Below are 56,465 nucleotides of genomic sequence, written 5' to 3' on the forward strand. Positions count from 1 at the left end.
CGGTTCGGTCTCCGGTGGTTGTGTCGAGGACGATCTGATTGCCCGGTTGCACGATGGCCGGATTCCGGCTGACGGGCCGCCGGTGCAACTGATCACTTACGGGGTCACTCGCGAGGAGGCCGCACGGTTTGGTTTGCCCTGCGGCGGCACGTTGCGTCTGACTGAGGAGCGCGTCGGTGACCCGGCCTGGGTCGCTGAATTGCTGGCGCGTTGCGAAGCCCATGAAATCGTCGCGCGCTCGCTGGATGTTGCGACCGGTGACGTGGTGTTGCAGCCGGCGAACAAGAGCGATGTGCTGAGTTTCGACGGTCACACGTTGCGTGCGATCTACGGTCCGCGTTGGCGATTGTTGCTGATCGGCGCGGGGCAATTGTCCCGTTATGTTGCCGAGATGGCGCGGTTGCTGGATTTCGAAGTGCTGATCTGCGATCCGCGCACCGAATTTGTCTACGGCTGGGAAGAGCAGCACGGACGCTTTGTCTCCGGTATGCCGGACGAAGCCGTGCTGAACATCCAGACCGACGAACGCACGGCGATTGTCGCGTTGACTCACGATCCGCGCCTGGATGACATGGCCCTGCTCACGGCGCTCGATTCCAGGGCGTTTTACGTCGGTGCGCTGGGTTCTCGGGTCAACAGCCTGAAGCGCCGGGAAAACCTGGCTCAGCTAGGCTTGTCACAAGAGGCCATCGAGCGCTTGCACGGGCCGATCGGTCTGCACATCGGCAGCCATTCCCCGGCGGAAATCGCCTTGTCGTTGCTGGCCGAAATCGTCGCGATCAAGAACGGCGTCGAGCTGAAGCAGAAGAAGCCGTTGCGGGAGGAGGTATGACTGAGCCAATCGGCGTCATCGTGTTGGCAGCGGGGCAGGGCGACCGGTTTCGGCAGGTGGCGGGAGCCGACAAGGATAAGTTGTTGGCGGACTGTACGGGACGCGATGGCGCCGTTCGTTCCGTAATTGAGCAGGTGCTGGTGAATTTGCCAGCCGGCCTTGAGAAGCGCGTGCTGGTGACGACCGAAGATCGCCCACAAGTGATTCGCATGGCCAAGGCCTATGGTGTCGAGGTTGTGTTGATCGAATCGACCGGCATGGGCGACAGCATTGCGGCCGGGGTGTCGGCATGCTCGCAGCTCGGTGGCTGGTTGATTGTGTTGGGAGATATGCCGTTTATTTTGCCTTCCAGTATTGAGCAGGTAGTGGCGGAGATTGCTGATGACGTAATCAGTGTTCCGTTGATCAATGGCGAGTACGGACATCCCGTGGGTTTTGGGCGTACGTTTGGACCGGCGTTGATGGGATTGTCGGGTGATCGTGGGGCCAAGCCGTTGTTTGCCTCGGCGAAGGTGGTTGAGGTGGTGGTGGACGATCCCGGGGTGTTGTGGGATGTGGATGTGCCTGAATCACTGATCTTCAAACCGGCATAAATTCCCTGTGGGAGCGAGCCTGCTCGGGATGGCGGTGGGTCAGCTTGCATCAATGTTGAATGTTAAATCGCCATCGCGAGCAGGCTCGCTCCCACAGGGGGCGGTGTATTCGGAGACATAAAAAAAAGCCCCGCCTGGTTCACCAGGCGGGGCTTTTTAGTGGCCGATGGAATCAGACGAGCGGTTTAGGCTCGTGCTCTTTTTCCAGGGCTTGCTCGTGTTGCTCTACCGCTTCCTGGACGGAGCGCGGTGCTTCGTCGATCACGGAGTCAACTGGCTCGGCAGTGACTTCAGCAGCCGGGGCAGGAGCTGCCTCGACGACTTCAGCCACAACCGGTGCCACTTCGACCGGAGCAGCAGCGGCAGCCAGTTCGGCTTCCTTCTGCAGGCGCTCTTCTTCACGCTTGCGACGACGCACTTCACGCGGGTCGTTCGGCGCGCGGCCACTTGGCGTCAGGGCGCTGGCCGGGGCAGCTTCAACCACTGGCGCAGCCACTTCGGCGACAACAGGGGCTTCAATAACCGGAGCAGCTTCTGGTTCAGAAGCCACAACCGCAGGCTCAACAGCCGCTACTTCAGCGACCGGCGCTGGAGTTTCGACCGTTACCGGCTCGGCAACCCAGTTGAAAGCGGTTTGCTCTTCGCGAACTTCACGAACGGTTTCGGTCACGGTTTCAGCGACGGTTTCAGCTTCAACAACCGACTCTGCAACCACGGCAGGCGCTTCAGCAACAAAGGCTGGCTCAGCGGCTGCTTCGACTTCAGGCTGTGCTTCACGAACCGGGGCCACTTCGACTTCCGGAGCGGAGGTTGCTTCTACAGGCGTGGTCGCTTCAACGACTGGCGCTTCGACTGGAGCAGTTTCCAGTGTGGCGGCAGTGGCGCGTTCGGCTTGCTCGTTGGCCTGTGCTTCGGCTGGAGCGCTGATCACGCTGCTGGCAACGGCTGCGGTAACAGCCAGGCCGGCGGCCAGATCGGCAGCGCTTGGCGCTGCGTTGCTTTCGGCGGCTTCGTTACCTTCAGCGGATTCCGATTCTTCCGAACCTTCGATCACGTTGCCGTTGGCATCGCGTTGACGCTCGCGACGGTTGCTGCGACGACGCTGGCCACGGGAGCGGCGGCGTGGACGATCGCCTTCGGCGCCTTCCTGACCGTCTTCCTGCAGTTGCTCCTCGTTGCCGGTCAACTCTTCTTCGGCAACAGCGGCAGCGGCTTGCTCGGCACGCGGTTGACGTTCTTCACGCGGAGGGCGTGGCGCACGTTCTTCACGTGGCTGACGAGCTGGACGCTCTTCAGCAGTAGCAGCAGCCGGAGCAGCAGTCGGAGCGGCAGCGTCGAGCGGTTCACGCAGTTCACGAACCCGTTCTTCACGCTCGCCACGTGGCTTGCGATCTTCGCGAGGCGCGCGCGGTGCGCGTTCTTCACGAGGGGCACGTGGTGCACGCTCTTCACGTGGTGCGCGCTCTTCGCGAGCGACTGCCGGAGTTTCTTCACGGGCTTCGCGTGGTTCACGTGGTGCACGTTCTTCACGCGGTGCACGTTCCTCGCGAGGCTTGCGCTCTTCATCGCGGCGACCGTTACGGTTGCGGCTCTGCTGGCGGCCGTTGCGACGCTCTTCGTTGCGGGCCGGGCGCTCGGTGGTCGCCGGTTTTTCAACCGCAACCGGAGCAGCAGGCTCTTCCTTGGTTGCAAACAGACCGACCAGCGACTTCACCAGGCCTTTGAACAGGCTTGGCTCTGGCACGACGGCCGGTGCAGCAACAGGTGCGGCGACGACTTCGGTCGGAACCGGAGCGTTGGCGCGGGCCGGCGCAGTCTTGACCGCGGCTTCCTGGCGAACCAGGGTGCGGGTCGCAGCGGCAGGCTGGACTTCTTCGACTTCGGCAGCGGCAGCAGCGATTTCGTAGCTGGACTGGCCGACCGCGGCTTCCGGGCTGTCATCGCGCAGACGCTGAACTTCGAAGTGCGGCGTTTCGAGGTGATCGTTCGGCAGAATGACAATGCGGGCGCGGGTGCGCAGTTCGATCTTGGTGATCGAGTTGCGTTTTTCGTTGAGCAGGAAGGCTGCGACCGGAATCGGCACTTGTGCGCGAACTTCGGCGGTGCGGTCTTTCAGGGCTTCTTCTTCGATCAGGCGCAGGATCGCCAGCGACAGCGATTCAACGTCACGGATGATGCCGGTGCCGTTGCAACGCGGGCAAACAATGCCGCTGCTTTCGCCAAGCGATGGACGCAGGCGCTGACGGGACATTTCCAGCAGGCCGAAGCGCGAGATGCGACCGACTTGCACGCGAGCGCGGTCGGCTTCCAGGCATTCGCGGACTTTCTCTTCCACGGCGCGCTGGTTCTTGGCAGGGGTCATGTCGATGAAGTCGATGACGATCAGGCCGCCGATGTCGCGCAAGCGCAACTGACGGGCGATTTCTTCGGCCGCTTCAAGGTTGGTCTGCAGGGCGGTTTCTTCGATGTCGCTGCCTTTGGTGGCGCGCGCCGAGTTGATGTCGATGGACACCAGGGCTTCGGTCGGATCGATCACGATGGAGCCGCCGGAAGGCAGTTCAACGACGCGCTGGAATGCGGTCTCGATCTGGCTTTCGATCTGGAAACGGTTGAACAGCGGAACGCTGTCTTCGTACAGCTTGATCTTGCTGGCGTACTGCGGCATCACCTGGCGAATGAAGGTCAGGGCTTCGTCCTGGGCTTCAACGCTGTCGATCAGCACTTCGCCGATGTCCTGGCGCAGGTAATCGCGGATGGCGCGGATGATCACGTTGCTTTCCTGGTAGATCAGGAATGGCGCGGAGCGATCCAGCGAGGCTTCTTTGATGGCGGTCCAGAGTTGCAGCAGGTAATCGAGGTCCCACTGCATTTCTTCGCTGCTGCGGCCCAGGCCGGCAGTGCGCACGATCAGACCCATGTCGGCCGGGGCAACCAGACCGTTCAGGGCTTCACGCAGTTCGTTGCGCTCTTCACCTTCGATGCGACGGGAGATACCGCCGGCACGCGGGTTGTTCGGCATCAGAACCAGGTAGCGACCGGCCAGGCTGATGAAGGTGGTCAGGGCGGCGCCCTTGTTGCCACGTTCTTCTTTTTCGACCTGAACGATGACTTCCTGGCCTTCGCTCAGGACGTCCTTGATGTTGACGCGGCCTTCAGGGGCTTTCTTGAAGTATTCGCGGGAGATTTCTTTGAGGGGCAGGAAGCCGTGGCGCTCGGAGCCGAAATCGACAAAGGCAGCCTCAAGGCTTGGTTCGATGCGAGTAATCCGGCCTTTATAGATGTTGGCCTTCTTCTGCTCGCGTGCACCGGATTCGATGTCCAGGTCGTAGAGGCGTTGGCCATCTACCAGTGCAACACGCAACTCTTCGGGTTGAGTTGCGTTAATCAGCATTCTTTTCATGTAGTACCGTCGGTTTCCGGGCTGCCGGAAACGGCGTTCGGCACACACGACTTCTCACGGTCGGTGTCAGGTGCGTCAGGAGTGGTTGGCCATTCCCGTGTCCAGCGATGTCCGGCCAATGTGGGCCTTTGTCGCGACGTACGCGTCCTGCTTGCTGTGGCTACTTAAGCACTCAGTCAGGAGGAGGAATCAACCAGCGGCTGTGGACGAGATGAAGCGTCTTGATAAAGCCTATTGCTACACAGTCCAGCGGTTGTGCATCTCCACCCTACACGTATCCCTGATAATTCGGGTGCTGCCGCGCGCAGAATCCGCAGCGGGTTGGCATTTACCGTGAGCTCCGAAAGGGGAGGTCACGCATCATGGCTAATTTAGGCGTTGTTTCCGAAGCGTTCGCTCGGGGTCATTCGCAGCTGACTGCACTTTGTGAACTGGCCGTGAATATTGGCTCGCGTAGCGAGTGAAAACTCTGCTTTGCGGCGTGATTCAGGCCTCATGTCACCTGCGCTCGTTACACCTGCAAACTCCACCGTTACGTAGCGAAAGCCCCGTAGGACGGCCTCGCGTCCTGGTGAATTGCATTGGTCAGGGCCGGTTTTTGACCGTTGGTCCGCTGTCCAGGCCGCTTTTGGCGGCGTTCGCGACTATAGCAGTAATGATTAAGTGCTTCAATTCCATAAAAAATTGATATCATCCGCGCCATGACGACTACTGCCCCCTCGACCCCAGCCGTACAACTGCTTGAGGTCTCGCCGGAATATGCCGGCCAACGTATTGATAACTTCCTTCTCGCTCGGCTCAAAGGCGTGCCCAAGACCCTGATTTACCGCATTTTGCGCAAAGGCGAAGTGCGAGTGAACAAAGGTCGGATCAAGCCCGAATACAAGCTGCAGGCGGGCGATATCGTGCGCGTGCCGCCGGTTCGCGTGCCCGAGCGCGACGAACCTGTGCCGCTGGCCCAAGGCCTGCTGCAGCGACTCGAAGCCTCGATTGTCTACGAAGACAAAGCGCTAATCGTGATCAACAAGCCTTGCGGCATTGCGGTTCATGGCGGCAGCGGGCTGACTTATGGCGTGATCGAAGCCTTTCGTCAGTTGCGTCCGGATTGCAAGGAGCTCGAGCTGGTTCACCGCCTGGACCGTGACACTTCCGGCCTTCTGATGATCGCCAAGAAGCGCAGCATGCTGCGTCACTTGCACACGGCCTTGCGCGGCGATGGCGTCGATAAGCGCTATATGGCGCTGGTGCGCGGTAACTGGGCGGCCTCGATCAAGCAGGTCCGGGCGTCGCTCGGCAAGAGCAATCTGCGTTCCGGCGAGCGCATGGTCGAAGTCGACGAGGAGGAGGGCAAGGAGTCTGTGACCGTGTTCAAGGTCCTGCGTCGTTTCGGCGACTTTGCCACCCTGATCGAAGCCAAGCCGATCACCGGGCGGACTCACCAGATTCGCGTTCACACCTTGCATGCCGGGCATTGCATCGCCGGCGACACCAAGTACGGCGACGAAGGTTTCAGTAAGGAAATCCGCGACCTCGGCGGTAAGCGCCTGTTTCTGCATGCTTACATGCTGACTGTGCCGCTGCCGGATGGCGGCGAGTTGAAGTTGCAAGCGCCGGTGGATGAAATGTGGGCCAAGACCGTGGAGCGCCTGAGTGCACCCATCTGACTACAAGCTGCTGATTTTTGATTGGGACGGCACTCTCGCCAACTCCATTGGTCGGATTGTCGAGGCGATGCACGTCGCGTCCGAGCGTTCCGGCTTCCAGTTGCGCGATGATTTTGCTGTCAAAGGCATCATCGGCCTGGGGCTGCCGGAGGCGATTCGTACGTTGTATCCCGAGATCAGTGATACCGAGCTGGTGGCGTTTCGCGAGCATTATGCGGACCACTACATCGCCTCGGAAGCAGTGCCTTCGCCGTTGTTCGAAGGGGTTGTCGAGTCGATGGAGGCATTTCGCGCCGAGGGTTATCACTTGGCGGTTGCGACAGGCAAGGCGCGTCGCGGTCTGGATCGGGTGTTGAAGGCGCACGGCTGGGACGGTTATTTCGACATCACCCGCGCGGCTGATGAAACCGCCAGCAAACCCCATCCGCTGATGCTTGAGCAGATCCTCGCCCATTGTGAGGTTCGCCCGGAGCAAGCGTTGATGGTTGGTGATTCGTCCTTCGATCTGCAGATGGCGCGCAACGCCGGCATGGATTCGGTGGCGGTCAGCTACGGTGCGCAGTCGATCGAGGCGCTGAAACTGTTTGAGCCGGCGCTGGCCATCGACCATTTTTCAGAATTGCATGCCTGGCTGAATCAGCGGGCCTAATAGATTTTTGCTGGGGTAGATGTCATGACCGACGAATGGAAAGCACCCGCCAAGGCGAGTGCGGAGAGCGGTGACGAGAAGAGCTGGAAGCTGCTGGAAAAGACGCTGCTGGCCAGCGTGCAGGAACAGCGCCGGTCGCGGCGCTGGGGGATTTTCTTCAAGTTGCTGACCTTTGTGTACCTGTTTGGCGCGTTGATTCTGTTTACGCCGCTGATGGACATGGAAAAAGCTGCCACCCGTAGTGCCAATTACACTGCGCTGATCGACGTGACGGGCATGATCGCCGACAAGGAGCCTGCCAGCGCTGACAACATCGTCGGCAGCCTGCGTGCCGCCTTCGAAGATGAGAAGGTCAAAGGTGTCATCCTGCGCATCAACAGTCCGGGCGGTAGTCCAGTGCAATCCGGCTATGTTTATGACGAAATTCGCCGGTTGCGCGGCTTGCACCCGGACACCAAGGTTTACGCGGTGATCTCCGATCTGGGCGCTTCCGGTGCCTATTACATCGCCAGCGCGGCAGATCAGATTTACGCCGACAAGGCGAGTCTGGTGGGTTCGATTGGTGTGACGGCGGCCGGTTACGGGTTTGTCGGCACCATGGAGAAACTCGGTGTCGAGCGTCGGACCTACACGTCGGGCGAGCACAAGTCGTTCCTTGATCCGTTCCAGCCGCAGAAGCCTGAGGAGACCCAATTCTGGCAAGGCGTACTCGATACGACGCACCAGCAGTTCATCAGCAGCGTCAAGAAGGGGCGTGGCGATCGCCTCAAGGACAAAGAGCATCCGGAGTTGTTCTCCGGGTTGGTCTGGTCCGGTGAGCAGGCGCTGCCGCTGGGGTTGATCGATGGCCTGGGTAATGCCAGTTCGGTAGCGCGCGATGTGATTGGCGAGAAAGAGTTGGTGGACTTCACCGTTCAGGAATCGCCGTTCGATCGCTTCTCGAAGAAGCTTGGCGCCAGCGTGGCTGAGCAGTTGGCGATGTGGATGGGTTTTCACGGCCCGTCGCTGCGCTGATCTGCCGTCCGCATAAAAAAACCGGCCTTCGTGGCCGGTTTTTTATGGGGGGTATGTAACAAGGAGCTGGCTTGTCGGCGTTGGCGTCTCAGGGGATTTGCACGCCTTCGGCCAGCAGCATGTCGATCAGGCGAATCAGTGGCAGGCCGATCAGGCTGGTGGCGTCAGGGCCTTCGGTGCTTTGAAACAGGCTCACCCCCAAGCCTTCGGCTTTGAAGCTGCCAGCGCAGTCGTAAGGCGTTTCGGCGCGCAGATAGCGTTCGATGCGTGCGGCATCGAGTGTGCGCATGTGCACGGTGAACGGTACGCAGTCGACCTGGCAGCGTCCGGTCTGGCTGTTGAGCAGGGCCAGGCCGGTCAGGAAGGTCACGCTGGCGCCGCTTGAGGCCAGCAACTGTTCGCGAGCCTTTTCGAAGGTGTGGGGTTTACCGATAATGCGCTCGCCGAGAACCGCGACCTGGTCGGAACCGATAATCAGATGAGCGGGGTGGCTGCCGGCGAGGGCCTGGGCTTTTTCTTCAGCGAGGCGCTTTACCAGTTCGACGGCGGTTTCGTTCGGTCGATGATTTTCATCGATGTCCGGCGAGCTGCAGGTGAACGGCAGCTGCAAGCGGGCCAGCAATTCCCGGCGATATACCGAGCTTGAAGCGAGTAATAAAGGCAGCATGCGCATCTCCAGAATACAGGTGCAAATTCTAGCGAGGCTTCCAGGTGACGGACAGGGCTGAATTTCCTTTGACATGGCTGGGTGCATCCCTATAATGCTGCGCCTATGTTGAATGACCCGATTCCACCTCACGTTGACCCGCGCAAATTGGCTGACCGTGGCACCACCCTTCAAGGTGAACTGCTGCTGGCCGATTTGGAGAGACTCTGCGACCCGCTTTCCGACACTGTCGGTACGGTGCAGGCTAAATTCGTTTTTGAACGAGATGAACGTAAGTCTGTGGTAATCCACAGTTTTATCGACACCGAAGTCAAAATGGTTTGCCAGCGTTGTCTTGAGCTGGTCACCCTGCCGATCCACAGCGAATGCAGTTATGCTGTGGTGAAGGAGGGTGCGAATACCCAGTCGTTGCCGAAAGGTTATGACGTGCTGGAACTGGGCGAAGATCCTTTGGATCTGCAGTCACTGATCGAGGAGGAGCTTCTGCTCGCCTTGCCCATTGTGCCTGCTCATCATCCGGAAGAATGCCAGCAGCCGGCGGGTCTCGATGAGCCCGAACCGAGCGAGGACGAGGTAACGCGGTCCAACCCGTTCAGTGTATTGGCGCAGTTAAAGCGTGACCCAAACGTTTAGGAGTTAATCAATTATGGCTGTTCAGCAGAACAAAAAATCCCGCTCTGCCCGTGACATGCGTCGTTCGCACGACGCCCTGACGGCAAGCACTCTGTCTGTAGAAAAAACCACCGGTGAAATTCACCTGCGTCACCACGTATCGCCAGAAGGCGTATACCGTGGCCGTAAAGTGATCGACAAGGGCGCTGACGAGTAATCACTTGTCTGCTCAAGTCATCGCGATTGACGCAATGGGCGGGGACTTCGGTCCCCGCAGCATTGTCCAGGCCAGCCTTGCTTGTCTGAATGCTACGCCCTCGCTGCACCTGACCCTTGTCGGTCAACCCTCCCTTCTTGAAGAACTGATCGCCGGCCAATCGGCTGCGGATCGCTCGCGCCTGTCGATTGCCCCGGCATCCGAAGTCATCACCATGGACGAAAAACCTGCCCAGGCCTTGCGCGGCAAGCCGGACTCGTCGATGCGTGTGGCGCTCGAGCTGTTGCGTGATGGCAAGGTTCAGGCCTGCGTCAGCGCCGGCAATACCGGCGCGTTGATGGCCTTGTCGCGATTCGTGTTGAAAACCTTGCCGGGCATAGATCGACCCGCCATGGTCGCGGCGATTCCAACGCAGAAGGGTTACTGTCAGTTGCTCGACCTGGGCGCAAACGTCGATTGCAGTGCCGAGCATTTGCTGCAGTTTGCGGTGATGGGCTCAGTGGCGGCGGAAACCCTGGGCATCGTTCGTCCACGGGTCGCATTGCTGAACATCGGCACCGAGGACATCAAGGGCAATCAGCAGGTCAAGCTGGCGGCGACCTTGTTGCAGAGTGCTCGCGGCATCAACTACATCGGTTTTGTCGAAGGTGACGGTTTGTACCGTGGCGAGGCAGATGTGGTGGTGTGTGACGGTTTTGTCGGCAATATTTTGCTCAAGTCCAGTGAAGGTCTGGCGACCATGATTGCCGGGCGAATAGAAGCACTTTTCAAAAAAAACCTGGCATCGAAAATGGTGGGCGCCCTGGCGCTGCCGCTGATGAAGCGTCTTCAGGCTGACCTGGCGCCTGCTCGGCATAACGGCGCAAGCTTCCTCGGGTTGCAGGGAATTGTGGTGAAAAGCCATGGTTCGGCCGGGGTTCAGGGCTTCCAGAGTGCGATTCAGCGTGCCTTGATCGAGATCCAGGAAAACCTGCCGGAACGCATTCACGGTCGTCTGGAGGATTTGTTGCTTTAGGCGTTTTCGTCGGACAATGCTTAAATGTGACCGCTCAGTTCAATTAGCCATCCAACTGTCAGTTTCTTGCGTCCCCCAAGCGGGACGTCAATTCTCCGACGACAAGATCATTAGGGGCTTGTTACATGTCTGCTTCCCTCGCATTCGTCTTTCCAGGACAGGGTTCGCAGTCCCTCGGCATGCTGGCCGAGTTGGGCGCGCAACATCCGGTGGTCCTCGAAACATTCAAAGAAGCTTCCGCTGCGCTCGGTTACGACCTGTGGGCACTGACCCAGCAAGGGCCGGAAGAGCAACTCAATCAAACCGATAAAACCCAACCGGCCATTCTGACCGCTTCGATCGCCTTGTGGCGTCTGTGGCTGGCGGAAGGCGGTGCGCGTCCGGCTTACGTTGCCGGTCACAGCCTGGGCGAGTACAGCGCCCTGGTCGCTGCGGGCAGCCTGAGTCTGGGTGACGCGGTGAAGCTGGTGGAGCGTCGCGGTCAGTTGATGCAAGAAGCCGTTCCGGCCGGGCAGGGCGGTATGGCTGCCATTCTCGGTCTGGACGATGCTGACGTACTGGCAGCCTGCGCCGAAGCGGCGCAAGGCGAAGTGGTCAGCGCGGTCAACTTCAACTCCCCGGGTCAGGTCGTGATCGCCGGTGCCAAGGCTGCGGTCGAACGCGCCATCGAAGGCTGCAAGGCTCGTGGTGCCAAGCGCGCCATGCCATTGCCGGTCAGCGTGCCGTCCCATTGCGAGCTGATGCGTCCCGCGGCAGAACGTTTTGCCGAGTCCATCGCTGCGATCAACTGGCAGGAACCACAGATTCCTGTGGTACAAAACGTCAGCGCGAACGTGCCGGCCGATCTCGAAACCCTCAAGCGCGATCTGCTTGAGCAACTCTATAAGCCTGTGCGCTGGGTCGAATCGGTCCAGGCGCTGGCCGCCAAGGGCGCGACCCAATTGGTCGAATGCGGCCCTGGCAAAGTGCTCGCAGGCCTGAACAAACGCTGCGCCGAAGGCGTGTCGACATCCAACCTCAATACCCCAGACGCCTTCGCTGCCGCCCGTGCGGCACAGGCCTGAATCAGGAGAAGCTTGCATGAGTCTGCAAGGTAAAGTTGCACTGGTCACCGGTGCGAGCCGCGGTATCGGCCAGGCCATCGCCCTGGAGCTGGGTCGTCAGGGCGCCATCGTTGTGGGCACCGCGACATCTGCCTCGGGTGCCGAGCGCATCGCCGCAACCCTGAAAGAAAATGGTATTCAAGGTACCGGCCTGGAACTCAATGTCACCAGCGACGAATCCGTTGCCGCGGTGCTGGCGAGCATTCAGGAGCAGTTCGGTGCGCCGGCGATCCTGGTCAATAATGCCGGTATCACCCGCGATAACCTGATGATGCGCATGAAAGACGACGAGTGGCATGACGTCGTCGATACCAACCTGAACAGTCTGTTCCGCCTGTCCAAGGGCGTTTTGCGCGGTATGACAAAGGCCCGTTGGGGACGAATTATCAGTATTGGCTCGGTTGTGGGTGCCATGGGCAACGCAGGCCAAGTAAACTACGCTGCCGCCAAGGCAGGTCTGGAAGGTTTCAGCCGTGCCCTGGCGCGTGAAGTCGGTTCGCGTTCGATTACGGTAAACTCGGTGGCCCCTGGGTTCATCGACACCGATATGACCCGCGAACTGCCCGAGGCACAGCGTGAAGCCTTGCAGACGCAAATTCCGCTGGGCCGTCTGGGGCAAGCTCAAGAGATCGCGTCTGTGGTCGCTTTTCTTGCATCCGACGGTGCGGCTTACGTTACTGGGGCTACAATCCCGGTGAACGGCGGGATGTACATGAGTTAAATGTGACGGATTGCTTCAAAAAAATGTCATACGAGCTGTCTAAAATCCGTTATAAAGCTGCAATCTATTTATAGACAGAGGGTCACCGGGTTTGAGGAGTGAAGCTTTCAGTTGAAAAACTGAAAAGTCTTTCTATACACTTACCCACTGGCCAGCTGCCTGAATTTGTCCATTAGGAGTGAAAACAAGGTATGAGCACCATCGAAGAGCGCGTCAAGAAAATCGTTGCTGAGCAACTGGGCGTTAAAGAAGAAGAAGTGATCAACACTGCTTCCTTCGTTGAAGACCTGGGTGCCGACTCCCTTGACACCGTTGAGCTGGTGATGGCTCTGGAAGAGGAATTCGAGACCGAAATCCCTGACGAAGAAGCTGAGAAGATCACTACTGTACAAGCTGCAATCGATTACGTTACTAACCACCAGGCTTAATAGCTTGTAATCGTTGCTTGCTGTCGTGGAAAAACCGCACTGCCATCATGGCGTGCGGTTTTTTCTTTAGACCTGATGCAAAGTCGTCATTTGAAAAAGGAGAGTGCTGTGTCGCGTAGACGCGTCGTAGTCACCGGTATGGGTATGTTGTCGCCACTGGGCACGGATGTGCCGAGCAGTTGGCAGGGCATTCTGGCTGGCCGCAGTGGCATTGGTCTGATCGAACACACCGACCTTTCTGCCTATTCCACCCGTTTTGGCGGCTCGGTAAAGGGCTTCAATGTCGAGGAATATCTGTCGGTCAAGGAAGCCCGCAAGCTCGACCTGTTTATTCAATACGGTCTGGCCGCAGGTTTTCAGGCTGTTCGCAATGCCGGTCTTGAAGTCACCGACGCCAACCGTGAGCGCATCGGCGTGGCCATGGGTTCGGGTATTGGCGGTCTGACCAATATCGAAGAGACCAGCCGTACCCTGCATGATTCCGGCCCACGACGGATCTCTCCGTTTTTCGTGCCTGGCTCGATCATCAATATGATTTCCGGTTTCCTGTCGATCCATCTGGGTGCACAGGGACCTAACTACGCCATCGCCACCGCGTGCACCACCGGCACGCACTGCATCGGCATGGCAGCCCGCAACATCATGTACGACGAAGCCGACGTGATGATTGCCGGCGGTGCCGAGATGGCGGCTTGCGGTCTGGGCATGGGCGGCTTCGGTGCCTCCCGTGCGCTGTCTACCCGCAATGACGAGCCGACCCGCGCCAGCCGTCCATGGGACAAGGGCCGTGATGGCTTCGTCCTGTCGGACGGTGCCGGTGCGCTGGTTCTGGAGGAACTGGAACACGCCAAGGCTCGTGGCGCGACCATCTATGCCGAACTGATCGGTTTCGGCACCAGTGGCGACGCGTACCACATGACTTCGCCGCCTGCGGACGGTGCAGGCGCTGCACGTTGCATTACCAACGCTCTGCGCGACGCCAAGGTCAACGTCGATCAAGTCCAGTACATCAACGCTCACGGCACGTCGACTTCGGCCGGCGACCTCGCCGAAGCCTGTGCGATCAAGTCGGTGTTCGGCGATCACGCCTACAAGCTGGCCGTCAGTTCGACCAAGTCCATGACTGGTCACCTGCTGGGTGCGGCAGGCGCGGTCGAGGCGATCTTCAGTGTACTGGCGATCAACGGCCAGGTGGCGCCGCCGACCATCAACCTCGATGAGCCGGACGAAGGTTGCGACCTCGACTTCGTGCCGCACACTGCGCGCAACATGGACATCGATGTGGTGCTATCCAACTCCTTCGGGTTTGGCGGTACCAACGGCTCGCTGGTGTTCCGCCGGTTCGCTGACTGATGGATAGCTGGGTCGACGGTCAGCCGGCTGACGCTCTGTCGCTGAAGGATCGCGGCCTGGCTTACGGTGATGGTCTGTTCGAGACCATTGCCGTGCGTGGCGGGCAGCCACTGTTGCTGGACCGGCATCTGTCGCGCCTGGCACAAGGCTGTTCACGCCTGGCGATCACCACCGATCACGCGCTGATCCGCAGCGAGCTGCTGGCCTACGCCGCAGCACTGGGCGAGGGCGTGCTCAAACTCATTCTTACTCGCGGCGACAGCCTGCGCGGTTACGCACCGGATCCTGCGGCCCAGGCCCGACGCATTCTTCAGGGCAGCGCACCTGCCGCTTACCCTGTCGTTCATGCGGAGCAGGGTGTTCGCCTGTTTCCTTGCGCCACACGACTGTCCAGGCAACCCTTGCTCGCCGGGCTCAAACACCTGAACCGTCTTGAGCAAGTCATTGCCCGTTCCGAATGGCAAGACACCGAGCATGCCGAAGGCCTGATGCTCGATCAGGCCGGGCGTGTGATTGAGGGGGTGTTCAGCAATCTGTTCCTGGTTCGCGATGGCGTGTTGATCACCGCCGATCTCAAGCGCTGCGGCGTTGCCGGCGTGATGCGTGCGGAATTATTGTTTCAAGCCGAGTCGTCGGGAATCCCCACGCAAATCACCGACATCACCCTGGAACAGCTGCAATGGGCTGATGAGGTCTTCGTCTGCAACAGCGTTTATGGCGTTTGGCCGGTGCGCGCCTATGCAGCACTGAGCTGGCCGGCTGGCCCGCTCACCCGTAAACTCCAAACCATTGCCCGCGCGCTACTGGATGCTTGATACGTGAGACGTAAATTCTTGCTGCTGCTGGAAACCGGACTGGTTCTGGCGGGGCTGTTGTTGGGCGCTTCTGCCTGGAAAATTCATTCGGCGCTGGAACAGCCGCTGAACATTAGTCAGGAAGAACTGCTGGATGTGCCCAAAGGCACGACACCTACCCGTACTTTCTATCGACTCGAAGCTGACGGTGTCATCAAGGACGCGTTTTGGCTGCGGGTGTATTGGCGCTTCAATCTGGCCGGACAACCGTTGCACAGTGGCGAGTACCGCATGCAGCCCGGCATGACCGTCGAAGGTCTGATCGGTCTGTGGAAGCGCGGGGAAATGGTTCAGTACAGCCTGACCCTGGTCGAAGGCTGGAATTTTCATCAAGTCCGCACAGCCCTGGCCAAGGATGAAAAGCTTGAGCAAACGCTGAATGGCTTGAGCGACACTGAAGTGATGGACAAGCTGGGCCATACCGGGATCTTTCCGGAAGGCCGGTTCTTCCCGGATACCTACCGCTTCGTGCGTGGCATGACCGACGTCGATCTGCTGAAAAAAGCCTACGATCGCCTCGATGACGTCCTCGCCAAGGAATGGGCGCAGCGCTCGGCTGACGTGCCGTACACCGAGCCCTACCAGGCGCTGATCATGGCCTCGCTGGTGGAAAAGGAAACCGGCGTACCGCAGGAGCGCGGGCAAATCGCTGGCGTGTTCGTGCGGCGCATGGAAATGGGCATGCTGTTGCAGACCGATCCGACCGTTATCTACGGTCTCGGTGATCGTTACAACGGCAAGTTGACCCGCGCCCATCTCAAGGAAGCGACCCCTTACAACACCTACGTGATCTCCGGTCTGCCGCCGACGCCGATCGCGATGGTCGGCCGCGAAGCGATCCATGCGGCACTGAACCCGGTGGCCGGTAACAGTCTGTATTTTGTCGCACGCGGTGATGGCAGCCACGTGTTCTCCGATGATCTGGATGCTCACAACAACGCGGTGCGTGAATTCCAGATCAAGCGTCGCGCCGATTACCGCTCCAGTCCGGCGCCGGTCACCGCGCCAGAAGCGACGAATGAGCAGGCACCGATCCCGGCGGCTTCGCCTGACGCGGCGCCCGAGGCGTTGCCGCCAGTGACGGTGCCCGAACCGGAATCGACTCAAGAACCTGCTGAACAGCCCGCTGCTGCACCCGTGCCCCAGCCGGATGCGCCTGCGCCGCAAAGCCCGCAATGATTCTGACTAAGGACTGCCTGTGACTGGCTTGTTTATTACCCTGGAAGGCCCCGAAGGCGCCGGCAAGAGCACCAACCGCGAATACCTCGCCGAGCGCCTGCGCGCCGCCGGTATCGAAGTGGTGCTGACCCGCGAGCCGGGCGGTACGCCTTTGGCCGAGCGAATCCGCGAGGTGCTGTTGGCGCCGGTCGATGAAGTCATGGACCCGGACACCGAGTTGTTGCTGGTGTTTGCCGCGCGAGCCCAGCACCTGGCCGGCGTGATCCGCCCGGCGTTGGCCCGTGGCGCGGTGGTATTGTGCGATCGCTTTACCGATTCGACCTACGCCTATCAGGGCGGCGGTCGCGGCTTGTCGCTGGAGCGCATCGCGACGCTGGAAAGCTTCGTTCAGGGCGAATTGCGCCCGGACCTGACACTGATTTTCGATCTGCCGGTTGAAGTGGGGCTGGCCCGCGCCAGTGCTCGCGGTCGGCTGGATCGCTTCGAGCTCGAAGGCCGGACGTTTTTCGATGCGGTGCGCCGTGCGTTTCTCAAGCGCGCTGAAGCCGATCCTGCGCGATATGTGCTGGTCGATGCCGCTCAGCCACTGGCGCAGGTTCAACAGTCGCTGGACGCCTTGCTGCCGCGTCTGCTGGAGTTGACCCGTGGCTGAAGCCTATCCGTGGCAGGACAGTCTCTGGCAGCAGTTGGCGGGTCGCAAACAACATGCACACGCCTATCTGCTGCACGGCCCGGCCGGGATCGGCAAGCGAGCGCTGGCCGAGCGCCTGATGGCCAGCCTGTTGTGCCAGCGTCCGACCGCGCAGGACGCTTGCGGCGAATGCAAATCCTGCCTGCTGCTCAAAGCCGGCAGCCACCCTGACAACTACATCCTCGAACCGGAAGAAGCCGACAAGGCGATCAAGGTCGATCAGGTTCGTGAACTGGTCAGCTTCGTGGTCCAGACCGCGCAGATGGGCGGGCGCAAAGTGGTATTGATCGAGCCGGTCGAGTCGATGAACATCAACGCCGCCAACGCCTTGCTCAAAAGCCTTGAAGAGCCGTCCGGCGATACGGTGTTGTTGCTGGTCAGTCACCAGACAAGTCGGCTGTTGCCTACCATCAAAAGCCGCTGCGTGCAGCAAGCCTGTCCGCTGCCAAGCGAGGCCATGAGTCTTGCGTGGCTGGCCAAGGCGTTGCCGGACAGCTCGGAAGAAGAGCGCGTCGAGCTGCTGACCCTCGCTGCTGGCTCACCGCTGGCCGCGGTCAATTTGCAGGCTCAGGGAGTGCGCGAACAGCGAGCGCTGGTGGTCGACGGTGTGAAGAAGTTGCTCAAGCAGCAGCAATCGCCGACACAACTGGCCGAAGGCTGGAACGCAATTCCGCTGTTATTGCTGTTCGACTGGTTCTGCGACTGGTCGAGCCTGATCCTGCGTTATCAACTGACTCAGGATGAAGACGGGTTGGGATTGGCCGATATGCGCAAGGTGATTCAATACCTGGCGCAGAAAAGCGCTCAGGACAAAGTCTTGAACATTCAGGACTGGATCCTCGCCCAGCGCCAGAAAGTCATGAGCAAGGCCAACCTCAATCGGGTGCTGTTGCTTGAAGCGCTGCTGGTGCAATGGGCGTCTTTGCCTACCCAGAAGTGACCGACTGGGCCTATCCTCTGAACATCAGCAGTGGAGGTCAGCATGAATGAAGCCGTCAATCCGGGGCCGCGCAACGGCATTTTGTCCCTGACCATCAAGGACAAGTCCGTGCTCTACGCCGCCTACATGCCATTCATCAAGAACGGTGGCCTGTTTATCCCGACCAACAAGAGCTACAAGTTGGGCGATGAGGTATTCATGCTGCTGAACCTGATGGACGAACCGGAGAAAATTCCGGTCGCCGGCAAGGTCACCTGGGTCACCCCCAAAGGCGCTCAAGGCAACCGGGCCGCTGGCGTCGGCGTGCAGTTCAACGACGGCGACAACACCGCGCGCAGTCGAATCGAAACCCACCTGGCCGGAGCCCTGAAGTCCGACCGTCCCACTCATACGATGTAAGTTGCAGCCCTTTTATGCTCGTAGATTCCCATTGTCACCTTGATCGCCTTGACCTCGTCGCCCATGACGGCTCGCTGGATGCCGCGCTCGACGCGGCCCGCCAGCGTGGAGTCGGGCACTTTCTGTGTATCGGCGTCAGTGTCGACAACGCCGCCGACGTCAAAGCCCTGGCCGAGCGTTATGACGATGTCGACTGTTCGGTTGGCGTGCACCCGCTGGACGTGCAGCCGGGCGCTGCGCCAGCGCTGGATTGGCTGCTGCATGAGCTCAATCATCCGCGTGTGGTGGCGATTGGTGAAACCGGCCTGGATTATCACTACGAGCCTGAAGCGGCGGAGTTGCAGCAGGAATCCTTCCGCCTGCACCTGCAAGCCGCGCAGCAAACCGGCAAACCAGTGATCATTCATACTCGCGGTGCCCGAGCCGACACGTTGAACCTGTTGCGCGAGGCTGCGTTGCCTCAGGCCGGCGTCCTGCATTGCTTCACCGAAGATTGGGACATGGCAAAAGCGGCGCTGGACATGGGTTATTACATCTCTCTGTCCGGCATCGTCACGTTCCGCAATGCCGATGCACTGCGTGACGTGGCCAGTAAAGTGCCTGCCGACCGATTGCTGGTGGAAACCGACTCGCCGTACCTGGCGCCGATCCCTTATCGCGGCAAGCCGAACCTGCCGCAATATGTGCGGGAAGTGGCAGAGTTTCTGGCGATGTTGCGCGGTGAATCCTATGAGCGATTTGCCCGGCAGACGACCGAGAACTTCAAGCGGCTGTTTCCGCTGGCGCATGTGAAAGGTTAAATCGCAGGCAAAAAAAACCCGGGTTCTGGGGGGGGAATCCGGGTTAAGACCATTAGGAGTAAAACAATGGTACGCGGTCCGTTGGTACCAATATCGGCGCGGCACTTGGGGGAGATGCCCCGCCGACAGTTGAAGTATTGATCAGTATCGCGCCGAGTCCAGTTTACCGGGCCAGGTTTTTAAACAATTTTGGAATACGTGCGCTTCTGAAGCGTTCTCATTAAATGACGGCCCGACCAGAATTCATCTGGAAACACAGATATGGATGGATGATCCGTGCATTTTGCCGCAAGTTAGGCATAATACGCGGCTTCGAATTTTGACCCCGACAGACCTTTTCTTATGCATAAAGAACCTCGTAAGGTCCGTGAATTTCGTCGCCGCGAGCAAGAAATTCTCGATACCGCGCTCAAGCTGTTCCTCGACCAAGGTGAAGACAGTGTCACCGTCGAGATGATTGCTGATGCCGTCGGTATCGGCAAAGGCACGATCTACAAGCACTTCAAATCCAAAGCGGAGATCTATCTGCGCCTGATGCTCGATTACGAGCGCGATTTGAACGAGCTGTTGCATTCGGCCGATGTCGACAAGGACAAGGAAGCACTGTCCCGGGCCTACTTCGAATTCCGCATGCGTGATCCGCAACGTTACCGCTTGTTCGATCGCCTGGAAGAAAAGGTGGTCAAGGGCAACCAGGTGCCGGAGATGATCGAGGAGCTGCACAAGATTCGCGCCTCGAACTTCGAACGCCTGACCCTGCTGATCAAAGGTCGGATCAGCGAAGGCAAGCTCGAAGACGTGCCGCCATACTTCCATTACTGCGCCTCGTGGGCGCTGGTGCACGGCGCCGTGGCGCTGTATCACTCGCCGTTCTGGAGCAATGTGCTGGAAGATCAGGAAGGCTTCTTCCAGTTTCTGATGGACATCGGCGTACGCATGGGCAACAAGCGCAAGCGCGATACCGACATCCCCCCTGGCACCTGAGTCATTCAGTTGCCTTATTGCGCCATGATTTCGCTATATGGCGCAGTACCTCAGGAATATACTCAGGCATGGGACTTGCCAAAACTTGATTTGTGAGTCAAGTTTTACGTCGTCCGATTTCCTTGTGCCGGAGTGACCATGATCGTTGACCGTCAAGGCAGGCGTTTCCGCAATCTGCGAATCAGCCTGACCTCCGCCTGCAATTACGCGTGTACCTACTGCGTGCCCAACGGCAAGCGGCTGGTCGCTGCGCAGGATGAACTGTCGGCCGAAGCCATGGCTCGCGGTGTTGCCTATCTGATCGAAGCGGCGGGGATCGAGCGACTGCGCATCACCGGCGGCGAGCCGCTGGTCAGCCCCAAACTCGAAGCCTTCATGACCGCCGTCGGGCAGATGGGCCTGCAAGACATCAGCCTGACCACCAATGGTCAATTGCTCGCGAAAAAACTGCCCCTGCTGGTTGATGCCGGCATTCGTCGCATTAACGTTTCCCTCGATACCCTGGATGCCGGCGCATTCCGCAGCATTGCTCGCGGCGGCGATCTGGCGACTGTGCTCGATGGCATGGACCAGGCCAGTGCCGCCGGCATGAAGATCAAGGTCAACATGGTGCCGTTGCGCGGGCAGAACCTCGATCAGGTAATGCCGCTGCTTGATTACTGTCTGGAGCGCGGTTACGAGTTGCGCTTCATCGAGCTGATGCGCATGGGGCACCTGGCCAGTGACAACAACGCTTTTCTGCAACAGTTCGTCAGCCTTCAGCAGTTGCTGAGCCTGATCGGAGATCGCTATGAGTACCTCCAGGCCGATGCGCCGGTTGACGCGACGGCGGTGCGCTACGAAATTCCAGGTCAGGGCTATTTTGGTGTAATCGCCAACGAAAGCGTTCCGTTCTGCCGAACCTGCTCGCGGCTGCGCCTGTCTTCAACCGGGTGGCTGCATGGCTGCCTGTCGTCGAGCAACCGCCACTATGTCGGCGACCTGCTGGACAAGCCGCGCCATCAGGCTTTGCCGGCTTTGCAGCGACTCTTGGTGAAAGCCTTGGGTGACAAGCAGGAAGTGGCGTTTTCCGGTGGCGCGACAGTCATGAAGATTATTGGCGGCTGATCGGGCCTCATCGCGGGCAAGCCACGCTCCCACAGGCTTGCACAATACAGGTGGGAGCGTGGCTTGCCCGCGATTGCTATCTATCGGGCGACGCTGTCTTGAGCTGGCGCGGAAGCTGCATCCAATGGCCATTCGCCGGTTTTCCGTCACCGGCCTCTGGAGGGTAGGATGCGTAGCCTGGTTTTGCTGCTGGCCGTTTTGGCGCTTGGTGGCTGCATGAATGTGAGCGATCTGGCTGAAGGGACTCGCTACCACTTGAGCGACGCGGGTCTGCTCGACCACAGCGACAGCCGCCGCGTGAACAACCTGCGCATTCAGCCGGACTCGTTCGTCTACATCGCTCAGGGTGCCTTTGTGCCGCCGGGTAGTGCGGTCTATCCGCGACCTAACGTGATCGCCGAAGTCGCTTTCGACGGCTTTATCGAATACTTCCCGATGGTCCGTCGCGCGCGCGCGCCGGCAGGTCTCGACCAGGCCATGGGCGAAGCCCGTGCGGCCGGTGCGCATTACCTGCTCTACACCCGTTTCGCCAAGTCTGATGACCGTATTGGCAACTCGGACGAATGGCTCGATCAGGAAGCCGTGGATCGTCTCGGTATCGACTCCGGCGTAATTCAGATCATGTTGATCGAGACCAGCACCCAGTATTTGATTGATACTGCGCGTATCAAGAGTCGTGGCGGTTTACTGACGTTCCACGACAAAAAGCCAGAAGACCTGATGGGCCCGCCACTGCGGCAATACGCGCGCAGCCTGCTGGGGCTCAGCGACCAGTAATTCCAAGGAGAACGCCATGAGCGGCCCGCAAAAAGCCAACGACCTGTTGGGGCAAATCCCCAAGACCCAAGGCTTGCCACCGGTCCATTTGTGGAACCCCGACTTCTGCGGCGACATCGACATGCGCATCGCCCGTGACGGCACCTGGTATTACCTGGGCACGCCGATCGGGCGCAAGCCAATGGTCAAACTGTTCTCCACCATCATTCGCCGCGACGGCGATGATTATTTCCTCATTACCCCGGTCGAGAAAGTCGGCATCAAGGTCGACGATGCACCGTTCGTGGCGATTGCCCTCGACGTGGAAGGCGAGGGTGAAGCCCAAGTCCTGCGTTTCACCACCAACGTCGATGAAACCGCCGAGGCGGGTGCCGAACATGCGATTCGCGTGGTGATTGATCCGGTGACACAAGAGCCTGCGCCGTATGTGCATGTGCGCACCAATCTCGAAGCGTTGATTCATCGCAATGTGTTTTACCAATTGGTGGAGCTGGCGGTGACTCGTGAGATCGATGGGCAACGCTGGCTCGGTGTGTGGAGCGGCGGCATTTTCTTCCCCATCGGCCTCGAGCCGTAACCCATAACCCTGTGGGAGCGAGACCGGCTTGCCGGCGATGGCGGTGTATCAGTCAACGAAGATATCGACTGTTATTGCCCCATCGCGAGCAGGCTCGCTCCCACACTGGGATTGTGAATTCTTCCGAAAAATCAAATTGACACCCAATCGTATGATGATTAGCGTAAGCAACCATCGCGAACGGCGTTGTGCCGTCCCAGCATTGAGGTGCCCATGTCCAGCAGTTTTCACGCATCGACGGTCGATTGGCTGGGTTGCTGGATTGCGGCGGGCCAGGTAAAACCCGGCGAAACCCTCAAGGTCGAAGCCGATCTGGGCGAGCAACTCGGCGTCAGTCGCACGGTCATACGCGAAGCCATCAAAACCCTGGTCGCCAAAGGCATGCTCGAAGTCGGGCCCAAGGTGGGCACGCGGGTGTTGCCGGTGCGGCGCTGGAACCTCTTCGATCCGCAAGTCGTCGGCTGGCTGTCGCGCAGCGGCTTGCCGGAAAACTTCGTCGACGATCTGCTCGACCTGCGCCGCACCATCGAGCCGATGGCCGTGCGCTGGGCCTGCGAGCGGGCGAGTGGCGAGCAGGTGCAAGCGGTGCTTCAGGCCTACAATGCGCTGGAACGGGCGGTGGACAGCGGGATCGATTACAACCGCGCCGACCAGTTCTTCCACGAGTGCATCCTCGCGGCCAGCCACAATCAGTTCATCGAACAAATGGTCCCGGCCCTCGGCGCACTCCTGGCCGTCTCTTTTGAGGTTTCCGCCGCCGATCCGGACGAATTGCGCCGTACGCTACCGATTCACAAAGACATGGCCGACGCCATCGCCGCTCGCGATGCAGCACGCGGTGTATGGGCCTGCATGACGCTGATCGACAACGCTGACCTGGCCATCAAACGTTTCTACCCCAAAGTCATGGCCGACAAAAAAGCCGGCTAAAAACACAGGCCCCTTGTGGGCGCGAACTTGCTCGTGATGAGGCCGGCACATTCAATACTGATTTCGCCTGACCCACCGCTTTCGCGGGCAGGCTCGCTCCCACATAAAAGCAAAAAGAAAGGAGGTTTCATGGCGTGGCATGCGGTTACCGGACACCGTGCGCAACTGGGCGAAGGCCCGTTCTGGGATGTGCCGACGCAGGCGCTCTATTGGGTGGATATCGCCGGCAAACAAGCGCTGCGGCTGATCGGCGCCAACGTGCAGATCTGGCAGATGCCGGAGCACGTGTCGGCCTTCATCCCCTGCGAAAGCGGCGATGCGCTGGTGACGTTGAGCAGTGGCGTGTATCGGCTCGATCTGGATTCACCAGGCCTCGCGCCACGACTGACCTTGCTCTGTGTCGCCGATCCGCAGCCCGGCAATCGCGGCAACGAAGCCCGTTGCGATGCCCACGGCCGGCTCTGGCTCGGCACCATGCAGAACAACATCGGCGAAAACGGCGAAGACCTGCCTGTTGTGCAGCGTTCTGGCGGCCTGTTTCGAATCGACCGCGATGCCCGGGTGACGCCGCTGCTTCGTGGCTTGGGCATTCCCAACACGTTGCTGTGGAGTGACGACGCCACCACGCTGTACTTCGCTGACAGCCTCGATGGCACGCTCTACGAGTATTTCATTCGCACCGACGGCGGCCTCGAGCCCGCGCAAGTCTGGTTTGGCCCGCATGAACGTGGCGGCCCGGATGGCTCGGCGATGGATGCCGAGGGTTACCTCTGGAATGCACGTTGGGACGGCAGTTGCCTGCTCAGGTTGACGCCGGACGGTCATGTCGATCGCGTAATCGAATTGCCGGTCAGCCGTCCTACCAGTTGCGTGTTCGGTGGCGCCGACCTGAAAACCCTGTACATCACCAGCGCTGCCAGCCCGCGTAACCATCCGCTGGACGGCGCGGTGTTGGCTGTTCAGGTCGATGTACCCGGAAAACCCTGTACCAGATTTGCTGGATAAATCCCAAAATATGGGATGTAAAATTATATATTGAGATTATTTGGCGGTCGGGTTTATAGTCGGCTCCATCAGTTACACGCACTCACACTTAAAAAAACAAAACAGGTGAAGTGATGCAGCGATTTTCCAGAACTTTTTTCGGCCGGACATCGACAGATGCCCGGTTTTTGTCGTGCCTGGAAAAGGGAGCTTGATGCATGGCTGAACGACTCTCCTTGCCGGCGCTGGCCGAACCGCCCAAGGGCAAGCGCCTGAAAGATAAGGTTGTGATGCTGACCGGCGCCGCCCAAGGCATCGGCGAGGCGATCGTCGCTGCCTTCGCCCATCAACAGGCCAAATTGATCATCAGTGATATCCAGACCGAGAAAGTCGAAAAAGTCGCGGCGCGGTGGCGTGATCAAGGCTTCAACGTTCATGCGATCACGGCTGACGTGTCCCGGCAGCAGGATCTTGACGCTATGGCCAATCTGGCGATGGAACGTCACGGTCGCATCGACGTGCTGGTCAACTGCGCCGGCGTCAACGTGTTCCGCGATCCGCTGGAAATGACTGAAGAAGACTGGCGCCGCTGCTTCGCCATCGACCTGGACGGCGCCTGGTTCGGTTGCAAAGCGGTGTTGCCGCAGATGATCGAGCAGGGCATCGGCAGCATCATCAACATTGCCTCGACCCATTCCACGCACATCATTCCCGGCTGCTTCCCGTACCCGGTGGCCAAGCACGGTTTGCTCGGACTGACCCGCGCGCTCGGCATCGAATACGCGCCGAAGGGCATTCGCGTCAACGCCATTGCGCCGGGCTACATCGAAACCCAGCTCAACGTCGATTACTGGAACGGTTTTGCCGACCCCCACGCTGAACGCCAGCGGGCTTTCGACCTGCATCCGCCGCGCCGCATTGGCCAGCCGATTGAAGTGGCGATGACAGCGGTTTTCCTCGCCAGCGACGAAGCGCCCTTTATCAACGCATCGTGCATCACCATCGATGGTGGTCGCTCGGTGATGTATCACGACTAGGCAAAACGCATTTCAGGCGCGGAATTCCGCTTGAAATCCAATCATCATATGATATGACTATTTGCTGCACCGGCTTTCAAATTAACGCTCAAAAAAAATAACAAGGAGTCAGCTTATGAATCGTCGTCGTGGGATCCGTTCCCTGTGCTGTGCCGCTTTGGCGGTCACCGCGGTCAGCCTGAGCAGTACGTTGCTGGCGGCCGAGGAAGTGAAGATCGGTTTTCTGGTCAAACAGGCGGAAGAGCCCTGGTTCCAGACCGAATGGGCCTTCGCCGAAAAGGCCGGCAAAGATAAAGGCTTCACGGTGATCAAAATCGCCGTGCCGGACGGCGAGAAAACCCTGTCCGCGATCGACAGCCTGGCGGCCAACGGCGCCAAGGGCTTCGTGATTTGCCCGCCGGACGTGTCCCTCGGCCCGGCGATCATGGCCAAAGCCAAACTCAATGGTTTGAAAGTGATTGCCGTGGATGACCGCTTCGTCGATGCCAGCGGCAAGTTCATGGAAGACGTTCCGTACCTCGGCATGGCGGCGTTCGAAGTCGGCCAGAAGCAGGGCGCGGCGATGGCCACGGAAGCGAAAAAACGCGGCTGGGACTGGAAAGACACCTACGCGGTCATCAACACCTACAACGAACTCGACACCGGCAAAAAGCGCACCGACGGTTCGGTCAAAGCGCTGGAAGACGCCGGTATGCCGAAAGACCACATCCTGTTCTCGGCCCTTAAAACCCTCGACGTGCCGGGCAGCATGGACGCCACCAACTCGGCGCTGGTGAAACTGCCGAGCGCGGCGAAAAACCTGATCATCGGCGGCATGAACGACAACACCGTGCTGGGCGGCGTGCGCGCCACCGAGAGCGCCGGGTTTGCCGCAGCCAACGTGATCGGCATCGGCATCAACGGCACCGACGCCATCGGCGAACTGAAAAAACCCAACAGCGGTTTCTTCGGCTCGATGCTGCCGAGCCCGCACATCGAAGGCTACAACACCGCGAGCATGATGTTCGAGTGGGTCACCACCGGCAAAGAACCACCGAAATACACGGCGATGGACGACGTGACCCTGATCACGCGCGAGAACTTCAAGCAGGAACTGGAAAAGATCGGCCTCTGGAACTGAGGCGCGGTTGATTTCATTGGCAGCCCTGGCGACAGGGCTGCCTGATCTGTGTGATGAGGTGGTTTTATGCACGCGCAAGTACAGACACAACACAACGGCGTCGGCGGCAGCCTGCGTTTCAACGGGATCGGCAAGACCTTTCCCGGGGTGAAGGCGCTGGATGGCATCAGCTTCGTCGCCCATCCGGGCCAGGTTCACGCCTTGATGGGCGAGAACGGCGCTGGCAAATCGACGCTGCTGAAAATCCTCGGCGGCGCCTACACGCCGAGCAGCGGCGACCTGCAGATCGGCGAGCGGACGATGGTCTTCAAATCCACCGCCGACAGCATCGGCAGCGGGGTCGCGGTGATCCATCAGGAGCTGCACCTGGTCCCGGAAATGACCGTGGCGGAAAACCTGTTCCTCGGTCATCTGCCCGCCAGTTTCGGCCTGATCAATCGCGGCGCACTGCGTCAGCAAGCGTTGGCCTGCCTCAAAGGCCTGGCCGATGAAATTGATCCGCAGGAGAAAGTCGGGCGCCTGTCTCTGGGCCAGCGGCAACTGGTGGAAATCGCCAAGGCGTTGTCCCGTGGCGCGCATGTGATCGCATTCGACGAACCGACCAGCAGTCTCTCGGCGCGGGAGATTGATCGCTTGATGGCGATCATCGGGCGCCTGCGCGACGAAGGCAAAGTGGTGCTCTACGTTTCCCATCGCATGGAAGAAGTGTTCCGCGTCTGCAACGCGGTGACGGTGTTCAAGGACGGCCGTTACGTGCGCACCTTCGAGGACATGAGTGAGCTGACCCATGATCAATTGGTCACGTGCATGGTCGGGCGCGACATTCAGGACATCTACGATTATCGCCCGCGCAAGCGTGGCGCGGTGGCGCTGAGGGTCGACGGTCTGCTCGGGCCGGGCTTGCGCGAGCCGGTGAGTTTCGACGCACACAAAGGTGAAATTCTAGGGCTGTTCGGTCTGGTTGGCGCGGGGCGTACCGAACTGTTCCGCATACTCAGCGGCCTTGAGCGCAACACCGCCGGGCGCCTGGAATTGCGCGGGCATGAACTGAAGCTGCGTTCACCCCGCGATGCGATTGCCGCCGGCATTCTGCTGTGTCCCGAGGACCGCAAGAAGGAGGGCATCATGCCGCTCTCCAGCGTCGCCGAGAACATCAACATCAGCGCGCGCGGCGCTCATTCCACCTTCGGTTGCCTGTTGCGCGGACTGTGGGAAAAAGGCAACGCCGACAAGCAGATCAAGGCGCTGAAAGTGAAGACGCCCAACGCGGCGCAAAAAATCATGTACCTGTCCGGCGGCAATCAGCAGAAGGCCATTCTCGGCCGCTGGCTGTCGATGCCGATGAAAATCCTGTTGCTCGACGAACCGACTCGCGGCATCGACATCGGTGCCAAAGCCGAGATCTACCAGATCATCCATAACCTCGCTGAAAGCGGTATCGCGGTGATTGTGGTGTCCAGCGACCTGATGGAAGTGATGGGTATTTCCGACCGCATCCTGGTGCTCTGTGAAGGCGCGATGCGCGGCGAACTGTCCCGTGACGAGGCCAACGAATCCAACCTGCTGCAACTGGCTTTGCCGCGCCAACGCGCTGACGGCGTGGCGAACTGAGAGGTGACTATGATGACAACCCAAAACAACGCTCTTCCTACCCAGCGCAAACCCCTCGACCTGCGGCGCTTCCTTGATGACTGGGTCATGCTGCTCGCAGCCGTCGGGATCTTCGTGCTCTGCACCTTGCTGATCGACAACTTCCTCTCGCCGCTGAACATGCGCGGCCTGGGGCTGGCGATATCCACCACCGGTATTGCCGCGTGCACCATGTTGTATTGCCTGGCGTCGGGGCATTTCGACTTGTCGGTGGGCTCGGTGATTGCCTGTGCCGGCGTGGTCGCGGCGGTGGTGATGCGCGACACCGACAGCGTTTTTCTCGGCGTGGCGGCGGCGCTGTTCATGGGGCTGATTGTCGGGCTGATCAACGGGATCGTGATCGCCAAGCTGCGGGTCAATGCGTTGATCACCACGCTGGCGACCATGCAGATCGTTCGCGGTCTGGCTTACATTTTTGCCAATGGCAAAGCGGTAGGCGTGTCGCAGGAGTCGTTCTTCGTCTTCGGTAACGGCCAGTTGTTTGGTGTGCCGGTGCCGATTCTGATCACCATCGTTTGCTTCCTGTTTTTCGGCTGGCTGCTCAATTACACCACCTATGGGCGCAATACCATGGCCATCGGCGGCAACCAGGAAGCGGCGCTGCTGGCCGGGGTCAACGTTGACCGGACCAAGATCATAATCTTCGCCGTGCACGGCGTGATCGGGGCATTGGCCGGGGTGATTCTGGCGTCGCGGATGACGTCCGGTCAGCCGATGATCGGCCAGGGTTTCGAGCTGACGGTGATCTCGGCTTGCGTGCTCGGCGGGGTGTCGCTGAGTGGCGGGATCGGCATGATCCGGCACGTGATCGCCGGGGTATTGATTCTGGCGATCATCGAGAATGCGATGAACCTGAAGAACATCGATACGTTTTACCAGTACGTGATTCGCGGTTCGATTTTGCTGCTGGCTGTGGTCATCGACCGCCTCAAACAACGCTGACACCCTTTATTTGTAGGAGTGAGACCGGACTGCTCACGATAGCGGTGGATCTGACACATTGAGGTTGGATGAGCCATTGCTTTCGCGAGCAGGCTCGCTCCCACATTTGGAATGCATTCCCCTGTGGGAGCGAGCCTGCTCGCGATTGACCGCGAAGCGGTCGCTTTGGCTCCCTCCTCCCGTCACCTCCCTGAAATATTCCTTGCTCGCCCAACCCCGTTTCGGTTATCAATTTGTACATGATTAGACAGGTACGATTTGACAAGAAACAACGGGTGGTCGACGAACTCATCCGGCGCATCGAAAGCGGCCTCTTGGAGGACGGTTTTCTGTTGCCCGGCGAGCATCAGTTGGCTCAAGAATTCAAAGTCAGCCGCGGCACGCTGCGCGAAGCCCTGGCCGAGCTGAAACGGCGCCACTACATCGCGACGCAAAGCGGTGTCGGTTCCATCGTCACGTTCGACGGTGTGGTGCTCGATCAGCGCAACGGCTGGGCGCAGGCCCTGGCCGACAGCGGGGCGCTGATCAATACCGAAGTGCTGCGGCTGGAGGCGGTGACCCGGCCTGACCTGCTGCCGCGTTTCGGCACTGACCAGTTCATCACCCTCGACCGCCGCCGCCGTTCCACCGACGGCAAGCTGGTTTCCCTCGAACGCTCATTGATGCCCGCCACCGGAGGCCTGGAAAGCCTGCCGCGTGTCGGCCTGATCGACAATTCCCTGACCATCACCCTGGCCGCGTACGGCTACATCGGTGAGCGCGGCGATCAATGGATCGGCGCTGAACCCTTGAGCGCCGAAGACGCCGAGCTGCTGGGTCGTCCGGTCGGTACAGTGTTTCTCAAAGCCTTGCGCACCACGTACGACCGGCAGAACCGCTTCATGGAACAGGTCGAAAGCCTGCTTGATCCCGTGCACTTCCGCCTGCACCTGCAATTCGGAAACCCGCAATGACCGCACTTAATCGTGCGCTGGGCGCGTTTTACGGATTGGCCCTGGGCGATGCGCTGGGCATGCCGACACAATCCCTGAGCCGCGCCGAAATCAAGGCGCGTTTCGGTGAGATCACCGGTCTGCAAGACGCCGGCCCCGATCAACCGATCGCGGCCAACATGCCCAAAGGCTCGATCACTGACGACACCGAGCAGGCGATTCTGGTCGGTCAGTTGTTGATCGACGGCGAAGGCAAGATCGAACCGTCGGTACTGGCTCAACGGCTGATCGAATGGGAAGCCGTGATGCAGGCCAAGGGCTCACAGGATTTGCTCGGGCCGTCGACCAAACGGGCGATCGAAATGATTCTCGCCGGCCATTCGCCGGAAGAAGCCGGCCGCTACGGCACCACCAACGGCGCGGCGATGCGCATCACGCCGGTCGGCATTTCGGCGGATGTCGCCGATCCCGAGCGTTTCATCAACGCGGTGGTGCAGGCCTGCCAGGTCACTCATAACACCACGCTGGGCATTTCCAGCGCAGCGGCGGTGGCGGCAGTGGTCTCGGCGGGCATCAATGGCATGGACCTGGGCGAAGCATTGAACCTCGGCCAGCAAATCGCCCAGCAAGCGGAAAGCCACGGCCACTGGGTCGCGGGCGGGCGCATTGCCTCACGCATCAGTTGGGCGCGGACGATCAGCGTCGACAGTGACAAGGCGTTCCTGGCGGACTTGATGTATGACGTGATTGGCACTTCAGTGGCGTCTCAGGAGTCGGTGGTGGTTTCGTTTGCCCTGGCGCAACAAGTGGCCATCGGTGAGATGAATGCCTTCGAAGCGGTGTGCATGGCCGCCAGTCTGGGCGGCGACACGGACACCATCGCGGCGATTCTGGGGGCCATGCTGGGGGCCTGTCTGGGACTTGAGAGTTGGCCGGTGGCGATGATCGACGAGGTCAAAGCCGTTAATTCGTTGGAGCTGGAACCGTTGGTGCAAGGGCTGTTGGCTTTGCGTTGACTGGGTTGACGCCATCGCGAGCATGCTCGCTCCCACAGGAATAGTGCAAACCTCACGGCACACGCCGTACCTGTGGGAGCGAGCTTGCTCGCGATAGGCGCACCGCGTATTTAAATAAATCACCCGCAATGGATCGCACAACTACGGCCAGGATCGCCGGGATGTTATGTCGACTTCCGCAATTGCCCATAACCACAACAAAGGCAACAGGAGCATTTCACATGAGTTCATCGACCGCCGGGCAAAGCGCCGGGCAACTGGAAACCCGTGGCATCGAACCGGTGCCGGAAGCGGAGTGCAATGGGCATCCGCTACAGTTGTTCTGGGTCTGGTTCGCCGCCAACATTTCCATCCTCGGCCTGCCGCTCGGCGCCACGCTGGTGGCGTTTCGTGGCTTGGCGATCTGGCAGGCGATCATCGTCGCGATCCTTGGCGCTGCCGGTTCCTTCGCGGTGGTCGGGATCATTTCCATCGCCGGTCGCCGTGGTCGCGCACCCAGCCTGACGCTGTCGCGGGCGATCTTTGGTGTGCGCGGCAATATCGGCCCGACGCTGGTTTCGTTGATGTCGCGGCTGGGCTGGGAAACCGTCAACACCACCACCGCCGCGTTCGTGTTGCTGTCGCTGTGCTCAATCCTGTTCGGTTCCCCGGTGGAAGCCAAAAGCGCGCCGGTACTGACCCTGATCTTCATCGCGATTTTCGTGCTGCTGACCTTGTCGGTATCCGGCCTCGGTCATGCGACGTTGCTGGTGATTCAGAAGTGGGCGACTTACGTGTTCGGCGCGCTGAACATTCTGGTCGGCGGTTTCCTCTGCGCCACCATCGACTGGAGCGCCGTGTTCAACGCCACGCCCGCACCGCTAAGCGCAATGATCATCGGCGTCGGCACCATGGCCGCCGGCACCGGGATCGGTTGGGCGAATGCCGGTGCCGACATGTCGCGCTATCAGCATCGCAGTGTCAAAGCCGTGCGTCTGGTGGCTTCCGCCGCGTTTGGTGCGGGGATCCCGCTGGTGTTGCTGATTACCCTCGGCGGCCTGCTGTCGGTGGGCAACAACGACCTGGCCTCTGCCACTGACCCGATCATCGCGATCCGCGACATGCTGCCGACCTGGATGGCCGTGCCGTACCTGATCACTGCGTTCGGCGGCCTGCTGCTGTCGAACAACCTGTCGGTGTATTCCGCCGGTTTGACCACGCTGACCCTCGGTTTGAAGGTCAAACGTGTCTACGCCGTGGTGGTCGACATCGTCGCGATTTTCGCCGGTTCGATCTACTTCATGCTGATCGCCGACAGTTTCTACGGCCCGTTCATTACCTTCATTTCGCTGCTGGCGGTGCCGATCACGGCGTGGGTCGGGATCTTCGTCGTCGACCTGATTCACCGTCATTACTACAGCCCGAAAGACCTGCTGGACGTCAGCCCGAGCAGTGCCTACTGGTATCGCGGCGGCGTCGAGTGGCGTGCATTCGGTGCGTGGGCCGTGGCGATCGTGCTGGGTTTCAGCTTCACCACCCTCGGCACCACCGAACAAACCGTCTGGTTCCGCGGGTTCCTCTCCGACTCGTGGCTGGGCCATAACGGCCTCGGCTGGATCGTCACGTTCCTGGTCGCCGGCGGGATTTACTTCGTACTCGGTGGCGCCAGGGATCGCCGCACCGCATTGCTCGAGAATGCTCATGCCTAAGCTGTTGCACACCGGCCAGGTCATCATCGACCTGGTCATGGCCGTGGATAAACTGCCGCAGCCCGGCGGCGATGTACTGGCGCAGTCCGCCAGTTTCGAAGCGGGCGGCGGCTTCAATGTGATGGCTGCGGCGCAGCGTAATGGTTTGCCGGTGGTTTACCTCGGCCGGCATGGCGCCGGCCGTTTCGGTGATCTGGCGCGGGAGGCGATGAAGGCTGAAGGCATCCGTATCGGCATTGCTCACAGCGCGGAGCGCGATACCGGATTGTGCGTGGCGATCACCGACGCCTCGGCCGAGCGCAGTTTCGTTTCCTACATTGGCGCCGAAGGCGAAGTGACTGCCGAGGACCTGGCGAGTGTGCCCGCCGAGGCGGGCGATTATGTCTACGTCAGCGGTTACAGCCTGCTGCATATCGGCAAGGCTCAGGCGCTGGTGGATTGGGTGTTGGCGTTGCCGGCCGGGATTAACGTGGTGTTCGACCCGGGCCCGTTGGTGGAATCACCTGATGCGCCGTTGATGCAGGCGTTATTGCCGCGCATCGATCTGTGGACCAGCAACAGTGTCGAGGCGCTGCGGTTTACCGGGGCGGCGGACATTGCCGAGGCGCTGGATCGGCTCGCCGAGCATCTGCCGTCGAAGGTGTTGATGGTGGTTCGCGATGGTCCGCAAGGGTGCTGGATCCATCAGCATGGCGAGCGTCGGCATGTGCCGGGTTTCAAGGTTGAAGCGGTGGACAGCAATGGCGCCGGAGATGCCCATGCCGGGGTGTTTGTGGCGGGGTTGGCGCAAGGATTGTCAGCGGGTGAGGCGGCGCGGCGGGCGAATGCGGCGGCGGCTCTCGCCGTTACTCGTTGGGGGCCGGCGACTTCGCCTGGGGTGGCTGAGGTTGATGCATTAATCAGTAAGACTTTGGGCGCCTGATCTGGCCCCATCGCTGGCAAGCCAGCTCCCACAGGATTCGGGGTGTATACAAAATATTGTGAACACTTTAATCACTGTGGGAGCTGGCTTGCCAGCGATAGGGCCCGAAAATTCAACACATTTTTTGACCCCTACCCAGCCTTGCGCAACGCCTCGATCAACGCCTGCTTGCGCATACTATTTCTCCTGCTGCTTGTAGAGTCAGTCGGTCGCAGCCGCGCAGGCCACGACCTGATACGTCGTGCTTAAACGTCCAGCTTGCGCGCCGCCTCAACCCCGGCCGCGCTGAGCTTGATCGGCAAATTCAACGAGTGCTCACCGGCCTCGTTGCAGGTCACATGCCCATGCTGAATCAACCCGCGATCCTGCAGCGTGGCGAGGGCGCTGGCCACGACTTTCTCCCCCCGGTAATTGTCCAGGACCTCCTTGCCCAGCCCACTCGGGTGGGCGTGCAGCAGACGGGTCAGGACTTCTTTCTCAAGGTTTTTATCGACGTTCATGGTTACCTCTTCATGGATGTGGACAGGTGCAGCTCGCGTGGGCGATTTATTGGCTGGCGCCGCCTTCGGAACCCGAGCCACCGGTGGTGGTTTTCGAGCCGATGCCGGGGCCGGCGTTATCGGGTGTCTGGGTGTCGGGCATGTTCATTCCACCCTGACGGCCCGCGTCGTTGCCCTGGATCCGCGGGTCGGTGCCCGTGGACGGCGGCAGGCTGCTGTCGACGCCGGTGCCATTGGTGTTGATGCCGGGAGCGCTTTGAATGGCGGGGGATTTGGGTTTTTCGACCGGGTCGGTCGGGCCGGTACTGGGGGCGGTGTTCGCGGCGAAGGCAGCAGAGGACAGCAGGGTAGCGAGAGCGAGGGCGGTCAGTCGGGACATGATCATGGTGTCGTCTCCATTGAATTAGAGTCCTTACCCGATATTGGTCCGCCCCCGATTTGGTTTGGTGCCTGATGAACGACGAACGGTTCAGGCCCGTTGTAACGTTTTGACCGTGTAGCGCCGCCAGAGCAAGCGGCCCACGGTGATCAGCCAGTTCAGCAGCGCGACGGCGAGAACCGTAAGCAAAAGTGTCGCCATCCCGTGCTCGACGATGATCTTCCCGGCCAGCCACGGAAAACCGAACACGCCGATGAAGTACGACAGACTGAACAACAGCAACGCTTGCGCGGTGGTGCCGCCTGGTGCTTCGTTTGCGGCCAGGCCGTTGATCACCGAATACGTCAGCCCGTAACCGACGCCCAGCATCATTGCAGCCAGCACGTAGCTGACGCCGCTTTCGACCACGAAACCGAACATCACGATCGAGCCCATCATCAGCCCCGACAACAGGCAGGATGCACGGAACGGATCGCGCTTGACCACAAACCCGGCAATCAACATCCGGCTGCTGATCGCCGCGCCCATGAAACCGAAAAAGAACAGCGAGTAATCCAGCGAACGAGACGCCGCGTAACTGGTTTGAAAACTCGACAGGCCGCCGAACACGCAACCGCCGAGGCCGACCATGATGATGGGGAACACCGCTCTGGACGACAGCACCTGAGCGGTTGCACGCCAGGAAATGCGCGCGACCGAGGCGGTGGGCGAGGGCGTTTTTTTCAGCTGCGCATCCAGCCGCCAAAACAGCACAACGCCGATCAGACTGGCCAGCGCCGCGAGGTAAAACGCCGCCGTTACCGGATAGCCGAGCGCACTGGCCGCGCGACCCAGCAACGGGCCGCTGCCGATCCCGGTCATCATGCTGCCCGACAGCAGCGCAAAGTATTTGGCGCGTTGCGCGGGCGTCACCAGACTCGCGACGATGATCGGCCCGAGCGTGTAGAAAACGCCCCAGCCCAACCCCAGAAGCAGGCCGAAGAACAGCAGCAGATTGCCGAACCCCGGCGTCAGTGCAAAGCCCAGGCTGGCCGCCACCAGCAGCACGCCGAACAGCGCAATTGAACGCGCCGCTCCCAGTAGATCAGACAAGTGCCCGGAGACAATCACCGCTGCAAACGTGCTGAGCATCGCCGCGGAAATCACGCTGCCGGCATCGTGTTCGTTGCCGCCACGGGAACCGATCAACAACGACAACAAAAACGTTGAGCCGTAGGACAGCGACAGCAAATAGCTGGCGAGGCAAAACAGGCCGAACAGCTTGCTGGAGACTTGTGGCGGTGCGATGGACATGACGCGGTTCCTTGACCCGATAACGGTGAGTGTCATCTATCTATCATGCGAGGCGCGGATGTTAGGTCCGAGGTTATCGATTTCAGGGTTAGTGGTGGCCGGAGTAAGGGTAAGTCCCCTCGCCAGAGGTCCCGCGCCGCCTTAGTATGGCGTTTTCCACTTTTGACGAAGGCACGTCCATGACGATCGAAATCCGCCCGGCGACCCCCAGCGATGCACCGCAAATCCTCGGGTTCATCACTGAACTGGCCGATTACGAACGTGCCCGCCACGAAGTCATCGCCAGCGTGGCCGACATCGAGCGCAGCCTGTTCAGCGAAGGCGCCACCGCCCACGGCCTGATCTGCCTGCGGGACGGTTTGCCGATTGGCTTTGCGGTGTTCTTCTTCAGCTATTCCACCTGGCTCGGCAGTAACTGCTTGTACCTCGAAGACCTCTACATCACCCCCGAGCAGCGCGGTGGCGGCGCCGGCAAAACACTGCTGCGTCACCTGGCGAAAATCGCCTGTGCCAATGATTGCGGACGATTTGAGTGGAGCGTGCTGGACTGGAACAAGCCGGCGATCGAGTTCTATAAATCCTTGGGTGCCCAGCCACAGGAAGAGTGGGTGCGGTATCGGATGGATGGCGCGGTGTTAAGGGATTTTGCTGCGGGCAATTGATCGCTTAGAGAATCGCAGCCTTCAGCAGCTCCGAAAGAGGGAGTTGTCGATGGCTGCGATTTTTTTTGATTAATCCCAAAATATGGGATGTATATTTATATATTGAGATTTGTGTGCTTGCGGGTTTATAGTCCAGCTCACTCACTGCCAATAAACAAAACAGGTGAAGCGATGCTGGCGCAATTGATCGCGCTCGATTGGGGGACAACCTCATTACGTGCTTACAAACTCGCCGCGGGTGGCCAGGTGCTTGAACAGCGTTCGCTGTCATCAGGAATCATGCAGCTGCCCCGGACGCCGCGAATCATTAAAGGTCAGGCATGCACCGACGGTTTTGAACTGGCCTTTGACGAGGCTTGCGGTGACTGGCTCGATGAACAACCCGCTTTGCCGGTGATTGCCTGCGGCATGGTTGGCAGCGCGCAAGGCTGGCGCGAAGCGGCCTACCGCGACACCCCGGCAAACGTTGCCAATCTCGGAACTTCCCTACAAACCATTCGCAGTCTTCGCGGTGCCGATGTGCACATCGTGCCGGGCGTGATTCAGCGTTCGCGCCTGCCGAACGTGATGCGCGGTGAAGAAACCCAAGTCCTCGGCGTGCTGCAAAACCTGCCGAGCGGGGCGGGCAGCGATCTGTTGATCGGCCTGCCGGGTAGTCATTCGAAATGGGTGGAAGTGGCCGACGGCTGCATCGTGCATTTCGATACCTTCATGACCGGTGAAGTCTTCGCCGTGCTCAGCGAACACAGCATTCTGGGGCGCACCCAGCAGCGTGGCGCGTCTTTTGATGGCGACGCGTTTGACCGTGGCGTGCAAGTGGCCCTGTCGGGGGAGGGCGAGATCGGCCCGCTGTCGACGCTGTTCAGCGCCCGCAGCCTCGGGCTGACCGGCGAGTTGAGCGGCAGCGCGCAACCGGACTATTTGTCCGGCCTGTTGATCGGTCATGAGTTGTCGGCGCTGGCCACGGTTCAGCGGCGTCGGCGCAACAGTGTTCATCTGCCGTCGATCATCCTCTTCGGTAATTCCCAACTCTGTGCCCGCTACAGCCGGGCGCTCGACGCCTGCGGTTTTGCTCGCGTGACGCTGGCCGAACACGCCACCGAACGCGGGCTGTGGCAGTTGGCGCTCGCCGCCGGACTGATCACTCCAACCCCATCCCGTTAAACCTGACTAGAGGTCTGACATGCTCAAGCAAGCCCTGGCGCAAAACGGTTTGATCGCAATTCTGCGTGGCCTTCGCCCGCAGGAAGCGGCGGCTATCGGAGAAGTCCTTTACGCAGCCGGATTTCGCGTCATCGAAGTGCCGCTCAATTCCCCCGAACCGTACGAAAGCATCCGCATCCTGCGCAGTACCTTGCCTGCCGATTGCCTGATCGGCGCCGGCACAGTGCTGACGCCGGAACAGGTCGAGCAAGTGAAAGTCGCCGGCGGGCAGGTGATCGTCATGCCTCACAGCGATCCCAAAGTGCTGCGCGCAGCGAAAGCGGCGGGGCTGTTCCTGTCGCCGGGTGTTGCGACACCGACCGAAGCCTTCGCCGCACTGGCCGAAGGCGCGGATGTGCTGAAGATGTTTCCGGCTGAGCAAATGGGGCCGGCGGTTGTAAAAGCCTGGCTGGCGGTGCTGCCTGCCGGAACCATTCTGGCGCCCGTGGGTGGGATCACCCCGGAGAACATGCAGGTGTTTATCGACGCGGGTGTGAAGGGCTTCGGGCTCGGTTCCGGGTTGTTCAAACCGGGCATGACGCCGGAGCAAGTGGCTTCCAACGCCAAGGCCTACGTCGCTGCATGGAACGCTCTGCGTTAAGACTTTTTTGGCGCCGAGCGCGCTGCATCTAACAAGAGAGAGAAGAGATGAAAATCACCAAACTGACCACCTTCATCGTTCCGCCGCGCTGGTGCTTCCTCAAGGTCGAAACCGACGAGGGCGTGACCGGTTGGGGCGAGCCCGTGGTCGAAGGTCGTGCCCACACGGTGGCGGCTGCCGTTGAAGAATTGTCCGACTACCTGATCGGCAAAGACCCACGCAACATCGAAGACATCTGGACTGTGCTGTACCGAGGCGGCTTCTACCGGGGCGGTGCGATCCACATGAGTGCGCTGGCTGGTATCGATCAGGCGCTATGGGACATCAAGGGCAAGGCGTTGGGTGTGTCGGTCAGCGATCTGCTCGGTGGTCAGGTGCGCGACAAAATTCGTGTCTATTCGTGGATCGGCGGCGACCGTCCGGCAGACACCGCTCGCGCAGCGAAAGAAGCGGTGGAGCGTGGTTTTACTGCGGTGAAAATGAACGGCACCGAAGAGCTGCAATTCCTCGATTCCTTCGAAAAAGTCGACCTCGCCCTGGCCAACGTCGCTGCCGTGCGTGACGCAGTCGGGCCGAACGTCGGCATCGGCGTGGATTTCCATGGCCGGGTGCACAAGCCCATGGCCAAGGTGCTGATGAAGGAACTCGACCCGTACAAACTGATGTTCATCGAGGAGCCGGTGCTCAGCGAAAACTATGAAGCGCTGAAGGAACTGGCGCCATTGACCAGCACGCCGATTGCCTTGGGTGAACGGCTGTTCTCGCGCTGGGATTTCAAGCGCGTGCTCAGCGAAGGTTACGTCGACATCATCCAGCCCGATGCTTCCCACGCGGGAGGCATCACTGAAACCCGCAAGATCGCCAACATGGCCGAAGCCTACGACGTGGCCTTGGCGCTGCATTGCCCGTTGGGGCCGATTGCCCTCGCGGCGTGCCTGCAACTGGACGCGGTTTGCTACAACGCTTTTATCCAGGAACAGAGCCTGGGCATCCACTACAACGAGAGCAACGACCTGCTGGATTACGTCAAGGATCCGCGAGTGTTCGATTACGACAAAGGCTTCGTGAAGATTCCGAATGGTCCTGGCTTGGGCATCGAGATCAACGAGGAATACGTGATCGAACGCGCGGCGGTCGGGCATCGCTGGCGCAACCCGATCTGGCGCCATGCCGATGGCAGTTTTGCCGAGTGGTGAGTCCTCCCTGACCCATCGCAAACCCCTGTGGGAGCCAGCCTGCTGGCGATTTGGTCTGCACCTCCAGCAGTCAAGGTGATTGACACACCGCTATCGCCAGCAGGCTGGCTCCCACCGTTTGATCTCCATGGACAGGAGATTTGCGGCACACCCCGATTTCACATCGACCTCAATAAACATAAGAAGAGGCATTCCCCATGCAACCGCAAACCCTCACCGGGCAGGCGTCGTTGGTGGCGCCCAGCCGCAAGCGTTTTTTCATCATGGTCCTGCTGTTCATCACCGTGGTGATCAACTACCTGGACCGCAGCAACCTCTCTATCGCCGCCCCGGCGCTGACCAGTGACCTGGGCATCGACCCGATCCACGTCGGACTGATCTTCTCCGCGTTCGGCTGGACCTACGCCGCCATGCAAATCCCCGGCGGCTGGCTGGTGGATCGCGTCCCGCCGCGCATTCTCTACAGCGTCGCCTTGTTGCTGTGGTCGATCGCCACGGTGATGCTCGGCTTCGCCGCCAGCTTCATCGCGCTGTTCGTCTTGCGCATGGCGGTCGGGGCGCTGGAAGCACCGGCGTATCCGATCAACAGTCGCGTGGTTACCACTTGGTTTCCAGAGCGCGAGCGCGCCACGGCCATTGGTTTCTACACGTCCGGCCAGTTCGTCGGGTTGGCATTCCTGACGCCGGTACTCGCCTGGTTGCAGCATGAGTTTGGCTGGCACATGGTGTTCGTCAGCACCGGTGCGGTGGGCATTCTCTGGGCGGTGATCTGGTACGCGGTATATCGTGAGCCACGGGATTTCAAAGGCGCCAATGACGCCGAAATCGAGCTGATACGCGAAGGCGGCGGGCTGGTGGATATCCAGGCCGAGCAAGCCAAGGTCAAGGCCAAATTCAGCTGGACCGACCTCGGCATCGTTCTGACCAAACGCAAGTTGTGGGGCATCTACCTCGGTCAGTTCTGCCTCAACTCGACGCTGTGGTTTTTCCTGACGTGGTTCCCGACCTACCTGGTGAAATATCGCGGCATGGACTTCATCAAGTCGGGCTTGCTGGCATCGCTGCCGTTTCTCGCGGCTTTCGTCGGCGTGCTCTGTTCCGGGTTCTTCTCCGATTTCCTGATCCGTCGTGGTTACACGGTGGGTTTCGCCCGCAAGCTGCCGATCATTGGCGGTCTGCTGATTTCCACCTCGATCATCGGCGCCAACTTCGTCGAGTCGACGCCGCTGGTGATTGCCTTCCTCGCCTTGGCCTTCTTCGGCAATGGTCTGGCTTCAATCACTTGGTCGCTGGTTTCCACGTTGGCGCCGGCACGGTTGTTGGGGCTGACCGGTGGGGTGTTCAATTTCATCGGCAATCTGTCGGCGATCACCACACCGATTGTCATCGGTTTCCTCGCCACCGGTGACTCGTTCGCTCCGGCGATCACCTATATCTCCGTTCTGGCGTTGATTGGTGCGCTTTCCTACATTCTGCTGGTCGGGAAGGTCGAGCGTATCAAGTTGTAGTCGCAGCCGTCGGGCGACCATAATGCCGCCCGTTCCCTCGCTCAACGGTAAAGGCTGGATATGCAGGAAGACGCCCCAAAAATCGCCAAGGACGCCGCGCCGACCGGCACCCAGACATTGCTTCGCGGTCTGGGTGTGGTTCAGGCCGTGGCCAGTGGCGCCCGCGATCTCAAGGAAATCGCCCGGCTGATCGGCACGACGCGCAGCACCACCCATCGTCTGGCCAGTTGCCTGGTGGACGAGCGTTATCTGCGCGTGGTGCCGCAGGTCGGTTATTTGCTGGGGCCGAAGCTGATCGAGTTGGGTTTCCAGGCGCGCGAGGAACTGCCGCTGGTCACCTTGGCCGGGCCGTATCTGGATGAGTTGTCGGCGTTGACCGGCGACACCATTCACCTGGCGATTCGCGAAGGCGACGAGGTCCTGTACCTGCACAAGAATCCGGGGCGCAATGGCCCGGAAATGCGTTCGCGGGTCGGCCATCGCATGCCGTTGGCGCGCACCGGGATCGGCAAGGCGCTGATGCTCGATGACACGCAGCAAGAATGGCAACGACTGTACGAAGTCAGTCTGCCGACGGGTGGGAAAAATCAGTTCTGGCCGCAGCACCCGGAGCAATCCTGGGAGCAGTTTCAGCAGCGCATGGTCGAGTACGTGGCAGGTGGTTACGCCTTCGACCTGGAAGATAACGAACCGTCGATCCGCTGTGTGGCGGCGCCAATCCGTGATGCCAGCAAGCGCATTGTCGCTGGCATCAGCATCGCCAGCACCGTGCCGTACATGCCGCTGGAAAAAATGGCCGAGCTGATTCCCCTGATCAAAGGGGTCACAGCCCGGCTCTCGGCAGAGCTTGGCGCTAAGGTCTGATCAGACTTTCAGCGTCGCCATGTCGATGACGAAACGGTATTTCACGTCACCGGCGATCATGCGGGCATAAGCCTCGTTGATCTGGCGGATGTCGAGCATTTCGATGTCGCAGGTGATGTTGTGCTCGGCGCAGAAATCCAGCACTTCCTGGGTTTCGGCGATGCCGCCGATCAGCGAGCCGGCCAGTACGCGACGGCTCATCACCAGTTTGCCGGCGTGGACCGGTGGATCGACCGGTTCGATCAGCCCGACCAGAATGTGCACGCCATCGAAACGCAGGGTGTCGAGGTAGGGATTAAGGTCGTGCTGCACCGGAATGGTGTCCAGCAGGAAGTCGAAATGACCCGCTGCTGCCTTCATCTGTTCGGCATCGGTCGACACAATCACGTGATCCGCACCCTGACGACGACCTTCTTCAGCCTTGCTCGCCGAGCGAGTGAACAGCGTCACTTCCGCGCCCATTGCCTTGGCGAACTTGATGCCCATGTGCCCGAGGCCGCCCATGCCGAGAATCCCGACCTTGTCACCCGCCTTCACGCCGTAGTGCTTGAGCGGCGAGTAGGTGGTGATGCCGGCGCAGAGGATCGGCGCGGCACTGGCGAGGTCGAGTTTTTCCGGAATGCGCACGACGAAGTGCTCACTGACCACGATGCTGTCGGAGTAACCGCCCATGGTATTGCTGCCATCCACGCGGTCAGGGGTGGCATAAGTCATGGTCGGACCTTCGAGGCAATATTGCTCGAGGTTGGCCTGGCAAGCTTCGCAGCTGCGGCAGGAGTCGACCATGCAGCCGACGCCGACCAGATCGCCGACTTTATGCTGGGTGACATTCGCACCGATGGCGGTAACTTTGCCTACGATCTCGTGGCCGGGCATCAGTGGGTAAACGGCAATGCCCCACTCGTTGCGCGCCTGGTGGATGTCGGAATGGCAGACGCCGCAGTAGAGAATATCGATCGCCACGTCGTCGGCGCGAGGGCTGCGGCGTTCGAATTTTACCGGGGCGAGGGGAGTGGTGGCCGACTGGGCGGCGTATCCGATGGCGGTGTACATGATGAACCTCGCAAAAGCAGTGGCAGGTGAGGCGGCGCATTTTGAGCGCCGCGTCGGTCACCGGCCATGGCGATTCCTCCGGGTGTCATGCCTATTCCTCCGGCATCAGGGTTCGTTTGGTCAATTGGTCGATCAGACCTGCGATGATGCTTTCATCCCTTTTTCCGTTATTTTTTTTGTGAAGAGCTCTCATGTTGCTGACCCGTCATCTCGATGCCAATGCCACGCTGGTTTCGCTGATCCAGCCTTTGACCACTCGCGATGGTTTTGCTCCGACGGCATTGCCGGGCGTGCAGGTTTTGCGCGCCAGTTGTGATGTGGCGCGCGGTCCGCAGATCTATGAACCGAGTCTGGTCATCATCGCCCAAGGCAGCAAACTGGCGTACCTGGGGGCTCGTACGCTGGAATACGGCGCCGGGCATTACCTGATTCAGGCATTGCCGGTGCCTTTTGAATGCGAGACTTTTTCGGCGCCTGATGGGCCGATGCTTGGGGTTTCTATAGCCATCGACCGGGTGCTGCTCGGTGAGTTGGTGTTGGCCATGGGGCTGGCACCGGGGCGCAATATTCCTGCGCAAACCCCCGAGTCGATGACTTCGGCGGTGCTCGACGATGCGATGCGCGGTTGCGTGGAGCGGCTGTTGCGTTGCCTGCACGATCCACTGGAATGTCAGATCATGGGGCCGGCGCGGTTGCGGGAACTGTTGTTCGTCGCGTTGCGAGGTCCGCAAGCGGATGTGTTGCGTGCGCTGGTGGAACAGCAGGGCCAATTTGCTCGGGTTGCCGCCTCCCTCAGTCATCTGCACGCGCATTACACCGAACCGCTGAACGTCGATACGCTGGCCAGTTGCGCGAACATGAGTGCGTCGACCTTTCATGAGCATTTCAAGCGCAGCACCTTGTTGTCGCCGGTGCAGTATTTGAAGCGATTGCGCTTGCTGAAGGCGCAACAGTTGTTGCTCACCGAAGGGTTGGGCGTGGCGCAGGTGGCGCATCGGGTCGGGTATCAGAGCACCTCGCAGTTCAGTCGCGAGTACAAGCGCTACTTTGAGCGCAATCCTGGCGACGAACGCGCTGCCTGAATGTGTGATTGACCCTGTGGGAGCGAGCCTGCTCGCGATATCGGTGTGTCAGTCGAAATAAATGCTGGATGTTAAACCGTCGTCGCGAGCAGGCTCGCTCCCACAGGGGAATTGTGGTGTTGCCGGAATTGCAGGCAACAAAAAGGCCCCCATTTCGGGAGCCTTGTTGTTCAGCGGTTCAACTTACATGTTCGGGTAAGTCGGGCCGCCAGCACCTTCCGGCGCCACCCAGGTGATGTTCTGTGCAGGGTCCTTGATGTCGCAGGTCTTGCAGTGAACGCAGTTCTGGGCGTTGATCTGGAAACGCTTCTCGCCGTCTTCCTTGGTCACCACCTCATACACGCCAGCCGGGCAGTAACGCTGGGCGGGTTCATCGTACAGCGGCAGGTTCTTGCTGATCGGGATGCTTGGATCGGTCAGCTTCAAGTGACAAGGCTGTTCTTCTTCGTGGTTGGTACCCGAGATGAACACCGAGCTGAGCTTGTCGAAGCTGATCTTGCCGTCCGGTTTCGGGTAGTCGATCTTCTTGCAGTCGGCTGCCAGCTTCAGGCAAGCGTAATCCGGCTTGGTGTCGTGCAAGGTGAACGGCAGTTTGCCGCCGAAGATGTTCTGGTCGAGCCAGTTGAAACCACCGCCGACGATCGCGCCGAACTTGTGGATCGCCGGGCCGAAGTTGCGGCTGGCGAACAGTTCGTCGTAGAGCCAGCTCTTCTTGAATGCGTCGACGTAAGTGGTCAGCTCTTCGGTGCCGTCCTTTTCAGCGAACAGCGCTTCGGCCACGGATTCAGCGGCGAGCATGCCGGACTTCATCGCGGTGTGGCTGCCTTTGATCTTGGCGAAGTTCAGGGTGCCGAGGTCGCAACCGATCAGCGCGCCGCCCTTGAAGACCATTTTTGGCAGCGAGTTCAGGCCGCCTTTGCAGATGGCGCGGGCGCCGTAACTGATGCGCTTGCCGCCTTCCAGGTACTGCTTGAGCACCGGGTGATGCTTGAGGCGCTGGAACTCGTCGAACGGCGACAGGTAGGTGTTGCTGTAGGAAAGGTCGACGATCAGGCCGACCACCACCTGGTTGTTTTCCAGGTGATAGAGGAAGGAGCCACCGGTGTTCTCGGTGCCCATGATGTCCAGCGGCCAGCCGGCGGTGTGCACCACCAGGCCTGGCTGATGCTTGGCCGGGTCGATTTCCCAGATTTCCTTCAGGCCGATGCCGTAGTGCTGGGCGTCGGCTTCGCTGTCGAGGTTGAAGCGCTTGATCAACTGCTTGCCGATGTGGCCACGGCAACCTTCGGCGAACAGCGTGTACTTGCCGCGCAGTTCCATGCCCGGGGTGTACAGGCCTTCTTTTGGGTTACCTTCGCGGTCAACACCCAGATCGCCGGTGATGATCCCGCGAACCACGCCGTTCTCGTCGAACAGTGCTTCCTGAGCGGCGAAGCCTGGGTAGATTTCCACGCCCAGGTTCTCGGCCTGTTGGGCCAGCCAGCGGCACAGGTTGCCCAGGGAGATGATGTAGTTGCCTTCGTTGTGCATGGTCTTGGGCACAAAGAGGTCAGGAATCTTTTGCGCGCTCTCGGCGTTTTTCAGCACGAAGATGTCATCGCGTGTGACCGGCGTGTTCAGCGGCGCGCCGAGTTCTTTCCAGTCCGGGAACAATTCGTTCAGGGCGCGTGGTTCGAACACGGCACCGGACAGGATGTGAGCACCCACTTCGGAGCCTTTTTCGACCACGCAGACGCTGATTTCCTTACCGGCTTCAGCAGCCTTCTGCTTCAAACGGCAGGCGGCGGAAAGACCAGCGGGGCCGGCACCGACGATGACCACGTCGAATTCCATGTATTCGCGTTCCACAGGTTATCTCCTACTCAAGGCTCAACAGTTTTTTTTCTAATTGGAGGTTTGGTGTCGCATCCATGAAATCCTGCGCGAGGCAGGAAGAGGACAATCGATGAACCACCTTTCTCTTTGGGTGGCGCATTATATCTACACCACTCTTAGCGTCCAATACAAACGTTTGTTTGAATCGGCTCAAAGCCAGAGAAATCAAAGTCACGCGGCTTATGACTGGCCATTTTGCCGTATTGACCGGAATAGGCGTTCCGGTCAAGATACGGTCGGTTTTGCGCTCGCCGTAGGCTGACTGTTGGTTTCAAGAGCACCTCTAAAGACAGGGCGATGGCGGTACAAGGTGATGCGCAGTGCAGTGATGGCGCGCAGTTTACACGCCGCGATATTGAATGACTTGTTGGTCACCACTGACGAACGGTCATCAACATCATGAGCGATGGTCACTTGATACTTATGCCGGCGTTTTTAGAGGTGCCCTTGCGCCCGATGAGCATCAACCGCCAGGTTCGCCTAGGCGACTTTCTTTTCACCGGAGAGTAACGAGGAATCCATGAAGGTTCTTGTAGCTGTCAAACGCGTTGTGGATTACAACGTCAAGGTTCGCGTCAAGGCGGACAATTCCGGCGTCGACCTCGCCAACGTGAAGATGTCGATGAACCCGTTCTGCGAAATCGCAGTGGAAGAAGCCGTACGCCTGAAAGAGAAAGGCGTTGCGACTGAAATCGTCGTCGTCTCCATCGGCCCGTCCACCGCTCAAGAGCAACTGCGCACCGCGCTGGCTCTGGGTGCCGACCGCGCCATCCTCGTCGAATCCGCTGAAGATCTGACTTCCCTGGCCGTTGCCAAGCTGCTCAAAGCCGTTGTCGACAAGGAACAGCCTCAGCTGGTGATCCTCGGCAAGCAGGCCATCGACAGCGACAACAACCAGACTGGCCAGATGCTCGCTGCATTGAGCGGCTACGGTCAGGGCACCTTCGCTTCGAAAGTCGAAGTGTCTGGCGACTCGGTTGCCGTGACTCGCGAAATCGATGGCGGCGCGCAAACAGTTTCCCTGAAACTGCCAGCCATCGTCACCACCGACCTGCGTTTGAACGAGCCGCGTTATGCGTCCCTGCCAAACATCATGAAAGCCAAGAAGAAGCCTCTCGAAGTGCTGACTCCGGACGCTTTGGGCGTTTCCACCGCCTCCACCAACAAGACCGTGAAAGTCGAAGCGCCGGCTGCACGCAGCGCGGGTATCAAGGTCAAGTCGGTGGCTGAACTGGTCGAGAAACTGAAAAACGAAGCGAAGGTAATCTAAATGACTATCTTGGTTATTGCTGAACACGACAACAAAGTGCTGGCCCCGGCCACGCTGAACACCGTGGCCGCTGCTGCCAAAATCGGCGGCGACATCCACGTGCTGGTTGCAGGTCAGGGCGCTGGCGCCGTGGCTGAAGCCGCTGCGAAAATCGCTGGCGTGGCGAAAGTACTGGTAGCTGATAACGCTGCCTACGCTCACCAGCTGCCGGAAAACGTCGCTCCTCTGGTCACTGAATTGGGCAAGGGCTACAGCCACATCCTGGCTGCCGCCACTTCCAACGGCAAAAACATCCTGCCGCGCGTTGCTGCGCAGCTGGACGTTGACCAGATCTCCGAGATCATCTCGGTTGAAAGCGCTGACACCTTCAAGCGCCCGATCTACGCCGGTAACGCCATCGCGACCGTTCAGTCGAACGCTGCGGTCAAAGTGATCACCGTGCGTGCCACCGGTTTCGACCCGGTCGCTGCTGAAGGTGGTTCGGCCGCTGTTGAAGCCGTTGCTGCTGCTCACGATGCTGCGATTTCCAGCTTCGTTGGCGAAGAACTGGCCAAGTCCGATCGTCCGGAACTGACCGCTGCCAAAATCGTCGTTTCCGGCGGTCGCGGCATGCAGAACGGCGACAACTTCAAACATCTGTACGCCCTGGCCGACAAGCTGGGCGCTGCCGTCGGTGCTTCCCGCGCTGCGGTCGACGCAGGTTTCGTACCCAACGACATGCAGGTCGGTCAGACCGGCAAGATCGTTGCTCCACAGCTGTACATCGCCGTCGGTATCTCCGGCGCGATCCAGCACCTGGCCGGCATGAAAGACTCCAAGGTGATCGTCGCGATCAACAAGGACGAAGAAGCGCCGATCTTCCAGGTGGCCGATTACGGCCTGGTGGCGGACCTGTTCGAAGCCATCCCTGAGTTCGAGAAGCTGGTCTAATCCAGCCGCTTGACCTATAAAGAGCCCGACCTTTTGGTCGGGCTTTTTTTTGTTCTTCTGTAGGCGCCAGCAAGCTGGCTCCTACAGGGGATATAACGGGGTTTGAGTGGAGTGTATTGCCGTGGATTTGCGCCGAGTGTTCGGTTGGTCATTGCTGCTGGGTTTGACGCTGTTGCCAACGCTGTCCACTGCGGCGGGCAAGTGCGAGCGACTGGTGGTCACCGGCAGTCCGGATGCGCCGCCGTATCTGTGGCAAGACCCGCAGAACCCCACGCACCTGATCGGTGCCAGTGCCGACCTGTTGCAACAGGTAGCAGGGCAGTTGGGCATCAAAGTCGAGATGCTCTATGCCGGCAAACGTGCCCAAGCCCTTGATGAAGTGCGCAGTGGGCGCATGGACATGCTGGCCGACGCACCGTTGACGGTCAGTGAGCTGGAAATCCTCGATTATATTCATCCGCCGTTGCTGGAAAACGATTACCTGGTCTGGACCCGAAAAGACTCGCCACTGGTCTACAACCAGGCGCAGGACCTTCACGGTCATCCTGGTGCGCTGTCGGAAAAGTCTCGAATGACCGCGGCATTTGGTACGTTCGCCGAGCAGCAATTGACCCTCGTACGCACTGCAAACCTGACCCAGGCTTTTCAGAAATTGCTGTTGGGGGAAGTGGAATTTGTCCTTGCCGGACGCTATTCGGGCATGGCGGCCGCGCAGGCCCTGAGCATGGCCAATGACCTGGTCGCGCGCTCACAACCGGTCGACAAACCCGGTCTGTTCCTCGCGGTTTCCCATAACTCAGCCTGCAACGATCCGTGGTTGCGCGGACAGCTGGCCAAAAAGATGACAGAATTGTCCGCGTCCGGACTGACGGAAGCTGTGCTGCAACGCAATATCGAGCGCTGGAAGGCGCAGCAACAGCAGCAGCTACAACAACCCGCCAGTACCCCAAAACAGTAGGGATTTTTAGTGAGTATTCGACCTCTTTTCGCTGCCCTGGCCGTTCTGGCTCTGGCGGGTTGTACAGCCGATCCGGCGCCGAATGAACAAATACGCCTGACCGAACAGGTGCTCGTGCAAGCCAAAGCCGTGGGTGCCACTGCGGACGATGTGCCGGAAATGAAACTGGCCGAAGAAAAATTCGCCCGCGCCCAAGGTGACATGACCGATCAGTCTTACAAACATGCACGCATGCGCGCCGAACAGGCCGAACTGGACGCTCGTCTGGCCGAAGCCAAGGTACTGACGCTCAAAAGTGAAGAGAAGCTGGATCTTCTCAACACCCGCATCACTCGATTGCGCAAGCAAGTGGGAGATGCCCAATGAACCTCACGTCCAAAACTATCGGCGGCTTGATCCTCGTGGGCTGTGCCAGTCTCTCTGGCTGCGCCGGTCAGCACAGTGAAGCCGCGCTGCAAGAAGCGGGTGCCGACTTTCAGAAAGTGAAAGAGGATTCCAACGTGCTGCGAATCGCGCCGAAAGACGTGATCCGTGCCGGTGAATCCCTGGCCCGCGCCGATCGCCTGTCCAGTTACTGGGGCAGCGGTTCGGACGTGGTGCACTACGCCTACCTGAGTCAGCGCTACAGCGAAATCGCTCGGGAGCACACCAATCAGGTCCTCAACGAGGAGCGCGCGGCGAAGCTCGAACTGGAGCGTCAGCGCCTGCAACTGGCCCTGCGAGAATCCAAATTGCTGAGCGTGCAGCAGCAAGGCAAGTGGCTTGAAGAGCAGATTGTTGCGCTGGCGACCACCCAGACTGACCGTGGCCTGGTGATGACCCTCGGCGATGTGCTGTTCGACACCGGCGAAGCGGAGCTGAAAAACTCGGCGAACCGTGTGGTGTTGAAGATCGTGCAGTTCCTGCAGCTCAATCCCAAGCGCGTCGTGCGCATCGAAGGCTACGCCGACAGCACCGGCGGCAAGCAGGAAAACCTCAAACTGTCCCGTGACCGTGCGCAATCGGTGGCCGATGTGCTGATGGACCTGGGCATCGACGATAAACGCATCCAGGTTGAAGGCTACGGTGACGAGTACCCGGTGGACGCGAATGCCTCTGAACGGGGGCGGGCGCAGAACCGTCGGGTGGAAATTGTGTTCTCCGACGAAAAAGGCCAGCTCGGCGCCGCCCGTTAAGGCGGCGTCTCTGGAAAACCCGGCCTGCCAGACAGCGCCGGGTTTTTTTGTGTCTGCCAACTCCCCCACGTTCTTCATAAAAAGCAGTACAGATTTTGCTGACACTGCACTGTACGGTCGACTATTGTGGCAACTGTCCCCGTACACTTCTAAACTGTTCCGGTATTGTTTCACACAAGAATAAAATGCCCGTGAAATCGAGTGCTGCGTCATGACCAATCTCTTGCTCTACCAACGTATTGCTCAACAACTGGCCGAAGACATCCGCCGTGGTGTCTATCAACCGGGGGAGCGCGTGCCATCGGTGCGCAAGATGAGCTCGCAGCTCAATGTCAGCCATGCGACGGTGTTGCAGGCCTATGCCAATCTCGAAGATCAGGGGCTGATTCGCGCCCGGCCGCAGTCGGGTTACTACGTGCACCAGACGCCGGCCCTGACCGCGCCGACACCGGACATCGCCCGGGTCGAACGTCCCGGCCTCGTCACCCGCAGCAGCATCATTCAACAAGTGTTGGTCGAATCCCGTCGCGAGGGCGTATTTCCTTTGGGCGCGGCGGTGCCGAGCGTTGATTATCTGCCGGTACGAGCGCTGCATCAGCAGTTGGCCAAAGTCACCCGATTCCATAGCCCACGGGCATTCAGCTACATGTTCAGCCCCGGTTTTGAACCGTTGCGGCGGCAAGTGGCGATTCGCATGCGCGATGCCGGCGTGGTGGTCGATCCGTCGGAAGTGGTGATCACTCACGGCTGCGTCGATGCCCTGCAGATGTCCCTGCGCGTGCTGACCCGGCCGGGCGACCTGATCGCCGCCGAGTCGCCGACCTATTACGGTTTGCTGCAACTGGCCGACCTGTTGGGCCTGAAAGTCATCGAAATCCCTAGTGATCCGGCGACCGGCATGAGCCTGGAAGCCCTGCAACTGGCGGCCAATCAATGGTCGATCAAAGCATTGGTGCTGACCACGCGCCTGAGCAATCCGCTGGGTGGCACCATGCCCGAAGAGCGGCAGAAACAACTGCTGCGACTGGCCTCGGATTTCGATATTCAGGTGGTCGAAGACGACATCTACGGCGAACTGATGTTCGAGCAGGGGCGCACCAAGGCACTCAAGGCCTACGACCGGCTGGATCGGGTGATCTACTGCTCAAGCTTCTCCAAGACCCTGTCCCCGGGTGTGCGGATTGGCTGGATGATTGCCGGCAAGTACCAGCAGGAAATCCAGCGCTTGCAGACCTTCAGCACGCATTCGGCTTGCAGCGTCACGCAGATGGGGATTGCGGCGTATCTCGAAAATGGCGGTTACGACCGGCATTTGCGCTACATCCGTCAGGAATACCGCAAGAATCTCAGCGCTTTCCAGCTCGCGGTGCAGCAGTATTTTCCGGAAGGCACGCAGATGACCCGACCGACCGGCGGCTTCATTCTGTGGGTGAGTCTGCCGGGGCGGGTCAACACACAAGAACTTCATGTGCGCGCGTTGCAGCAAGGCATCAGCATCGCACCGGGGTTGATTTTCAGTAACACCGAGCAGTTCAATCACTGCATTCGGCTCAACTGCGGTATTCCCTGGAATCGCGAAGCCGAGCGTGCGTTGATGACCCTGGGCATGCTGGCTACCCAGCTTTGCCAGGAGATGACCGGCGGAATGTGAAAGGGCGGGCGGGTAATCCCTGCCCGAGCTTGTCATGTTGCGTCCAACAAGCGAGCATATGCCCTCTGCCGATAATGCCGTTATCCCCGTTGGGTCCATGAAACCGATTTTTCCTGCCGCCTGGTTGTCGATCTGCCTGTTGATGACCTTCAATTCGGAAGGCGTCATGGCGGCATCCGCTCAGGAAAAACCGGCCGCCAGCGCGACGTCGAAAAAGCCGGCACCGGCAAAGAAAGCCACGCCGGTCAAAAAGAAAGCGGCTGCGCAGAAAAAACGTCCACCGATTGCCTCAAAAACCAAACCGGCCAGTGAAGTGGTGAAAACCAAACTGCCTTCGGCTGACCTGGATTTGAGCTTGCCTGAGGACATGGCCGAGGAGTTGAAGCCGATCGGTACAGTTCCGTTGCCCCGACACGACGCGGTGTTGCCAAAAATGTTTGGTGAGAAAGCCGGCAGCTCTCCGTTTCAACTCAACGGGCGACTGATCAGCAACGAAATGAAGCTGCAACTGCGTAACGAAGAGCGTCGGGACGTCGACGGCGCGGCGCTGGAATTCGAGTTCAAGCAGTAAATCCTTTCTCGGCGTGACCCGCAGGCCAGACGCTTTGTCGGAGACTGGTCAGTCACGCTGGTTTGAGCGTAAAAACCCGGCAGCAGGTAATTTAAAACAACTGTTTTAGCGGTTACTCTGTGCCCCGTCCTTTAACACATCACCCGTCGCGAGGAGCTTTTCGTCATGAAATGCCGTGAAGGTTGTGGCGCTTGTTGCATTGCCCCTTCCATCAGTTCACCGATTCCCGGCATGCCCAATGGCAAGGCCGCCGGAGAGCGCTGCGTCCAACTCTCTGCCGAAAACTTGTGCAATATTTTCGGCAATCCGGAGCGTCCTGCCGTTTGTTCGGCGTTCGAGGCCGACGTTGAAGTCTGCGGCAGCAGCAGTGACGAGGCGATCAAATTGCTGGGATGGTGGGAGCAAATGACGGCGGCGTGATGTGTTCTACGAACGGAACTTCAACAATAAGGAATAAGACTATGGGTTCGCTGCATCGAATGGCTGTGCTGTGTGGTTTGACGGTTTTGCTGGCGACTGCCGCCGCACAGGCCGAAGACTGGAAGGTGGCCAAGAATGAAGACGGCATCAAAGTGTCCTTGAGTGAAGTGGCCGGTTCTGACTACAAGGCTTATCAGGGCGTTACCTTGATGAAAACCACCATGGCCAAGTTGCGCGCACTCCAGGAAGACGTGGCAGGCGCCTGCTCGTGGATTCACGAATGCAAACTGCAGAAACTGCTCAAGCACGAAGGCGATCAGAGCTGGACCTACACCCAGTTCAATACCCCATGGCCGGTGACGGCGCGTGATTCGGTGTTGCACATCACGACCACCGAAGGCGCGGATGGCAGCCTGACCCGCAAACTTGAGGGTGTGCCGAAGTACATTCCTGAAGAAAAAGGTTTCGTGCGGGTTACCAAGGTCGAGGGGTTCTGGAAGTTGGTGCCCAAGGGTGACCAGGTCGAAGTGACTTATCAGGTTCACACTGAGCCGGGTGGGAGCATTCCGTCGATGGTGGCCAACAAGTTTGTGGTTGATGCGCCGTTCAATACGTTGAAAGCCCTGAAAGAACGCGCCGAGAAGTAATTACGCCGTTCTTCTGATAAAGCGCCCTGATTTGATCGGGGCGCTTTTTTTTGTGGGGCGGTTTGTTTGATTGATTATTGTACATACCCGTTTCTGCGGTAACGCAGGAACGGATTTGGCCACAGTTGAGAAAGAGCACAAGCCCCCTGACTGCATTTGGTACCAGGCGCGGAGGGACTTTATTGTGTTTCCGGATATGCGTTGCACAAAATTTTCACAAAGCCTCCAAGACAATTCGCCCGCGCCAGCCGTGCAGATCAGTAATCAATGGCAATGCCGTGGTTGATCGTGCAACATTTGCGCACCGCGCGAACCCCGGGGCCGAGAACTGGCCGACAGAGGGCAGGGCGCAGCCGTAATTTTGAAACTTCAACTTCCAATGGGTCCTAAAACGACATGGCAATTCCGGACGCCCTGAGTCAGCAGCGAGCTTCTAGTCGCCTGCTGCAACCGACCGTCAAATCGCATCTGGCCTACACGCTGTTGTGTGCCCTGGTCATGATGGTCATGTTCAGCCTGCTGCGCGTTGCGTTGCTGGTCTACAACCGCGAGATGATCCTCGACACCCCGGCCTCGACCTTTCTCGAAGCGTTCGCCAACGGCTTGCGTTTCGACTTGCGCCTGGTGGTTTACCTCAGCATTCCGTTGCTGCTGGCGCTGTTCAGCGCTCGGGCCATGGCGGCCCGCGGGTTCTTCCGTTTCTGGCTGACCATCGCTTCGAGCATCGCGCTGTTTCTCGGCCTGATGGAAATGGACTTCTACCGTGAGTTCCACCAGCGCCTCAACGGCCTGGTCTTCCAATATGTAAAGGAAGACCCGAAAACCGTGATGAGCATGCTCTGGTATGGTTTTCCGGTGGTTCGCTACCTGCTGGCCTGGGCCGTGGGCACGTTGATCCTGACCCTGGCGTTCAAGGGTGCTGACCGCGCCACTCGTCCTCGCGGCCCGTTCAGCGGCGGCAGCATCGGCACGCGCCAGATCGCCCCGTGGTATGCGCGCATCATGGTGTTCGTGGTGTGCCTGATGGTCTGCGTGGTCGCGGCTCGTGGCACTCTGCGCCAAGGCCCGCCGCTGCGTTGGGGTGACGTCTACACCACCGACTCCAACTTCGCCAACCAGTTGGGCCTCAACGGTACCCTGTCGCTGGTTGCGGCAGCCAAGAGCCGGATGTCCGAGGAGCGCGACAACATCTGGAAGGCCACACTGGAGCAGCCGCTGGCCCAGCAGACTGTGCGTGACATGCTGCTGACGCCTAGCGACAAACTGGTTGATCCGGAAACGGCTGCTGTTCGCCGCAACTATACCCCGAATGCCGACAAGACCCTGCCGATCAAGAACGTCGTCGTGATCCTGATGGAAAGCTTCGCCGGTCACTCGGTGGGCGCACTGGGGCGTCCGGGCAACGTCACGCCATACTTCGATAACCTGTCGAAAGAAGGCCTGTTGTTCGACCGCTTCTTCTCCAACGGCACGCACACCCATCAGGGTATGTTCGCCACCATGGCCTGCTTCCCGAACCTGCCGGGTTTCGAATACCTGATGCAAACACCGGAAGGCAGCCACAAGCTGTCTGGCCTGCCGCAATTGCTCAGCGCCCGTGACTACGATGACGTGTATGTCTACAACGGCGACTTCGCCTGGGACAACCAGTCGGGCTTCTTCAGCAACCAGGGCATGACCAACTTCATCGGACGTAACGACTTCGTTAACCCGGTGTTCTCCGATCCGACCTGGGGTGTGTCCGACCAGGACATGTTCAACCGTGGCCTGGAAGAGTTGAAGGCCCGCGACGGCAAGGACAAAAAGCCGTTCTATGCCTTGCTACAAACCTTGTCCAACCACACGCCATATGCCTTGCCGACACCATTGCCGGTCGAGCGCGTGACCGACCGCGGCAGCCTCAACGAACATTTGACTGCCATGCGTTACTCCGACTGGGCGCTTGGCCAGTTCTTCGAGAAGGCGCGCAAGGAGCCTTACTTCAAGGAAACCCTGTTCGTGATCGTCGGCGACCACGGTTTCGGCAATGAGCAGCAGATCACTGAAATGGACCTGGGCCGTTTCAACGTACCGATGTTGCTGATCGGGCCAGGCGTCCAGGACAAGTTCGGTCAGGTCGACCATACCGTGGGTACCCAGATCGACATCGTGCCGACCATCATGGGCCGTATCGGTGGCGACGTGATTCACCAGTGCTGGGGCCGTGACTTGCTGAACCTGCCGGAAGGCGACAAGGGGTTCGGCGTGATCAAACCGTCGGGTAGCGATCAGACCGTAGCATTGCTGACCGCAGACCGCGTGTTGGTGCTGCCGAAAGAGATGCCGCCGAAGCTGTATCAATACGAACTCGGCGCCACTCCGAAAGGCGAATTGGTCCCGGCGTCCGCTGACGAAGCGGCTCTTAAACAGAAACTCGAGTCGTTCATCCAGACGGCGACCAAAAGCCTGATCGACAACACCGCCGGTGTCGTTGACGGCAAGCCGGACTGAACGTTGACGCAATAAAAAAGAGGCCCTTCGAGGGCCTCTTTTTTTTGCCTGTCAGCGCGTTATATCTTGCCGAGTAACAGCAGAATCAACAGCACCACCAACACCACACCGATGATACCCGACGGGCCATAACCCCAACTTCTGGAGTGAGGGAAGACCGGCAGACCACCTACCAGCAGGAGGATCAAAATAATGATTAGAATTGTGCCCATGTCTATTTCCTTGTTGGAAGTGTTCTGAAGTTTTCGGGTGATTAATTGTCAGCTGGACTGCAATAAACCCGAGCTGCTTACAAAATCCGACTGTTGCACATGAAAGAAAATTCCAAGTTTTTTTAATG

At 59.6% G+C, this 56,465-nt stretch carries 57 protein-coding genes (1 of these 57 running past the window's edge); 49 read left to right on the top strand and 8 right to left on the bottom strand.

The window, feature by feature from the left end; genetic code table 11:
• Positions 1–832 carry the 3' portion of an XdhC family protein gene (locus F8N43_RS27095; protein WP_150654607.1) on the top strand. Its footprint begins 152 nt before the window's first position, so 832 of the gene's 984 nt are visible here — the last part of the coding sequence; its start codon lies off the left edge, out of view; its stop codon occupies positions 830–832.
• The gene (locus F8N43_RS27100) at positions 829–1,425 is read left to right on the top strand and encodes an NTP transferase domain-containing protein (protein WP_150654608.1); all 597 of its coding nucleotides are present in this window, start codon (positions 829–831) and stop codon (positions 1,423–1,425) included. Before F8N43_RS27095 ends, F8N43_RS27100 begins: the two co-directional genes overlap by 4 nt.
• Positions 1,426–1,597: 172 nt before the next feature.
• On the opposite strand, the gene rne is transcribed toward F8N43_RS27100, so the two are convergent.
• On the bottom strand, positions 1,598–4,825 hold the full coding sequence (gene rne, locus F8N43_RS27105) for a ribonuclease E (RefSeq protein ID WP_150631738.1): 3,228 nt from the start codon (positions 4,823–4,825) through the stop codon (positions 1,598–1,600).
• Positions 4,826–5,526: 701 nt separating this feature from the next.
• Here rne and rluC point away from each other — a divergent pair.
• The 3 genes from rluC to sppA are packed head-to-tail and all read left to right on the top strand — an operon-like array spanning position 5,527 to position 8,152.
• On the top strand, positions 5,527–6,489 hold the full coding sequence (rluC, locus tag F8N43_RS27115) for a 23S rRNA pseudouridine(955/2504/2580) synthase RluC (protein ID WP_150631737.1): 963 nt from the start codon (positions 5,527–5,529) through the stop codon (positions 6,487–6,489).
• Positions 6,476–7,138, top strand: coding sequence for an HAD-IA family hydrolase (locus F8N43_RS27120; RefSeq protein WP_150654609.1), 663 nt, complete (start codon positions 6,476–6,478; stop codon positions 7,136–7,138). The genes rluC and F8N43_RS27120 overlap by 14 nt, the downstream gene beginning before the upstream one ends.
• 24 nt (positions 7,139–7,162) lie before the next feature.
• On the top strand, positions 7,163–8,152 hold the full coding sequence (gene sppA / locus F8N43_RS27125) for a signal peptide peptidase SppA (RefSeq protein WP_150631735.1): 990 nt from the start codon (positions 7,163–7,165) through the stop codon (positions 8,150–8,152).
• Positions 8,153–8,240: 88 nt separating this feature from the next.
• Here the strand turns inward: sppA and F8N43_RS27130 are convergent, their stop codons facing one another.
• Complete coding sequence (locus F8N43_RS27130; RefSeq protein WP_150636040.1) at positions 8,241–8,819, bottom strand: Maf family protein; 579 nt, start codon at positions 8,817–8,819, stop codon at positions 8,241–8,243.
• A gap of 105 nt (positions 8,820–8,924) precedes the next feature.
• Here F8N43_RS27130 and F8N43_RS27135 point away from each other — a divergent pair, with 105 nt between their 5' ends.
• The 27 genes from F8N43_RS27135 (at position 8,925) to F8N43_RS27265 (ending at position 33,797) form a co-directional block, all read left to right on the top strand.
• Positions 8,925–9,452 (top strand): YceD family protein, encoded by a 528-nt coding sequence (locus tag F8N43_RS27135; protein ID WP_004371317.1) that lies wholly within the window; start codon positions 8,925–8,927, stop codon positions 9,450–9,452.
• A 13-nt stretch (positions 9,453–9,465) separates the two neighbouring features.
• The gene (gene rpmF, locus F8N43_RS27140) at positions 9,466–9,648 is read left to right on the top strand and encodes a 50S ribosomal protein L32 (RefSeq protein WP_008152339.1); all 183 of its coding nucleotides are present in this window, start codon (positions 9,466–9,468) and stop codon (positions 9,646–9,648) included.
• A gap of 4 nt (positions 9,649–9,652) precedes the next feature.
• Positions 9,653–10,663, top strand: coding sequence for a phosphate acyltransferase PlsX (gene plsX, locus F8N43_RS27145; RefSeq protein WP_150631733.1), 1,011 nt, complete (start codon positions 9,653–9,655; stop codon positions 10,661–10,663).
• 125 nt (positions 10,664–10,788) lie between these two features.
• The gene (fabD, locus tag F8N43_RS27150) at positions 10,789–11,727 is read left to right on the top strand and encodes an ACP S-malonyltransferase (RefSeq protein WP_150631732.1); all 939 of its coding nucleotides are present in this window, start codon (positions 10,789–10,791) and stop codon (positions 11,725–11,727) included.
• 16 nt (positions 11,728–11,743) lie between these two features.
• Positions 11,744–12,487 carry a 3-oxoacyl-ACP reductase FabG gene (fabG, locus tag F8N43_RS27155; protein WP_007942004.1) on the top strand — a complete coding sequence of 248 codons (744 nt, stop codon included), beginning with the start codon at positions 11,744–11,746 and terminating at the stop codon, positions 12,485–12,487.
• A gap of 191 nt (positions 12,488–12,678) precedes the next feature.
• Entirely contained in the window at positions 12,679–12,915 is a 237-nt protein-coding gene (acpP, locus tag F8N43_RS27160) for an acyl carrier protein (RefSeq protein WP_150631730.1), read from the top strand.
• Positions 12,916–13,023: 108 nt separating this feature from the next.
• Complete coding sequence (gene fabF / locus F8N43_RS27165) at positions 13,024–14,268, top strand: beta-ketoacyl-ACP synthase II (protein WP_150631729.1); 1,245 nt, start codon at positions 13,024–13,026, stop codon at positions 14,266–14,268.
• The gene (gene pabC / locus F8N43_RS27170) at positions 14,268–15,083 is read left to right on the top strand and encodes an aminodeoxychorismate lyase (protein ID WP_150631728.1); all 816 of its coding nucleotides are present in this window, start codon (positions 14,268–14,270) and stop codon (positions 15,081–15,083) included. Before fabF ends, pabC begins: the two co-directional genes overlap by 1 nt.
• 3 nt (positions 15,084–15,086) lie before the next feature.
• The gene (gene mltG / locus F8N43_RS27175) at positions 15,087–16,301 is read left to right on the top strand and encodes an endolytic transglycosylase MltG (RefSeq protein ID WP_150631727.1); all 1,215 of its coding nucleotides are present in this window, start codon (positions 15,087–15,089) and stop codon (positions 16,299–16,301) included.
• A gap of 19 nt (positions 16,302–16,320) precedes the next feature.
• Positions 16,321–16,953, top strand: coding sequence for a dTMP kinase (tmk, locus tag F8N43_RS27180; protein WP_150631726.1), 633 nt, complete (start codon positions 16,321–16,323; stop codon positions 16,951–16,953).
• On the top strand, positions 16,946–17,932 hold the full coding sequence (locus F8N43_RS27185) for a DNA polymerase III subunit delta' (protein WP_008031605.1): 987 nt from the start codon (positions 16,946–16,948) through the stop codon (positions 17,930–17,932). The genes tmk and F8N43_RS27185 overlap by 8 nt, the downstream gene beginning before the upstream one ends.
• A gap of 42 nt (positions 17,933–17,974) precedes the next feature.
• Positions 17,975–18,331 carry a PilZ domain-containing protein gene (locus F8N43_RS27190; RefSeq protein WP_150631725.1) on the top strand — a complete coding sequence of 119 codons (357 nt, stop codon included), beginning with the start codon at positions 17,975–17,977 and terminating at the stop codon, positions 18,329–18,331.
• Positions 18,332–18,345: 14 nt separating this feature from the next.
• On the top strand, positions 18,346–19,131 hold the full coding sequence (locus F8N43_RS27195; protein ID WP_150654610.1) for a TatD family hydrolase: 786 nt from the start codon (positions 18,346–18,348) through the stop codon (positions 19,129–19,131).
• A 342-nt stretch (positions 19,132–19,473) separates the two neighbouring features.
• Entirely contained in the window at positions 19,474–20,115 is a 642-nt protein-coding gene (locus F8N43_RS27200) for a TetR/AcrR family transcriptional regulator (RefSeq protein ID WP_150631723.1), read from the top strand.
• 138 nt (positions 20,116–20,253) lie between these two features.
• A complete protein-coding gene (locus tag F8N43_RS27205; RefSeq protein ID WP_150631722.1) occupies positions 20,254–21,222 on the top strand; it encodes a GTP 3',8-cyclase MoaA in 969 nt (322 codons plus the stop codon).
• Between the two features lie 168 nt (positions 21,223–21,390).
• Positions 21,391–21,999: a DUF4823 domain-containing protein gene (locus F8N43_RS27210; RefSeq protein WP_150631721.1), complete on the top strand. Its 609-nt coding sequence runs from the start codon at positions 21,391–21,393 to the stop codon at positions 21,997–21,999.
• Positions 22,000–22,015: 16 nt separating this feature from the next.
• Positions 22,016–22,576, top strand: a complete 561-nt coding sequence (locus F8N43_RS27215; RefSeq protein WP_150636032.1) for a DUF1285 domain-containing protein — start codon at positions 22,016–22,018, stop codon at positions 22,574–22,576.
• 213 nt (positions 22,577–22,789) lie between these two features.
• A complete protein-coding gene (locus F8N43_RS27220; protein WP_150654611.1) occupies positions 22,790–23,506 on the top strand; it encodes a FadR/GntR family transcriptional regulator in 717 nt (238 codons plus the stop codon).
• Between the two features lie 129 nt (positions 23,507–23,635).
• Positions 23,636–24,511: an SMP-30/gluconolactonase/LRE family protein gene (locus F8N43_RS27225; protein ID WP_150654612.1), complete on the top strand. Its 876-nt coding sequence runs from the start codon at positions 23,636–23,638 to the stop codon at positions 24,509–24,511.
• Between the two features lie 197 nt (positions 24,512–24,708).
• Positions 24,709–25,527: an SDR family oxidoreductase gene (locus F8N43_RS27230; RefSeq protein ID WP_150636027.1), complete on the top strand. Its 819-nt coding sequence runs from the start codon at positions 24,709–24,711 to the stop codon at positions 25,525–25,527.
• Positions 25,528–25,642: 115 nt separating this feature from the next.
• Positions 25,643–26,647: a substrate-binding domain-containing protein gene (locus F8N43_RS27235; protein WP_150631716.1), complete on the top strand. Its 1,005-nt coding sequence runs from the start codon at positions 25,643–25,645 to the stop codon at positions 26,645–26,647.
• 66 nt (positions 26,648–26,713) lie between these two features.
• Positions 26,714–28,258, top strand: coding sequence for an L-arabinose ABC transporter ATP-binding protein AraG (araG, locus tag F8N43_RS27240; protein ID WP_150631715.1), 1,545 nt, complete (start codon positions 26,714–26,716; stop codon positions 28,256–28,258).
• A 12-nt stretch (positions 28,259–28,270) separates the two neighbouring features.
• A complete protein-coding gene (gene araH / locus F8N43_RS27245; protein ID WP_150636025.1) occupies positions 28,271–29,239 on the top strand; it encodes an L-arabinose ABC transporter permease AraH in 969 nt (322 codons plus the stop codon).
• A gap of 239 nt (positions 29,240–29,478) precedes the next feature.
• A complete protein-coding gene (locus F8N43_RS27250) occupies positions 29,479–30,192 on the top strand; it encodes a GntR family transcriptional regulator (RefSeq protein WP_150631713.1) in 714 nt (237 codons plus the stop codon).
• A complete protein-coding gene (locus tag F8N43_RS27255; protein WP_150631712.1) occupies positions 30,189–31,187 on the top strand; it encodes an ADP-ribosylglycohydrolase family protein in 999 nt (332 codons plus the stop codon). Before F8N43_RS27250 ends, F8N43_RS27255 begins: the two co-directional genes overlap by 4 nt.
• 221 nt (positions 31,188–31,408) lie before the next feature.
• Positions 31,409–32,875 (top strand): purine-cytosine permease family protein, encoded by a 1,467-nt coding sequence (locus F8N43_RS27260; RefSeq protein ID WP_150654613.1) that lies wholly within the window; start codon positions 31,409–31,411, stop codon positions 32,873–32,875.
• The gene (locus F8N43_RS27265) at positions 32,868–33,797 is read left to right on the top strand and encodes a PfkB family carbohydrate kinase (protein ID WP_150631710.1); all 930 of its coding nucleotides are present in this window, start codon (positions 32,868–32,870) and stop codon (positions 33,795–33,797) included. Before F8N43_RS27260 ends, F8N43_RS27265 begins: the two co-directional genes overlap by 8 nt.
• A 245-nt stretch (positions 33,798–34,042) precedes the next feature.
• Here the strand turns inward: F8N43_RS27265 and F8N43_RS27270 are convergent, their stop codons facing one another.
• The 3 genes from F8N43_RS27270 to F8N43_RS27280 all read right to left on the bottom strand — a co-directional run bounded on the left by F8N43_RS27270 (position 34,043) and on the right by F8N43_RS27280 (position 35,969).
• Positions 34,043–34,297, bottom strand: coding sequence for a hypothetical protein (locus F8N43_RS27270; RefSeq protein WP_150631709.1), 255 nt, complete (start codon positions 34,295–34,297; stop codon positions 34,043–34,045).
• A gap of 46 nt (positions 34,298–34,343) precedes the next feature.
• Positions 34,344–34,682 carry a hypothetical protein gene (locus F8N43_RS27275; RefSeq protein ID WP_150631708.1) on the bottom strand — a complete coding sequence of 113 codons (339 nt, stop codon included), beginning with the start codon at positions 34,680–34,682 and terminating at the stop codon, positions 34,344–34,346.
• 84 nt (positions 34,683–34,766) lie between these two features.
• Complete coding sequence (locus F8N43_RS27280; RefSeq protein WP_150654614.1) at positions 34,767–35,969, bottom strand: MFS transporter; 1,203 nt, start codon at positions 35,967–35,969, stop codon at positions 34,767–34,769.
• Between the two features lie 179 nt (positions 35,970–36,148).
• On the opposite strand from F8N43_RS27280, the gene F8N43_RS27285 reads away from it, so the two are divergent.
• The 6 genes from F8N43_RS27285 (at position 36,149) to F8N43_RS27310 (ending at position 42,003) form a co-directional block, all read left to right on the top strand.
• Positions 36,149–36,631, top strand: a complete 483-nt coding sequence (locus F8N43_RS27285) for a GNAT family N-acetyltransferase (protein ID WP_031319060.1) — start codon at positions 36,149–36,151, stop codon at positions 36,629–36,631.
• A gap of 171 nt (positions 36,632–36,802) precedes the next feature.
• On the top strand, positions 36,803–37,795 hold the full coding sequence (locus F8N43_RS27290) for a 2-dehydro-3-deoxygalactonokinase (protein WP_150654615.1): 993 nt from the start codon (positions 36,803–36,805) through the stop codon (positions 37,793–37,795).
• A 19-nt stretch (positions 37,796–37,814) separates the two neighbouring features.
• On the top strand, positions 37,815–38,435 hold the full coding sequence (locus F8N43_RS27295) for a 2-dehydro-3-deoxy-6-phosphogalactonate aldolase (protein ID WP_150654616.1): 621 nt from the start codon (positions 37,815–37,817) through the stop codon (positions 38,433–38,435).
• Positions 38,436–38,482: 47 nt separating this feature from the next.
• Entirely contained in the window at positions 38,483–39,631 is a 1,149-nt protein-coding gene (gene dgoD, locus F8N43_RS27300) for a galactonate dehydratase (RefSeq protein ID WP_008152275.1), read from the top strand.
• Positions 39,632–39,828: 197 nt separating this feature from the next.
• Positions 39,829–41,139, top strand: coding sequence for an MFS transporter (locus tag F8N43_RS27305; RefSeq protein ID WP_150631705.1), 1,311 nt, complete (start codon positions 39,829–39,831; stop codon positions 41,137–41,139).
• A 60-nt stretch (positions 41,140–41,199) separates the two neighbouring features.
• A complete protein-coding gene (locus F8N43_RS27310) occupies positions 41,200–42,003 on the top strand; it encodes an IclR family transcriptional regulator (RefSeq protein WP_150631704.1) in 804 nt (267 codons plus the stop codon).
• Here the strand turns inward: F8N43_RS27310 and F8N43_RS27315 are convergent, their stop codons facing one another.
• The gene (locus F8N43_RS27315; RefSeq protein WP_150631703.1) at positions 42,004–43,056 is read right to left on the bottom strand and encodes an NAD(P)-dependent alcohol dehydrogenase; all 1,053 of its coding nucleotides are present in this window, start codon (positions 43,054–43,056) and stop codon (positions 42,004–42,006) included. It lies immediately after the preceding gene.
• Between the two features lie 191 nt (positions 43,057–43,247).
• Here F8N43_RS27315 and F8N43_RS27320 point away from each other — a divergent pair, with 191 nt between their 5' ends.
• A complete protein-coding gene (locus F8N43_RS27320; protein WP_150631702.1) occupies positions 43,248–44,138 on the top strand; it encodes an AraC family transcriptional regulator in 891 nt (296 codons plus the stop codon).
• 183 nt (positions 44,139–44,321) lie between these two features.
• On the opposite strand, the gene F8N43_RS27325 is transcribed toward F8N43_RS27320, so the two are convergent.
• Positions 44,322–45,986 (bottom strand): electron transfer flavoprotein-ubiquinone oxidoreductase, encoded by a 1,665-nt coding sequence (locus F8N43_RS27325; RefSeq protein ID WP_150631701.1) that lies wholly within the window; start codon positions 45,984–45,986, stop codon positions 44,322–44,324.
• A gap of 547 nt (positions 45,987–46,533) precedes the next feature.
• Between F8N43_RS27325 and F8N43_RS27330 the strand changes: the two genes are divergently transcribed.
• From F8N43_RS27330 to F8N43_RS27375, 10 genes are all read left to right on the top strand, one after another.
• Positions 46,534–47,283, top strand: coding sequence for an electron transfer flavoprotein subunit beta/FixA family protein (locus F8N43_RS27330; RefSeq protein ID WP_007942046.1), 750 nt, complete (start codon positions 46,534–46,536; stop codon positions 47,281–47,283).
• A complete protein-coding gene (locus F8N43_RS27335; RefSeq protein WP_150631699.1) occupies positions 47,284–48,213 on the top strand; it encodes an electron transfer flavoprotein subunit alpha/FixB family protein in 930 nt (309 codons plus the stop codon). It abuts the gene before it with no gap.
• 121 nt (positions 48,214–48,334) lie between these two features.
• Positions 48,335–49,171 (top strand): substrate-binding periplasmic protein, encoded by an 837-nt coding sequence (locus F8N43_RS27340; RefSeq protein ID WP_150654617.1) that lies wholly within the window; start codon positions 48,335–48,337, stop codon positions 49,169–49,171.
• 9 nt (positions 49,172–49,180) lie between these two features.
• Positions 49,181–49,537, top strand: coding sequence for a DUF4398 domain-containing protein (locus F8N43_RS27345; RefSeq protein ID WP_150654618.1), 357 nt, complete (start codon positions 49,181–49,183; stop codon positions 49,535–49,537).
• On the top strand, positions 49,534–50,346 hold the full coding sequence (locus F8N43_RS27350; RefSeq protein ID WP_150631696.1) for an OmpA family protein: 813 nt from the start codon (positions 49,534–49,536) through the stop codon (positions 50,344–50,346). The genes F8N43_RS27345 and F8N43_RS27350 overlap by 4 nt, the downstream gene beginning before the upstream one ends.
• 211 nt (positions 50,347–50,557) lie before the next feature.
• On the top strand, positions 50,558–51,997 hold the full coding sequence (locus tag F8N43_RS27355) for a PLP-dependent aminotransferase family protein (protein WP_150631695.1): 1,440 nt from the start codon (positions 50,558–50,560) through the stop codon (positions 51,995–51,997).
• A 97-nt stretch (positions 51,998–52,094) separates the two neighbouring features.
• Complete coding sequence (locus F8N43_RS27360) at positions 52,095–52,568, top strand: translation initiation factor 2 (protein WP_150654619.1); 474 nt, start codon at positions 52,095–52,097, stop codon at positions 52,566–52,568.
• Positions 52,569–52,733: 165 nt separating this feature from the next.
• On the top strand, positions 52,734–52,988 hold the full coding sequence (locus tag F8N43_RS27365; RefSeq protein ID WP_150631693.1) for a YkgJ family cysteine cluster protein: 255 nt from the start codon (positions 52,734–52,736) through the stop codon (positions 52,986–52,988).
• Between the two features lie 41 nt (positions 52,989–53,029).
• On the top strand, positions 53,030–53,635 hold the full coding sequence (locus F8N43_RS27370; protein ID WP_150631692.1) for an START domain-containing protein: 606 nt from the start codon (positions 53,030–53,032) through the stop codon (positions 53,633–53,635).
• A 396-nt stretch (positions 53,636–54,031) separates the two neighbouring features.
• The gene (locus F8N43_RS27375) at positions 54,032–56,125 is read left to right on the top strand and encodes an LTA synthase family protein (protein WP_150636012.1); all 2,094 of its coding nucleotides are present in this window, start codon (positions 54,032–54,034) and stop codon (positions 56,123–56,125) included.
• Between the two features lie 59 nt (positions 56,126–56,184).
• On the opposite strand, the gene F8N43_RS27380 is transcribed toward F8N43_RS27375, so the two are convergent.
• Positions 56,185–56,343, bottom strand: coding sequence for a DUF3309 family protein (locus tag F8N43_RS27380; RefSeq protein ID WP_174602692.1), 159 nt, complete (start codon positions 56,341–56,343; stop codon positions 56,185–56,187).
• Between the last annotated feature and the right edge of the window lie 122 nt (positions 56,344–56,465).

Origin of the sequence: Pseudomonas fluorescens (assembly GCF_902498065.1) — a bacterium.
In the GTDB taxonomy this organism is placed as follows: Bacteria; Pseudomonadota; Gammaproteobacteria; order Pseudomonadales; family Pseudomonadaceae; genus Aquipseudomonas; species Aquipseudomonas fluorescens_BJ.

Bases quoted from the DNA above. Each gene is read 5' to 3' on its own strand.
- F8N43_RS27275 (WP_150631708.1), bottom strand. From the start codon at position 34,682: ATGATCATGTCCCGACTGACCGCCCTCGCTCTCGCTACCCTGCTGTCC.
- F8N43_RS27225 (WP_150654612.1), top strand. From the start codon at position 23,636: ATGGCGTGGCATGCGGTTACCGGACACCGTGCGCAACTGGGCGAAGGC.
- F8N43_RS27295 (WP_150654616.1), top strand. From the start codon at position 37,815: ATGCTCAAGCAAGCCCTGGCGCAAAACGGTTTGATCGCAATTCTGCGT.
- F8N43_RS27220 (WP_150654611.1), top strand. From the start codon at position 22,790: ATGTCCAGCAGTTTTCACGCATCGACGGTCGATTGGCTGGGTTGCTGG.
- F8N43_RS27130 (WP_150636040.1), bottom strand. From the start codon at position 8,819: ATGCTGCCTTTATTACTCGCTTCAAGCTCGGTATATCGCCGGGAATTG.
- F8N43_RS27215 (WP_150636032.1), top strand. From the start codon at position 22,016: ATGAGCGGCCCGCAAAAAGCCAACGACCTGTTGGGGCAAATCCCCAAG.
- F8N43_RS27350 (WP_150631696.1), top strand. From the start codon at position 49,534: ATGAACCTCACGTCCAAAACTATCGGCGGCTTGATCCTCGTGGGCTGT.
- dgoD (WP_008152275.1), top strand. From the start codon at position 38,483: ATGAAAATCACCAAACTGACCACCTTCATCGTTCCGCCGCGCTGGTGC.
- F8N43_RS27135 (WP_004371317.1), top strand. From the start codon at position 8,925: ATGTTGAATGACCCGATTCCACCTCACGTTGACCCGCGCAAATTGGCT.
- pabC (WP_150631728.1), top strand. From the start codon at position 14,268: ATGGATAGCTGGGTCGACGGTCAGCCGGCTGACGCTCTGTCGCTGAAG.
- acpP (WP_150631730.1), top strand. From the start codon at position 12,679: ATGAGCACCATCGAAGAGCGCGTCAAGAAAATCGTTGCTGAGCAACTG.
- F8N43_RS27250 (WP_150631713.1), top strand. From the start codon at position 29,479: ATGATTAGACAGGTACGATTTGACAAGAAACAACGGGTGGTCGACGAA.
- F8N43_RS27280 (WP_150654614.1), bottom strand. From the start codon at position 35,969: ATGTCCATCGCACCGCCACAAGTCTCCAGCAAGCTGTTCGGCCTGTTT.
- F8N43_RS27370 (WP_150631692.1), top strand. From the start codon at position 53,030: ATGGGTTCGCTGCATCGAATGGCTGTGCTGTGTGGTTTGACGGTTTTG.
- rne (WP_150631738.1), bottom strand. From the start codon at position 4,825: ATGAAAAGAATGCTGATTAACGCAACTCAACCCGAAGAGTTGCGTGTT.
- F8N43_RS27205 (WP_150631722.1), top strand. From the start codon at position 20,254: ATGATCGTTGACCGTCAAGGCAGGCGTTTCCGCAATCTGCGAATCAGC.
- F8N43_RS27100 (WP_150654608.1), top strand. From the start codon at position 829: ATGACTGAGCCAATCGGCGTCATCGTGTTGGCAGCGGGGCAGGGCGAC.
- F8N43_RS27235 (WP_150631716.1), top strand. From the start codon at position 25,643: ATGAATCGTCGTCGTGGGATCCGTTCCCTGTGCTGTGCCGCTTTGGCG.
- F8N43_RS27375 (WP_150636012.1), top strand. From the start codon at position 54,032: ATGGCAATTCCGGACGCCCTGAGTCAGCAGCGAGCTTCTAGTCGCCTG.
- araH (WP_150636025.1), top strand. From the start codon at position 28,271: ATGACAACCCAAAACAACGCTCTTCCTACCCAGCGCAAACCCCTCGAC.
- F8N43_RS27210 (WP_150631721.1), top strand. From the start codon at position 21,391: ATGCGTAGCCTGGTTTTGCTGCTGGCCGTTTTGGCGCTTGGTGGCTGC.
- F8N43_RS27285 (WP_031319060.1), top strand. From the start codon at position 36,149: ATGACGATCGAAATCCGCCCGGCGACCCCCAGCGATGCACCGCAAATC.
- F8N43_RS27330 (WP_007942046.1), top strand. From the start codon at position 46,534: ATGAAGGTTCTTGTAGCTGTCAAACGCGTTGTGGATTACAACGTCAAG.
- F8N43_RS27265 (WP_150631710.1), top strand. From the start codon at position 32,868: ATGCCTAAGCTGTTGCACACCGGCCAGGTCATCATCGACCTGGTCATG.
- araG (WP_150631715.1), top strand. From the start codon at position 26,714: ATGCACGCGCAAGTACAGACACAACACAACGGCGTCGGCGGCAGCCTG.
- F8N43_RS27365 (WP_150631693.1), top strand. From the start codon at position 52,734: ATGAAATGCCGTGAAGGTTGTGGCGCTTGTTGCATTGCCCCTTCCATC.
- F8N43_RS27335 (WP_150631699.1), top strand. From the start codon at position 47,284: ATGACTATCTTGGTTATTGCTGAACACGACAACAAAGTGCTGGCCCCG.
- F8N43_RS27310 (WP_150631704.1), top strand. From the start codon at position 41,200: ATGCAGGAAGACGCCCCAAAAATCGCCAAGGACGCCGCGCCGACCGGC.
- F8N43_RS27320 (WP_150631702.1), top strand. From the start codon at position 43,248: ATGTTGCTGACCCGTCATCTCGATGCCAATGCCACGCTGGTTTCGCTG.
- F8N43_RS27255 (WP_150631712.1), top strand. From the start codon at position 30,189: ATGACCGCACTTAATCGTGCGCTGGGCGCGTTTTACGGATTGGCCCTG.
- fabG (WP_007942004.1), top strand. From the start codon at position 11,744: ATGAGTCTGCAAGGTAAAGTTGCACTGGTCACCGGTGCGAGCCGCGGT.
- F8N43_RS27230 (WP_150636027.1), top strand. From the start codon at position 24,709: ATGGCTGAACGACTCTCCTTGCCGGCGCTGGCCGAACCGCCCAAGGGC.
- rpmF (WP_008152339.1), top strand. From the start codon at position 9,466: ATGGCTGTTCAGCAGAACAAAAAATCCCGCTCTGCCCGTGACATGCGT.
- F8N43_RS27290 (WP_150654615.1), top strand. From the start codon at position 36,803: ATGCTGGCGCAATTGATCGCGCTCGATTGGGGGACAACCTCATTACGT.
- F8N43_RS27355 (WP_150631695.1), top strand. From the start codon at position 50,558: ATGACCAATCTCTTGCTCTACCAACGTATTGCTCAACAACTGGCCGAA.
- rluC (WP_150631737.1), top strand. From the start codon at position 5,527: ATGACGACTACTGCCCCCTCGACCCCAGCCGTACAACTGCTTGAGGTC.
- F8N43_RS27200 (WP_150631723.1), top strand. From the start codon at position 19,474: ATGCATAAAGAACCTCGTAAGGTCCGTGAATTTCGTCGCCGCGAGCAA.
- sppA (WP_150631735.1), top strand. From the start codon at position 7,163: ATGACCGACGAATGGAAAGCACCCGCCAAGGCGAGTGCGGAGAGCGGT.
- F8N43_RS27360 (WP_150654619.1), top strand. From the start codon at position 52,095: ATGAAACCGATTTTTCCTGCCGCCTGGTTGTCGATCTGCCTGTTGATG.
- F8N43_RS27260 (WP_150654613.1), top strand. From the start codon at position 31,409: ATGAGTTCATCGACCGCCGGGCAAAGCGCCGGGCAACTGGAAACCCGT.
- F8N43_RS27190 (WP_150631725.1), top strand. From the start codon at position 17,975: ATGAATGAAGCCGTCAATCCGGGGCCGCGCAACGGCATTTTGTCCCTG.
- F8N43_RS27315 (WP_150631703.1), bottom strand. From the start codon at position 43,056: ATGTACACCGCCATCGGATACGCCGCCCAGTCGGCCACCACTCCCCTC.
- fabD (WP_150631732.1), top strand. From the start codon at position 10,789: ATGTCTGCTTCCCTCGCATTCGTCTTTCCAGGACAGGGTTCGCAGTCC.
- F8N43_RS27270 (WP_150631709.1), bottom strand. From the start codon at position 34,297: ATGAACGTCGATAAAAACCTTGAGAAAGAAGTCCTGACCCGTCTGCTG.
- F8N43_RS27195 (WP_150654610.1), top strand. From the start codon at position 18,346: ATGCTCGTAGATTCCCATTGTCACCTTGATCGCCTTGACCTCGTCGCC.
- F8N43_RS27305 (WP_150631705.1), top strand. From the start codon at position 39,829: ATGCAACCGCAAACCCTCACCGGGCAGGCGTCGTTGGTGGCGCCCAGC.